Genomic DNA, 49,775 nt, shown 5'->3' with positions numbered 1-49,775 from the left:
GCCACGCAAGACGCTCGGCTTCCAAACGCCCGCTGAGCGATTCAGCGAATGTGTTGCGATGACCGGTTGAATCCGCCGCTGATCTCGGTCATTCGAGGCCGAGGGGGTGAACGGCCGCTCTGGTCAGATCCAGTCACTGACGCAATTGCCAAACAGTGGCTGGGAGCAGCGCGGGCCTTTGCCGAATTCGCGGCGCTAGCGTGCTCCTTTTATCGCCAGGCCGTCCACGGACCGCGTGATCGGACAGTTGACGACGATGTTCGTCATCTCAAGCGACACTTCATTGGCGTCAACGGCACGCAGGATCTGCTCCTCCGATTTCATCTCTCGGGCCTGCGCTGACTTGTTCCACCGTACCAGCACCATGCGCCACAGCGGACTGTAGGAGGCGTCTGCGTTGCTCGGGCCTGTCGGCGAGGGCGCCGACTGGAAAACGGTGATCTGCGAGTCGTCCACGAACTTGTAGACCCGCTCGACGAGCGAGGGCCGGCCTTGCGCCGGGACGGCCTGGGCCAAGCGGGGAACGAGGTTGACGCCCAGCGCTTTCGCCATCGCTGGATCGGAGATGTCCGTGGTGACGTATTCGACCTTGCGACCATCCACCCAGGCAAAGTTCAAGGGCAGAGACACCACGGGGTGTCCGCCAGGGTCGGGCAGGCTGCCGCATGCGCAGACGAGTGCGGATGTCAGGATGCCGACGTACAAGTAGAAGCAGCGCATATTTTGTGTTCTCGAAATCGTTGAGCCGGCACCTCTAGTTGCCTGCGATTGCGTCAGCCCAATCGAGTACCAGGGCTTCGATCTGGGCGCGGTCCAAACCAGGCTCCAGCTCTTGCGCCGGTGCGTGCTCGCCAGTCGGCACGGCTTGCAGCCCCTGCTCGGTGCTCGTCCACGTGAAGCGCGCCGTGCAAGCCGGGCAGCCCAGATGGTCGCCAGCGCGTGCATCGCGCGTGCGGACCAGCGTTGGGCCGCATGCCGGGCAATGTTGCAGCGGAATGCCGTCGTCGCTGTGGCCGACGATGGCGTCGAAGGCTCCGTCGCGTCCCATGCGCACGAACTTCGCCCCCAGCACCTGATCGAACTGCTTGCCCAGTTCGGACTCGATGATGTCCAGGGCCTTGGCGATGGGCATGCCTGCGCGGTAGGGTCGCGTGCTCGTCATCGCATCGAATGCATCGCAGATGCCGACCAGGCGGGCATCGTGCGGAATCTCAGCGCCCTCCATGCCCATGGGATAGCCGTGTCCGTTCGGCATTTCGTGGTGGTGATGAATCACGCCGATGACCAACTCGGCCAGCGGATGGCCCGACAGCATGCGGGCCCCGACCCGTGGATGGGTCTTGATCGTCGCGAACTCCTCGTCGGTGAGGCGGCCCGGCTTGCGCAGGATGGCGTCTGGGATACCTACCTTGCCCAGGTCATGCAGAAAGCCTGCCATCGCGATGCGGCTCGCTTCGCGCGGCGTGCTGCCGGACTCCAGGGCCAAGGCGTGCGCCATGCGCGCCACGCGCCAGAGGTGGCCGCCGGTATAGGGGTCGCGCGCCTCGACCATCCAGGCAGAGACCAGCAGGCTGGCCAGCAGCGCCTGGCGTTGGCCCGCCAGTTCCTGGCGCAGGCTCAGTACTTCATTCAATTGCGGTTCAGTACTCGTCATTTCTCTGTGCGTCATGTTGCGGGCCAGAGCCGGCAACCATGGTAGTCCCAAGCCTGCTCGGCTGGGATCGTTCAAAGCCCCAATTCGCTGAGGCCTGGATGGTCGACGGGGCGTGGACCCTGGGGCCAATGGAACAGGCGCTCCTGCGCCTGGATCGGCATGTCGTTGATGCTGGCGTGCCGCACGGCCATGAAGCCGCCCGCATCGAATTCCCAGTTCTCGTTGCCGTAGGAGCGGAACCAGTTGCCGGCGTCGTCATGCCATTCATAGGCAAAGCGCACAGCGATCCGGTTGCCTTCGTGAGCCCAGAGCTCCTTGATGAGGCGATAGTCCAGCTCGCGCGCCCACTTGCGCGCGAGCAGTTGCCGGATCTGTTCGCGACCGCGCGGAAACTCGCTGCGGTTGCGCCAGCGGCTGTCCGGCGTGTAGGCCAGTGCCACGCGCTGCGGATCACGCGTGTTCCACGCGTCTTCGGCCATGCGGACCTTCTGTGTCGCAGTCTCGATGGTGAACGGTGGCAAGGGCGGGCGTGGGGCTTCGTTCGTCGTGGTCATGATGGCAGCGAATGGGAAATAGTGTGGGAAAGGACGGCCAGGCCGTCCTTCGGGTGCTCAGGCCGCCAGCTTGGCCGTGACCAGGGGGAAGTCGACGTCGGTCTGCGCCACGTTGTTCACGTAGTTGGTCAGCACGTTGAGCGCCACGTTCAACACGATTTCCAGCACGGCGGCTTCGTCGAAATCGGCGGCGCGCAAGGCAGCCAGGTCGGCATCGGAGACGCGGCCTCGCGACTCGGCCACGCGGCGGGCAAAGTGCAGGGCGGCCGATGTACGTGCATCGTCCGAGCGGCCGTCGCGGGCGGCGTCGATTTCGCTCGCTGTGATCTTCAGCAGGTTGGTGGACAGGTAGCTGTGGACCGACAGGCAGTAGTCGCAGCCGTTGTACTCGGCAATGGTCAGCGCAATGCGCTCGCGCAGCTGCGCGCTCAGCTTGCCCTTGGCCAGGGCGCCGCTCAGCGACAGATAGCCTTCCAGTGCGGCCGGGCTCTGGCCAACCAGTTTCATCAGATTGGGCACGACGCCCAGTTGCTTCTCGACCGCGGCCAGCAGAGGCTTGGCGGCTTGGAGGGATTGCTCGACGGTGGGGATGCTGAGGCGGGACATGTTCAAACTCCGGTGGGGTGATGAGTGATTTCGGCTTGGCATTCACTGGGTGTCCAGCGAATGACTGAACTGTCGTTGAATCGGCTGATGATTAGAATCACCGCCAGATCCAATACACCGTTACGGCTGGAGGAACAGTTGGACCGACTGCATCTCATCAATGTCTTTGTGGCGGTGGTCGATGCCAGCGGCTTTGCCGGCGCGGCGCGCAAGCTGGGCATTTCGCCCCCGGCCGTCACGCGGGCCATCAGCGAGCTGGAGGCGCACCTGGGCGCACGTCTGCTGACGCGCACCACGCGGGTGGTTCGCGTGACCGAGGCCGGTGCCCGCTACGTGGAGGATTGCCGTCGCATCCTGGCGGAGCTGGCGGAGGCCGATGAATCGGTCAGCGGCCTGCATGGCGCGCCGCGCGGGCGCCTGACCGTCACTGCGCCGGTCATGTTCGGCGCGCTGCATGTCACGCCGGTCGTGACCGAGTTCCTGCAAAGATATCCCGAGGTCACGGCCTCCTGCTGGTTCCTGGACCGGGTGGTGAACCTGACGGATGAAGGGGTGGATGTGGCCGTGCGCATCGGTGAGTTGCCGGACTCGTCGCTGCAGGCGATTCGCGTCGGCAGCGTGCGCCGCGTCATCTGTGGCGCGCCGGGGTATCTGGCCGAACACGGCGAGCCGCGGCAGCCCGAGGACTTGCTGGGCCACGCGCTGATTTCGGCCAATGCCGTGACGCCGGCGCCGGAGTGGCGCTTCAAGGTGGAGGGGGAGGTCAAGGCGGTGAAGCTCGCGCCGCGCATGTTGACCACGACCAATGATTCAGCCATCGCGGCCGCCGTGGGCGGCTTCGGGCTCACGCGACTGATGTCCTACCAGGTCGACGGCCTCGTCCGTAGCGGCGAGCTGCGCCTGGTGCTGGAGCCGTATGAACTCGCGCCGCTGCCGGTGCATCTGGTGCATCGTGAAGGTCGCCACGCCTCGCACAAGGCGCGGGCCTTCATCGATCTGGCCATCGAGCGGCTGCGCGAGCGGCTGGCGCCGCCCGGCTGAAGCGCTCGCAGCGGCCTCAGGCCGTCTTGCTGACGATCAGGTTGCACACCTGTTCGTGCAGGTCCTGCAAGTCTTGCGGTGCCTGCGAGAAGTTCATCTTCTGGTCCATGCGAATGCGTGCATCGGCCAGGGCCGCCTTGGTCGGGCGATCCCATTGCGGACCCAGCAGTCCCTTCATGATGACGGTGGCATGGTGCTCGGCCTGATCGTCATTGAGCGGCTTGCCCAGCAGTGCGGCGCCGCGCTTGAGCGTCTCGCCATGAATGGTGACGAAGCAGCCGAGCATGGCGTCGCGCGCCTCGACCGGGGTGATGGCGGCGTCGGAACGGGCCTTGGTGAGCATTTGCTTGATGTGCATGGTGAAACTCCTGGGGTTGAGGCGGGACGAGTTCGCCCGCCCCGGCGGCCTCGCGCCGGGACTGGCTTGGAAGAGGGGGCGCCCGACTAGGGCCGCTGTGGCGACGCGGCCCGCAGTCGGGCCAGTTCGCTGCGCGCCTGCTCGAGCTCGACGCGCAGCGGCTGCACGGCCTGCTCGATCTCGGCTTCGGTGAAGCGTGGCGTGATGTGCTGCGGGCAGTTCCAGTCGAAGGCTTCGACCGTGATGACGAAGGCCCTCTCGACCTGGGCCCGGTATTGCGGCAGCTTGAGTCGGGCCAGCAAGGCCAGATCCTCGGTCGCGCTAACGAGGCGCACCCGGCCAAGAATGTTCAGACGTCGCTGGTTCGCATAGTCCATCAGCATGAGTGACACGCGATCGTTGCCTTCGAGGTTGCCGACGCTGATGTACTGGAGGTTGCCGCGAAAGTCGGCGTAGGCCAGCGTCTTGGCGTCCAGCACCTTCAGAAAGCCGGCCGGGCCGCCGCGGAACTGCACATAGGGCCAGCCGGTTTCGCTCACGGTGGCCTGGTAGAAGCCATCACGCTCGCTGATGAACTCGGCTTCGCGTTCAGTCAGCGCATCGCGTCTATCCCCGGCCTGATCCAGGCGTGCGTAGGACGACCGGCTGCCCATGCGGGTCTGCATGGCACGCACGGTGGGCGTGAAGGCAAGGTCTGAGTAGGCGCGGCTCATGGTTCGGTCCGGTGTCGTTGACCCCGCTGCAAGCGCTGCAGTGAGTGACCGAACTATGGTTGAGCACGTCAGAAAACAGAATGGCCACCGAGCCGAATGCAATGTTTCGCTGGACGGAACGGCGGCGCGCCGTTGCCGTGCGCCAGTCTTGGAGTCGGCCTTGGGTCCGTGCAGGCCACGGCGCAAGGCTACTTGGGGGGCAGCGATCCGGCGAAGCTCGCAGCGAGCGCTATCCAGGTGTCCAGGCCGACGTCCATGGCGTCGTCGGCGTTGACCCAGACGATGCCCCGCATCGGGCGTCCCGTGATGTCCATCGGTGTCGCGCCCGGTCGGGCGAGCGCCTCGGATTCGAGGTCCTTGCCGACGCGAAACATGAACCTGCCGACTTCAACGCCGCACAGCATGTGGCCGCGCAGCATCCAGCAGTAGCCGCCGAACATCTTCTTTTCCTCGATGCCCGGGCGACCCGTAAGCGCGCTCCGCATCAAGTCGGCGAGGTGGGGATCGAAGGGCATGTGTGCTTTCCTGAACCATTGTGCTCAAGGCATCGGGTCACGCTTCGCGATGGGCCAGGGCAATGATTGGGCAATGCTTTCCTTGCTGGCGTCTGGGGGCTGGGTCTTGTCAGCTGCATGAGCTTGAATGGCGGCCCCGCAGCGCGGCTCGTGGCGCGAGGCCTTTACTGTCCTGGCGTTCCCGGCAGGTTCTCAAGGTCGTGGACCCATGGCATTGCCGAAGCGGTCCAGATCTGCTTGACTGGCTCCAACTGCGAACGCTCGGCAACGCATCCGAGACGCACGCCATAGACGGCGGGAGCATCGGGCGAGGTCGCATACAGCGGCGTGCCGCATTCTCCGCAAAAGGCCTGAGCGCGACGGTTGCCGCTCTGCGCGGTCTTGATGTAGACCTTCGGCGTGCCTGTCAACGTGAAGTCTTGAGCGGGCACGGGCAGCACGGCCCGATAGGGTGCACCCGACATCGTCTGGCAGTCCGTGCAATGGCAGACAACGACCTTCGATGGGTCCGCCTCGGCAGTGAAGCTGATGCTGCCGCAATGGCATTGGCCATGGATCTTCATGAGTTCCCCTTGGTGGACATGGAAGCCTCCCGCGCCGCCCTACACCCCGCTTGCATTTCAGGCTTGGTCGCTGTCTGGAGGGAGCGTGTCCGCCATTCTCAGGCAGCCCGCTCGTGCATGTCACGCTGGTGCGCCAGCCGGCCCCAGCACGGCGCAGGACAGCACTAGGCAGCCGAGCGCAAATGACGCGACAGCCATCCATCCCAGTCGTTCAAGCGCACGCGGGACCGCCATCTGTGCGAAGCGCCGATGCCATCCCCATGGCAATACCAGGAGGCAAGCTGTCGTCCCCACAAGAGCCCATCCAAACAAGCTGAAGGCATCTGTGAGCAGCATGTACGGTGCCTGGAGCACGAATGCGGCACCTCGCGACGAGGCGAGGGGAGAGCTCGGCGTAGTGCGCGAGCGCCGATCCCGCGAAGCCCGACAGGAAACGCCGGGCCTTCGCAGGGGCCATGACGGCCAGGAGCGCCAGCCCGATGAAGTAGCTGCCCGTCAGCAGCACGATGACCAGAGGGGCGGTGCTCACAGCAGCAAGAAGGCCGCGGCCGCCACCAGTGTCGGCCCCAGCGCCCCAAGCAGCAGCTCGCCGGCGCCGATCGACTCGTCCTCGAAGCCCCGCTTGAGCAGGGCCACGCCCGCCGGGTTGGGTGCATTGGCGATCACCGTCAGGCCGCCACCGGCAACAGCGCCCGCCACAAGCATGTACTTGGCCTCGCTGGAGATGCTGGTGATGAGCGAGCCCAGGTAGGTCAGCGCCGCGTTGTCGGTGACGGCTGTCAAGCCGAGCGCGCCGAAAAACAGGGCCAAGGGTTCGAGGCTGGACACCAGGGGTTGCAGCCACCAGGCCTGCATCCCGCCGAGTACCACCAGGCCAGCCAGGAAGAATGCCACGAGCAGCGCCTCCTTGATGATGAGCGGGCTCTGGTGCCGCTCATAGGCCTGACTGAAACCGAGGAACATCAGGAAGAGGCCCAGGAACGCAACCGGGTGATGGGCCAGCAGCACGACGCCAGCGAGCAATGACAGGTGCACCAGCACGACGGGCAGGGGCACGGCCTCTTCCGGCGCGACGCTTCCCCCCCCAATGACCAGGTGCTTGCGCAGCAGCAGCGTGACGACCGAGGCGTTGACCAGCACAGCCAGCGCTGCCTTCCAGCCGAAATGCGCGAACATGAAGGCGCTGTCCCAGTGCCAGGTCGTGGCCACCATCAGCACCGGCGGTGCGGCGTAGGAGGTGAGCGTGCCACCGATGGAGACATTGACGAACAGGACGCCGAGTGCCAGGTACTTCAGCTTCTCGGGCACCTGGAGACGGAACACCTGCGGGGCCAGCATCAGCGCGGCGATGGTCATGGCTGCCGGTTCGGTGATCAGCGAACCCAGCAGCGGCACCGCCGCCAGGCCCAACCAGGCGCTGGCCATCGGCGTCGGTAGCGGCAACAGACGGGCCAAGGCATCGACTGCCCAGACCACAGTGCGCAAAACCGGCCGCGAAGCCGCCACCACCATGACGACGAAGACGAAGAGCGGTTCTGTGTAGTTGCGCGTTTCCGCATAGGCCAGCGCCTGCGTCCCGCCCTGCATGCCGGCCATCGCGAGGACCAGGACGATCGCCCAGAACCCGAAGACGACCTCCACCTCGCCGAGCAGGTGGAACAGCCCTGCATGTTTGGGGAAGCGGTGGGAAAGGCGTTCGAACTGCTTGGCGGCGAAGGTATGCGCCAGTGCCAGCACAAAGATGGCGAGGGCAAGGTACTGAATGGTCTGATCGGGCGTCGGCTGCATGGTCGTGACAGTTCCGCGTGGCGGCCCGACCAGCGCGATCTACCTGCTGCCCCGTGAATCGGCTCAGCACCCGGCGCGAGTGTAGCCAGCTGAGGGCTCATCTCGCTGCCAGCGCCGCCGAAATGCAAAGTTGGCAAAGCGATCCGGGGACACCAGCAGCCCCTCGCGCTCGCCGTCTATTTGCCACGCACCCGCTGCTGCTTGGGAGTCTGCAGCACCGTGCCCAGCCAGGCCGTTGCTTCATCCACTTGACGATGAACGACGCCAGGGTCACGCCGTGCTTGCGCGACCACCGCGGCACCCTGCAACACGGAGAGCAGGTGTTCAGCAGCTCGCTGCGCCTGCGCCTTGGGCAGGACCTGAGCGAAGGCCTCACGCAAGTAGTTCTCAAGCTGCAAGAGCAGTGAGGCCGCGGGGGAGTGCAGGTCGGCGTCGGACTTTCCCAATTCGGTAGACAAGCCGCCGACAGGGCAACCATAGAGTGCTAGCTCTTCGGCAGTGTCCCTGACATGCTGCAGCAGCCGCGTGATCGTGGTCCGGGCGTCCTCACCCTCCTGCGCGGGCTCGACGAGCTCTGTCCATAGCGTCTTGGATCTCTTGTCGAGAACAGCATCCAGCAGATCCTTCTTCGACTTGAAGTAGTACGCCAGATTGCCCTTCAAGAGCCCGGAGGCTTCAGCCACATCTGCGATCGATGTGGCGGCGAATCCACGCGTGGCGAAGAGGCGCAGGGCTTCGTCGACAACGCGATCACGTGTGGTTGAGGAGTTGCTCATGGGCGAATTGTATCTGGACGATCGTCCAAAAGGTGATTGCAATTTGGACGATCGTCCTGATAATATTGGTCGATCGTCCAAATGAGGTTGACCATGCCACTTCAAGAGGGCGCCTTGGCGCCTGAGTTCGTCACCGCCGATATGTTCGGCCAGTCCATCCGACTCTCTGACTTCAAGGGGCGGCCGGTACTCCTTTCGTTCATGCGCTACGCGTCTTGCCCGATGTGCAACCTCAGGGTGCGCGATATGGTGCTTGCGCATGAGCGTTTGGCGAGAGCGGGGCTCGTCATGCTGGTCGTCTTCCAGTCCAGCGCCGAGAGCATGGGGGAGTACGTGGGTCGACAGGACTCGCCGTTTTCCCTCATTCCAGACCCGGAGATGCATCTCTACCGTCTCTATGGCGTTGAACGGAGCTGGGCGGGGCTGCTGGCCCCAGCCAACGTGTTCCATGCCTTCCGCGCCTTCTTCCGGGGCTTCTTGCCCGGACGCGTGGATGGCCCCATCGACAGAATGCCCGCAGACTTTCTCATAGGCGCGGACGGCCGCATCGAGCGCGCCTTCTACGCGCGTGCCGCCGCGGAACACGTCCCACTCAGCGAAGTCACCTCATGGGTTCATGGAAGGCTGCCGAGCACTGGCAATGGCTCCGTGGAAGGCACGGCATGAGAGTGCGTCAGGAAGTCGTGCGCATTCCCATCCTTCCCTTCGGACTCGTGAACGCGCATCTTGTGCTGGGCACTGACGGCGCAATCTTGGTCGACGCCGGTCTACCTGACACTCAGGATGTCGTGGAGCAAGCGTTGCGGGCGCGGAATCTGGCTTGGTCGGACGTCAAGCTGATCGTGGTCACGCACGCCCATATTGACCATGCCGGCAATGCAGGCAGGATCCGGGCGCTGACCGGGGCTCCCGTCTGTGCACATCAGGGCGATCTGGATCACTACAGGCAGCACAAGCGGATGACGTTCTGTGCAACTGGGGCATTCGGCCGGCTCTTCTATCGCACCGGCCTGATCCAACGTGCCTACGAGCCCTTTGAGCCAGACATCCTGCTCTCGGGAAACCAGACGCTGGACCTGCGGCCGTATGGCGTCGCCGGTACGGTTGTTTCCACACCCGGCCATACCTGCGGATCGTTGAGCGTCGCGCTGGACGATGGCCAGGCGCTTGTCGGCGATCTCATCTCATCCGGAATTCTCCTGGGCGGGATTGCGCTGACGGGGCGGGCGAAACGTCCACCTTTCGAAGACGACCCATCGCGTGTTGCCGACGCCCTGGATCGCTTGACAGCGGAAGGTTCCCTTCGCTTCTTCATGGGGCACGGCGGACCATTGCCGGCAAGCGAAGTGCGGCGGCACGCCAACCGCCTGCGTCAGGGCAGTGGCAAACGTTCCGCCGGCACGTCCAGCTGAACTTGTTGTGGACCTCGGGAAGTTCATGAAGAGCCTCTCCTCGCCGTCTCAGCTCGGAGACCTCAGGCGAAGGGTCATTTCGACGAAGTGCGCAAATGGAGTCTCCGCGAAGCTCAGCAAGAATCGTCCCGCCCTCTCGGGGATTGCAAGAGCCACCGCGGCCAGTCCGATGAAATAGAGCGCCGTCAACAGCACGCCGAGCAACGCCAGCATGTTCAGCATCATTGCCCGGTATGTGCCAGCGTCAGCACAAAGACGGCGAGTGCAAAGTACTGAATGGTCTGATCGGGCACCGGGTGCCTGGTCGTGACAGTTCCGCGTGGCGGCCCGACCAGCGCGATCTACCTGCTGCCCCGGGGATCGGTTCAGCACCCGGCGAGAGTGTAGCCAGCTGAGGGCTCATCTCGGCGCCAGCGCCCGCCGCGATGCGAAGTTTCTGCCCTGCCGCCAGGGGTGTTGACCGCTCACCCAGATGGGTAGATCGGTGACGTCTGCCAGGCCCCTGGCAACCGAACTGCCGAACAATCGGCGCCACAAGGTGCGCTTGCTGGAACCGGCAACGATGAGCTCACAGCCTTGATCACACGCGAACTCGGAAAGAGGCCGGGCAATCGAGACGCCACTGATTGCGGCGCATCTGGCGTCAACGCCTTGGGCTTGCGCCTGCGCCATCGCGGAAGCGAAGATGGTAGCTGCTGCGGCACCCAGCCCAGCCTGCAGTCCATCGCGCGTGAGGTAGGCACGCGCAGGTGCCTCAATGATTGGCAGATCGAATGCCGTCACGACGTGAACAAAAGTGACCTGCGCATTCAACTCGCTCGCCAAGCGCAGTCCATCGGCGACTGCGACGCCAGTGCTGCGGCCGAAGCCGACGGCGACAAGAATCCTCGCGACCATGGTCCCAGGCCTCTAACGACGATCAATGGCTGCTGAACATGCGGCCTTCGCGAAAGCGGGCAGCGGCGTCATGCAAATATTAATTTGCACAAATGTATCAGTTCGACGGGGGCGCTCATCGCAGGCGAGCCGCGGAGCTCGCGGGGCGCTCAGAGATTGCCGAGGGGAATATTGCCGCCGCGCTCGTCGGCGTGAAGCACATCGATCAGTCGCGCCAGATCCACTTCCAGCCGATCGAGCGACTCTGCGTCGAGAGCGGCGAGCGCCTCCGGCAGCACGCCTGTAAAGGGGCCCGGGCTGCGCTTCAGCAGCTTGGCACCTGCCGGCAGCAGTCGCAGGCTGACGGCCCGACGATCGCTGCCGGTCTTGGCAGCGACAACCAGCTCGCGCTCTACCAGCGACTTCACCAGGTTGCTTGCGGTGGACTGATGAATGTTCAGGGCCTTACCTAGCTCGCCCATGCCAATGTCCGGCCGGTCACGGATGACGCCCAGTGCCCACAGCTGCGCGCCGCCGAGGCCCACCTTCTTCTCGACGCGCTGAAAGTGCGTCTTGACGGCGTTGAAGATCTGCCTGAACTGCCGCAACACGCGAATCGCCGCCTCGTCCTGGACTTCGGGATTGCTGGGGCGGGTGCGTGCCTTCTTCATCATGCGGCGATCATATTCGGCAAAAAAATGGGCGCCCCAAGAGGCGCCCAAATCCCGTTAGGACTCCCACTGCGGGAGACCCGTCTCGCGAAGGCTCGAGTCTTCGCGAGGCTGCCTCACGCGTTACTTCAGATAGACGATGTCCGCGCGTCGGTTTTGGCGCCAGGCTGCCTCGTCGTGGCCCATGGCGACGGGCTTTTCCTTGCCGAAACTGACCGCTTCGATCTGCCCGTCCTTGGCGCCCATCAGCTTCAGCGCCGACTTCACGGCTTCCGCGCGGCGCTGGCCCAGAGCCAGGTTGTACTCGCGCCCACCGCGTTCATCAGTGTTGCCTTGCACGGTCACCTTCAGATTGCCCTGCTGTGCCAGGTAATGCCCATGGCGCTCGGTCACGCCAGCGTAGTCGCTACCGATGATCGAACTGTCGAAGTCAAAGAAGACGCTGTGCTCGCGGCTGAGCGCACTGCTGGGATCCAGGTGCAAGGGCACGACGCGCGACGCCGCCACCGGTGCAGGCGCGGGCTTGGGCGCAGGGGCTGGCGGTGCAGCCGCCGGAGCCGACGCCACAGGGGCTGCGGGCGCAAGAGGCGCGACCGGGGTGCTCGAGCAGGCAGCCAGAAGGGCTGAGATCAAGCCAAGGATGAGTAGTGAACGACGCACGATGTCTCCAGTAGTTCGCTTGGTTTTCATGACCGGCGGCTGATCGGCCGGCGCGCAAGCTTACACTAATTGCATTTGTGCAAATGTTATTGCTTTTGTTGCTGAAGGCAAGACATGTGCATGTCGTGATGGGCTCCGCAAGGGTGCCCTGCAACCACAGGACGCCGGTCCCTCCCATGCAACAACCTGACTTCGTGACGGCCCTTCACCGCGACCTTGCCGACTGGCGTCAGTGGGTGGGCCGTGCCGTCGTGCTGGCCTATGCGGCCTGCGCGGGCCTGGCCGTGGTGGCATTCACCTGGCTCAGCGAACAGGCGCTGGGCGGATTCTTTGCACTCAGGAACTGGAGCCCGTGGCTGCCGCTCGTCTGGGTTCCGGCATGCACGGCGAGCCTCGTCTGGATGACGCGCCGCTTTGCGCCGGGCGCGTCCGGGTCGGGCATTCCTCAGGTGATGGCTGCCCTGTCGCCCGCGGTCGATCGCGAACGTTGCGCCATGTTCGTGTCCTTGCGATTGAGCGTGGCCAAGATCCTCTTGACCGCAGGCGGCTTGCTCGGCGGTCTGGCCATAGGGCGAGAAGGCCCCTCGGTCCAGATTGCCGCTGGCGTGATGCAGCATGCTGGCCGCTGGCTGCCTGAGCGATCAGCGATCAACCATCACGGCCTGCTGGTGGCCGGAGGGGCCGCCGGCATCGCAGCCGCTTTCAACGCGCCGCTCGCTGGCGTGATGTTCGCGATCGAGGAACTGTCACGCAAGCTGGAGGAGCGCAATAGCGGGCTCATCGTGGCCGCCATCGTGCTGGCTGGCCTGATGGCCGTTTCGGCCTATGGCAATGCCAGCTATTTTGGCGAAATCCATGTGGGGCTGCTGAGCTGGCACTACCTGCTGCCCGGTCTGCTGGTGGTGCTGGGCTGTGGCCTGACCGGCGGCCTGCTCTCGCGACTGCTCCACACCAGCATGGTCGGCGGCCAGGATTACTTCAGCCGCCTCAAGCACCGCCATCCGATCCGCTTCGCGGCTGCCTGCGGGCTGGTCGTTGCGGTGGTCGGACTGGTGAGCGATGGTGCCACCTTCGGAAGTGGCTACGGCTACACGCGCCGCCTCGTTGAAGGCCACATGGACATGCCCATGCTCTATGTCACGCTGAGACTCGTCGCGACCTGGCTGGCGGTCTGGTCAGGCGTACCTGGCGGCATCTTCGCGCCCTCGCTGGCCATCGGTGCCGGCATCGGCAATGACATGGCGCTGCTGGCCGGCATGCACGAGGGCTCGGCGCCACTGATCGCGATCGGCATGGCGGCCTTCCTCGCGGCCGTGACCCAGGCGCCGTTGACGGCCTTCATCATCGTGATGGAAATGGTCGATGGTCATGCCATGGTGCTGAGCCTGATGACCGGTGCGCTCGGCGCCAACCTGATCTCGCGCTGGATCAGCGTGCCCTTGTACTCGGCGCTTGCACAGGCGCAACTTTGCCGCCTTGATGCTGCCCCGGTACAGCGCGAGTCAGCGGCCGCGTAGCCAACAATCGTCAAGGGCTCCGCTCGCCGAGCAACACGATCATGCGATCCAGGAGCATGGCCATCTCGTTGGGGCTGTCCAGATAGAAGCGTGCCCTGGAGGGTGGATCGGTCCGGCCGACCTTGATGGTCAACCAGCTTGGCGGTGCGCGCTCGAAGACGGGTTCGTCATTGAGGTCGTCGCCGACGAAGACCGCCGCTTCGCGTTGCGCCAGCAGGGCCAGGCGGTGCACGGCATCTGCCTTGTCGGGAGCCATGGCGGCGACGATGTTGAAGACCCGCTTGCCGCCGAACACATGCAGCGCAGGGCTGGCTCCACGCAGGATCTCTTCGAGCCTGCGGCTCGCGCGTTCCGGATCCGGGGCCAGGCGGTAATGCAGGGCGATGGAATGGCGCTTGTCCTCCATTTGAACCCCGAGCTGCTGCAGCTCGGGCCGATAGGACTGCAGCCAGACGCGAGCGTCCTGTAGCGCAGAACGCCATGGCGCATCGTCACTGCCGACTTCGCTCTCGGCCCCATGGCTGCCAACGATGAACTCGGGCTCGAATCCCAACCGGGGGCGGACATCGGCGATTTCCCGCCCGGTCACGATGGCCACGGGCAGATGCTCCGACAACTTGCTAAGCCGCGCTGCGACGCCAGGGGCCATGCGCGCCCGGTCGGGTCGGGCCACGATGGGCGCCAGCGTGCCGTCGAAATCGAAAGCGAGCAGAGGTCGGGCACACATCGTGGCCGCGAGATGCGCCTCACCCTGGGGACTGAAGACATGCAGCATCGAGACCCGGTCCTCACCCTCCGCCGAGCCGTCGGACCCTGGCTTCCACACGCGCTCGCAGGCGCCAACGGCCTGCGTCCGACAGCATGCGGCCGGCCCAGCGGAATACATTGAATTCCCGCACCGTGCTGCGCAGGCTGGCCATGCGCTCACGCTGTTCGGCCGCCGGCATGAGGGCTGCGCGCAGCAGTGCATCGGCCGTCTCTTCGACGTGATAGGGATTCACGATCAGCGCCTCGGTCATTTCGCGAGCCGCTCCGGCAAAGCGGCTCAGCACGAGGACGCCTTGCTGGTCATCTCGCGCGGCCACGAACTCCTTGCAGACGAGGTTCATGCCGTCATGCAGGCTCGTGACAACGCAGATGTCAGCCGCACGAAATAGTTCATTCACTGCTTCAGGCTCATGGTGCTGGGCCAGCAGATGGATGGGTTGATAGCCAGGCCTCGAGAAGCGTGAATTGATCCGCTCGGTGATGCGCTCGACACGCTCCTGGAAGCTGCGGTACTCGTCGAGCGCCGCGCGCGTGGGCGCTGCCACCTGGACGAACACGAAGCGGCCTATCCATTCCGGGGCCTTCTCCAGCATCCGCTCCACGGCATTGAGCCGCTCGATGATGCCCTTGGTGTAGTCGAAACGGTCGATGCCGACGGCCAGACGCATGACGGCCGGCAGTTGCAGGCGCTCAGACACGCGGCGGCGACATTCGGCGATCGGAGGCCAAGCTGCAGCAACGGCCTCGTCAGGCCATTCGATCGAAATGGGGTAGCTCTCGACCAGGGTTTCCTTGTCCTGGAAGCTGATCGTCGAGTGCTCGTCCTCGATGCGAGCCTCCAGATACCGATCGACGGTCTCCATGAAGTTCTTGCAGTGAAAACGCGTATGGAAGCCAAGGATGGTGCTGCCCAGCATGCCCTGCAGGATCTCCCGGCGCCATGGGCAGATGCCGAAGGACTCCGGGTTTGGCCATGGGATGTGCCAGAAGGCGAGGATGGTGGCGTGGGGGAGCTTGGCCCGGATCATGGCCGGCAGCAGGGCAAAGTGATAGTCCTGCACCAGGACCACCGGATCCTCGCTGCGCGCTTCTGCCACCACGGCATCGGCGAAACGTTGGTTGACGCTCTTATAGGCTTCCCAATCAGACTCGCGGAACACCGGCCTCACATGGGCCACATGGCATAGCGGCCACATGCCTTCGTTGGCGAAGCCATAGTAGTAGCCTTGCTCCTCTTCAGGCGTCAACCAGATGCGGCGCAACTGGTAGTCCTGCTGGCCCGGCGGCACGCCGACACGATCGGCGCGGTCGACCACGTCTCGATCAGCGCTGCCACTGCCATGCGCAATCCAGGTGCCCGAGCAGGCCCTCATGACGGGCTCCACGGCCGTCACGAGACCGCTGGCCGGCCGCTTCACCACGATGCCGCCAGGACCATGCTCATGGATGTAGGGCTCACGGTTCGACACCACGATGACCTGATCGCCGCGCAGCTGCGTATGCAGCAGCATCCGAAGGCGCTCACCGGTCCAGTCGACCTCGGGACCTTGCATGCGGCGATACTCGTCCTCGAGGTCGCGCAGGCTGGCGCGCAGGTCGTCGACGAAGGGCGCCAGTTCGGGGGGTGGCAGCAAGGGACTGACCAGCCCCTCGCCCCGCATCACCGCGCGCACGCCATTGACCCAGCCGCGCCAGCTCAGCTGTGCCACGACCACCGTGATGAGGGCGATCAAGAAACCCAGGCTGGCAATGAAGCCAATCAGGTATCGACGCGTGTCTTGGCTGCGTTTCTCGATGAAACTGAGGTCGTGGAGCAGGACCAGCCTGCCGACCAGCACGGGTTCCGGCGGTGGACGGACCGGTTCGACCTCGGCCGCGGACTCAGCAGAAGACGCTGCAGGCTCGGCGGCGGCAGATGCTGCCGCTGCTGGCTCCTCGAGCGACTGTCGCAAGCCCATAACTGCATGAACGCCAACATGGACCGCGCCCCCAGCCAAGTCCAGACGGGGGTCTGGGCGGCCTGCGAGTTCGACGCTGCGTGTGCAGCTCAGGTCCGCCGGGAATGCGCGCGTGCTCTGCAAGGCGCGACCGTCGACGTCGCAAACGGCAATGGCAAACAGGCGCTCGTCTTGTATGGTGCGATCGAACAATGCCTCAAGCCGCTCCGGCCGGCCAGCCAGCAGAGCTTCCGCGACCGAGTCGGACAAGGCATTGGCCACGAGCACGCCGCGGCTGTTGAGGTCGCGGGAGAACCAGCGCAGCGTGACCTGGTCGAGCAGGGGCACCGCGACATAGGCCGCAGCCACGAGGGTCAAGGCCAGCGGGAGCAGGAACCTGAGCTGCAGGCGAAGGGTCTTCATCGGGAGGTCTTGGATCGTGACTTGTCGTCGTCATGTGAAAACTACATTTGTGCCAATATACATGCCTCTCCATCGGCAAGTTTTCCTGCAACGGAGGAAGGCCCTCATGCAAGCAACGACAAATGCTCCCGCCCAACAGGCCTCTTTGAACCTGGCGTTGGTCGGCAACTGCAACGTCAGCGCACTGATTGACGAGCGAGGCCGCATCGTCTGGTGCTGCATGCCGCGCTTCGACAGCACACCGGTCTTCGATGCTTTGCTGCATTCGGCGCAGGGCATCGATGCCGAGGGTGCCTTCAGTGTCGAGCTCGAAGACTTTGCGCGCGCGGAGCAATGCTATGACCCGGGAACGGCCATCGTCCGCACGCGCCTATGGGATGCGCAGGGCCAGGGTATCGAGTTGGTCGACTTTGCGCCACGCTTCATCACGCGGGACCGGCCCTACCGCCCTGCGCAGCTCGTGCGCCGGATTCATCCGATCTCGGGCCACCCTCGGGTGCGCTTTCGAGTATGCCCACGTGGGGACTGGGGACGGGCGCAGCCGTGCATTACGCGCGGCAGCCACCATCTGCGCTACGTGTTGCCTGAGATCACCTTGCGACTGACCACCAACGTGCCACTGACCTATCTGGTCGATGGCACCTGGGTCGCGCTGCACCGGCCCGTCAGCCTGTTGCTGGGGCCGGACGAAACGCTGGGCGAGGGCATCGAGGAGACCGCCCGCAGCTTCGAAGAACAGACGGCACTGTACTGGCGTCATTGGACGCATCGCCTGGCCTTGCCACTGGAATGGCAAGATGCGGTGATCCGGGCTGCCATCACCCTCAAGCTGTGTCAGTACGAGGAGACGGGTGCCATTGTCGCGGCGATGACCACCAGCATTCCCGAGGCACCGAACAGCGGCCGCAACTGGGACTACCGCTACTGTTGGTTGCGCGATGCCTTCTTTGTGGTGCGGGCGCTCAACAGCCTGTCCGAGGTGGGCACGATGGAGAGCTACTTGAACTGGCTCTACAACGTGGTGCGTGGCGCCAAGAACGGCCATGTACAGCCGCTCTACGGCATCGGCCTGGAGCCGGATCTCCCCGAATCCGTGCTGCCCCATGTCAGCGGCTACCGCGGCATGGGGCCGGTGCGCATCGGCAACCAGGCCCAGGAGCATTTCCAGCACGATGTGTATGGCAGCGTGGTGTTGGGTGCTGCCCAGGCCTTCCACGATCATCGACTGTTCCGGCGCGGTGACGCGAGCGACTTCGCTGCTCTGGAGTTGATGGGGGAGCAGGCCTGGCGCCTGCACGACCAGCCCGATGCCGGCATCTGGGAACTGCGCACCCGCGCGCGCATTCACACCTCCTCAGCGTTGATGTGCTGGGCGGCCTGCGATCGCCTGGCCCATGTGGCGGACAGCCTGGCACTGCCCGCGCGGGCCCAGTGCTGGCGCGAACGCGCCCAGACCATTCACGCCAGAATTGTCGAGTGCGCCTGGAACGAGAAGCGGCAGGCCTTCGTCGAAAGCTTTGGTGGCACCGACCTTGATGCCAGCGTGCTGCTGATGGGCGAAGTCGGGTTTCTGAGGCCGAAGGATCCACGGTTTGTCAGCACTGTCCATGCGCTGGAACATGCGCTGTGCGATGGAGCGTACATGAGGCGCTATGAGGCCAAGGACGATTTCGGATTTCCCGAGACAGCCTTCAATGTCTGTTCCTTCTGGCGCATCGACGCACTGGCCCGCATCGGCCGCCATGCACAGGCCCGGGAAGCCTTCGAGGCGATGTTGGCGCGCCGGAATTCCTCGGGGCTGCTCAGTGAGGACCTGGCGCCGGCCACAGGCGAGCTGTGGGGCAACTTCCCGCAGACCTACTCGATGGTGGGCATCATCCACGGTGCAGTGCGGTTGTCAGCGCCATGGGAGGAGGTGGTTTGATCGAATGATCTCAGCGTGGGCGGCCGGGGCGGCGGAATGCCGCGCGCGCCGCGTTGACCCTGCTTCGGATCGCGCACCCCACCGCATGGTCATTGATGAGGCCCATGGCCTGCATGAAGGCGTAGACAGTGGTGGGACCTACGAACTTCCAGCCTGAGCGTTTCAGATCCTTCGACAAGGCCACCGAGGCGGTGGACGTCGATGCCGACTGAGGTGCAGCCAATTGCTCTGTATCGGGTTCGAAACCCCAAAAGTAGGCGGCCAGAGAGCCATTCCGCTCGGCAAGCTGCTCGGCCATGCGGGCGTTGTGAATCACTGCCTCGATCTTTCCGCGATGACGCACGATGCCGCTATCGCCCAGCAGGCGTTCGACATCCGTCTCACCAAACGTCGCGACGCGGCGGAAGTCGAAGCCATCAAAGGCGGCCCTGAAATTCTCGCGCTTGGCCAGGATAGTCCGCCAGCTCAAACCCGATTGGAATGCCTCGAGACTGAGCTTCTCGAACAGGCGCTGATCGCTCGAGACCGGGAAGCCCCACTCGGTATCGTGATAGTGGAGAAACTCCGGCGCCGCGGCACACCAGGCACATCGAGGGTGCCCATCGGGACCGGCAATCGTCGACCCCATCTCAGTTTGGCTCCAGTAGGAACTGCAGCCGGGCATCAGCCTTGGCGGGCATGAATTCGGTGATCTCCGCAGTCACCACGCCTTCAGTCACGAATGGATCGAGCCGGACCCGCGCCTCCAGCGCCTCTCGAGACGTGTTATGCGCCAGCAGCGCGCCACCTTGCCTGGCTTGCAGGCTGCCGGACATCAAGAACACGCCGTCATCGAAACCCTGCTGCAGCCAGGACTTGTGCCCATTCATGTGCTGCGCTGCCTGCGACTGCTTGCTCGAGAACTTGAGGAACACCACGAACATGAAACCTCCTCGTTGTAAAAATGTCAGGCAACCCTGCGCTTGGTGCTGGGCGCGCAGGACTGGACCCAGGACATGATCTGGTCTACCTCGTGCTGTACGAACTGCTTGTCGTGCAGCGCCTGTGCCAGCGTGGCTACGCCCTGGCTGCGCATCAGCAGGTGAAGCGCCAGCGCATCGGCGTCCTTCTTGCGCCCCATCTGTTCGAACTGCTGGCGCAGCCAGGCCCGGAAAAGGTCAAGGATGGCATTGGCACCATCCTGAGCGGCGTGACCGAGCTTGGACAACTCCATGCACAGGCCGCCAACCGGGCAGCCGTGCTTCATGATCTTGGCCTGGTTGCGAATCAATAACTCCGCGAAGAGCCGAATGCGATTCTGCGGACCCTCACATTCAGCCTCCCACTGGGCAAGCATGCACTGCGTGCGCATCGTCCGCGCCGCAATGACTGCGTCGAGGATCTCGTCCTTGGTCTTGAAGTGGTAGTAGAAGTTTCCACGCGAAATCTGCACCGCCTCGGCGATGTCCGCAAAGGAGGTGCGCTCAAAGCCGCGTTCGTAGAACAGAGCGTCAGCCGCTTGAACAATACATTCGCGAGTGCTCATGAATATCCGCAGTTAGGACGATTGACCTAGCGTTGACGAGAATAGGGCAATTGTCCTAATTCGTCAACGCATTGGCCCTCAGGGCGTGGGAGGGTCAGCTCCTTACACCAGACCCAATGGCTGGTTGGTGTCAGGAAGCGTGAGTTCGGTCGCCGTTGTTCAAGGCCCGCTCCCGCTGCAATGAAGCCCTCCAGCCTTCGCTGCCCGTCGCAACAGTCGGGGATATCAAGTGCTTTGCGATGTAGGCGGCTTGCTATAGCGTTCGGCAATGAGCGCGGATCTGTGGGAAGGTGATGATGCAACCGAGGACATTCAAGGATCTCGACTGACGAAGAGTTCCGACTTGGCCGTCAGCGGTTCTCGGCCAGGAGCGGAAGTTCGCCCATCCGATGCAGGAGACAGCTCTAGGCTGATAGGCGAAGTTCATGAACGGCCGCTTTGCGGCATCACAGTGCTGGGTAGAACGTCTATGGGGCTGTGCACGGCGCCGCCTCCAACCCTGAGCACGTGGGTGTAGATCATGGTTGTGGCGACATCAGAATGGCCGAGCAACTCCTGGACCGTTCGAATGTCGTAGCCAGACTGAAGAAGATGCGTTGCGAATGAGTGTCTGAGCGTGTGCGGTGACACTGGCTTGGTCACGCCGGCGGCGTTGGCTGCACGCTTGAACGCCCGCTGGAAAGTCTGGTCGTACATGTGATGCCGCCGAACGATCCCACTGCGAGGGTCCACCGAGTGATGGTCTTGAGGAAATACCCAGAACCACGCCCAGGTTGACCCGGCGCGTGGATACTTCCGGTCGAGGGCATCCGGCATCTCGACGCCGCCTCGCTGCTCTTGTTGATCTTGCAGCCACACCGCGTGGGCCTTGGCCAACTGCTCACGCAAGCCAGGCTCCAGTGACTTTGGCAGCATCACCACTCGGTCTTTTGCCCCTTTGCCCTCGCGAACAATGATGGCGCCGTGCGAGAAGTCCATGTCCTTGACACGCAAGTGCAGGCCTTCGGTGATGCGCATGCCAGTGCCGTACAGCAATTGCCCGAATAGCCTCCACTCGGAGTCCAGCCTGGACAGGACATGGGCGACCTCGTCGCGCGACATGACCACCGGCAAACGTCGCTGGGGGCGCGGGCGACCAATCTCCGACATCCATGGCAGTTGCACCCCAAGCACTTTCCCGTAAAGAAATAGAAGGGCAGACAAGGCCTGTCGGTGTGTGGCCGGCGCCACTTGGCGTTCGCTGGCCAGCCAACTGAGGAAGGACTCAACAGCAGTGCCGTCAAGGTCTCGTGGATGCCGCAGCCCGTGATGCCGGATAAAGGCACGGACCCAGAACACATAGGCATCCTCGGTACTGCGGCTGTAATGCAGGAAACGGATGCGTTCGCGCAGCTGATCCAATAGCCGCGGCGACGTTAGCGGAGGCAGGTCAGCCGAGCGGACGGCTGGGCGAGGCGCCTTGCTCCTGATTTCCCCCATCGGTGCGATAGACGGGTCGCGCACGTGCATCTCCAATGCGCAAAGCTGCCCCCACTGTGGGTTGCTACCAAGCAATCCAGCATGAAGTGCAGCTCAGAATCTGGGTGCTGCTTTTGCCTGTTATTTAATACTGTTGTTCTGTACAGCTTATGCCACCCAAAGCCAAGCTGCAAGCCGCTTGCAGCCCTGCCGCATCGGACATGTTAGGGAGACAGTGCGCCAAGTTATGCGTCACTGCTGTCTCCATATATCCAAGTTATGCGGCTCTAGGAAGCAGCGATCGTGATCAACGAGTCTGATATGCCTGTATGTGACAGTTGCGGCGCGAATGCGATGGGTGCGTTCGTTCAGCATGGCAGCTACTTCACACGCTGCACCCGCTGCAATGCGGATGGGCCAGCTACTAGCTGGCTAGCACTCTCCAGCCAACTCACCGGCCGTGTTCAGGCGGTTGTTGTCACTGAAACCTTCGAATCGCTAGAAGAAGTCGGTAGCGGTGATGTCCGGCAAATCTTTGAGTCAATATCAGCGGCTGCGCGTCAAGGCAAGCTTGTTCGGCTACTGAATGCGGCGCCCGCCGCATAACCCGTCATTGCAGCCGACCTGCGCCAGCTGCGCTGGCTGGTCGGCTGAATTCCAACGTTATGCATCAAGCTAACCTGCCCCGCTTCTTGTCCGGCGAAGAGGTTCGAGCCGTGCTCGCGTCTTTTCCGCCTGGAGAGACGATCACCGTTGTTCGCACCAGGTTCAAGAACAAGACGGAGATTCGAACTGAAGTGCGTATGTCGGTCGATGAACTCGAGGCTTTGATCCTTTCTTCGATGGAAGAGGGGCAACAACCCGGCGGCGATTTGGAGGTCTCCTTGCCTGGCTGTTCGATGGCTCTCGTCGGCCACCACGACGGGCTGTATTGGCTCGAACGAAGCAGCGGCCATGCATAACATGCCAGTCAACCGGACCGCCTGCGGCGGCCGGTCACCTTCACGTTAGGGCTCATTGAAATGTTGAGCTTGCAATCGACATTGGTGAAAGCTGGCGCAGCGCTCTTGTTGGGCCTTGGCGCGTTCCTTGTCTCGGCATTCGCGTTGCGTCCCTACGCTCCGTTCCTAATGCCGCTTGGGCTGACGTCGGCAGAATGGGTTCTTGCCGCTGGAGTTGGCGTCTTGGTCTGTGCTGTTGCCGTATGGCGCCTTGCGCGCGGGGCTAGCGCGAAGTCTGAGGTGTCGGCATTTCTGGACGCGGCCGATGGAGATCACCTTGGCTGAACTAGGTGCGACTGTGAGCCCTAACCTGTCACTCGAGCCGACTCGCGTCGGCAAGCCGCCGCTCGCGGCTCAGCTTCAACGTTAGACCGCACCAATAGGCAACTCCACTATGCCAACAGCAGAAATCGGACGCTGGGAGTTCTTCGTACCCGACGGGTGGGAGATCAAGGACTCAGGCATCGGCGTTTCCTACATCGAAGCTCCAGATGAAACGATGGGGTTCTATCAGAAGACGATCAAGTCAGAACCAGCAGAACCATCAGCACAGAGCCTGGCCGAATACATCCAGAAGGTGCACCGCCGAGGGTTCGAAGCAGATCCGAATTCGGATTGGCAAGTCACTGAGTTTTCTGGCTGTCAGCGAGGTGATCTGTACTGGTCACGCCTGGATATGTGGGACGAAACCGCAAACTATCGAGTGCTGTCAGTAGTATCCAGTAGCCCAGAACATGCTGTTCAGCTCACGTTGCACGACTACGACTGCAAGAACTATGAGGCGCCAAACTCTGCCTTCAATCAAATCGAGCAGTCTTTGCGGCTGGCGGCTGGTGCGGCCTAACCCGTCGCTCGAGTGGACCTCCGCCAGCTGGCCGCGCTACGCTGCCTGTATATTTTCAGCTCCGCGCGGCCAGCTGGCTCCGGACCCTCAGCTTGCACGTTAGGTCTCATGGGAGAGTTCATGTCATCTTTGGAGTCTGTCTGGAAGCAGCGAGAAGAGGCGGTATATCCGAACCTCTTCGGTCAGGTCTCACGCGGAGTATTCGCGCTGTCCGCCGAGCTTTTCTCCGACGTATTCGATCAGTACGAAATTGACCCTCGTTGGCTACATCACGGTGTGTTCGAGTTCGGTCCCACGGCAACCAGAAGCACATGGCTGTACCTCACATCCGGCACCTCGAATCCATGGGATGAAGAGCCATCTGAATACGACCCCGGCGCGTACTCGGGCATCGGAACTGAACTAGTGCTTGAAGCGCCTGCCCAAGCCGACTGGCCGATCAGCTGCTTGCAAAAGCTCCTCGCGTACCACATCCTTCTAGCGCACAGGCGGTTTGGCGATGCTGAACCTCTTGACTATGGAGCAAGAGTTCCTTTGGGTGGGCCAATCAACGGCGATGTTTCCTCTTGTCTTCGCTTTGTAGTGGTTGCGGAACCTTCTTGCTTTCCCTCGTTCTTCAATCTCGGATCAGGCCGTGTGGACCTTCTTCAAGTGGTCGGAATTTCAGAAGCCGAGAGGGATCTCGCGAAGGCTGAAGGCAATGACCGCCTTGTTGCCCGCCTAAAGGAGGGCGGGGCATTTCCGCTTACCGATCCGGCGCGGGAGTCTGTAGCGTGAGACCTAACCAGTCGCTCGAGCCGACTCGCGTCGGCAGGCCGCCGCTCGCGGCTCAGCTTCAACGTTAGGCTGCACGACGTCATATGAAACGCCTGTTCTTTGCCTCCATTGCTGGTCTCGCGTGCCTTGTTGCCGTTGCAGCGCCAACATCAGCGCCGGTTCGAGCTGAGGTTGATGCCCTGGTGTCAAGGCTTCAGGCTTCTGGATGCCAGTTCAATCGCAACGGGTCTTGGTACAACGCATCTGATGCGAAGACCCATCTGCTTCGCAAGCTCGAGTATTTCGAGGGCAAGACCACAATCCAGAATACAGAACAGTTCATTGAACTTGCGGCCTCGAAGAGCAGTTCATCTGGTCAGCCCTACAAGGTCAAGTGCGGGACGTCGGGTGCGGTAGAGAGCAAGAGTTGGCTCACTGCCGAGCTAGCGGCTATTCGCGCAAGCAAGCCCAAACCATGAGTTTTTCTGCCACCCAGCCGCCTAACCAGTCGCTCGAGCCGACTCGCGTCGGCAAGCCGCCGCTCGCGGCTCACCTTCAACGTTAGGCATCACTGTGGCCAGAGGCGCGCTCTTATGCTCAAGCTAGCTATTCGCCCAGCAGTCGTTTCGTCACGTTGGTTTGTCCGTGTCATGGCGGCTCTAGCTGCAATAGCGCTGGGATTCGGCATCAACGCCTGGTTCCGGCCAGAGCCGCCTCCGTACAGCGGAAGGTTGGCATGGCTGGCTGAAGCGGCATGGTGGGTGCTAGGTTCCGGCGGTCCGGTACTGCTATGGCTTGCGTTAGCCTCGGCACTCTCACTGGTTGCTCGTTTTGTTTGGCGCCATACACCAAAGAAGCCCTCCGACAGGTGGCTATGAACGTTCTGCCTAACCCTTTGCTCAACCGGACCCGCACCGGCATGCCGCCTACGGGCCCCATTTCATTCTGGCCCTACGGCAGCATGCCGGTACGGGCCGGTTGCCGTCAACCTGTCGGCCAGGAATCTTCGAGATGAGGACTTGCTGCGCCACATCGTGAAGTCCACCATCGACCTGATCCACGACCTCGGTCGCAACCTGGTGGCCGAAGGCGTCGAGACCATCGAATGCTGGCGCCAGTTGCAGTCATTCGGTTGCGACGTTGCCCAGGGCTACTTGATTGCAAGGCCTATGCCTGCAGAGGAGTTCCAACTTTGGGCAGCCAGCGGCGATCATCTGCCAAGCGGAGCCCATTTTCCCGCGCCGTGAAGCGCCTCCGCAACAGGGCGCCGCGCCAGGCCACAGCTCCTAGGCCGCTATTACTGCGGCCAAGGCAGCGAAGAGATTCTGTTGCACGAGAATGCCCAGGTCAGCTGAGCGCTGACGACATGCTCCCCCTCCATCAGTGCAAAGATTTGGCCCAATTCCGCGCGAGTCAGTACCACCGGAATTCGCCGCTGACTGCACGGGCGACCGATGTCCTGCATCCAAGGCAAGCTCTCCCCCAGTACCTTGCCGTATAAGAACAGCAAAGCTGGCCACCGACAGAAATCGCTGCGGAGCCGAAGTCCGCCGAACTTCGGCATCAGGTTGGTTGCGACCGCGCAGTCGCGGTAGTTGAGCGGCGCCTGAGAAGGAAGCAGCCGGCGCTCAGACTCCGTGCCAGTTGACGCAAGCGTGTAAGCTGACAGGCATCTGTGATTTGCTTGAGGCTGCTGGCAGCTCTATGAGTTCGGAAAAAAGTTCTGCTTGGGTTACTTCCGCCGACGTTGCGCGCCACGCCGGCGTCTCCAGATCAGCGGTTTCGCGCACGTTCACTGAAGGGGCGAGCGTCGCCCCCGAGACGCGAGCCAAGGTACTCAAATCGGCTGAAGCCTTGGGGTACCAGGTGAATATGCTGGCGCGCAGCATGATCCAGCAGCAAAGCAATTTGGTTGGTGTGGTGGTGTCGGGGTTTGACAACCCATTCCTGCTGAGCTTGCTCGGCCCATTGACGCACCAGTTGGCGCTTCGGTCGCAGGCGCCCTTGCTGATGGATGCGAGCGAGCCGGAGCAACTGTCGAACAGCTTGCGCCAGTTGATGCAGTATCGAATTTCTGGCGTGATTCTGACTTCCGGCACGCCGCCGATTCAATTGGCCAAGGAGTATCTGCGCCTGCGCATTCCTGTTGCCATGATCAACCGCGAGCCGCTGCTCGAAGGTGTCGATGTCATCAACAGCGACAACCGGCAGGGCGGGGCACTGGCTGCCGAGGTCTTGTGTCGAGCAGGCGCTCGCAACTTGGTCTTTCTGAACGTGGTGACCGGCACGCTAAGCCCCAGTGCTCGTGGTGCTGCTTTTGCGAAAGCTCTCGCGGGGCAGGTCAGGCGCGGCGCTGTGAAGCTACGCCAGGCCACGGCAGGAGGCGTTTCCTATGCCCATGGGTTCGAAGTCGCGCGACAACTGTTCGCCGAGCCTTCGGCGCGGCCCGATGGTGTGTTCTGTACCAACGATGCGCTGGCATGTGGCTTGATCGATGGCGTACGCGCGCTGTATGGCTTGCGCGTTCCGGAAGACGTGAAAGTGGTCGGGTTCGACGACATCCCGATGGCCGCATACGAGGCCTACGCGCTGACGACCTTTCGTCAGGACATTGGTGCATTGGCTGAGCGTGCCGTGGCTTGTCTGGCTGAACGAATGGGTGCGCCGGACATGCCAAGCCGCACGCTGGAACTTCCCGTGAGCCTGGTCGAGCGCCGGTCGACCCAGATTCCGTCCATTGAATCTACGGAGCCGGCTAAGGCGCCGGTGCGCCGCCGTCGGCTGGTTTCGCCACCCGTCTAGGGAAGACCCTGACTTGCTGATCCGGGCCTGGGCAGTACATTGCACACGTGTGCAGTGCACACGTGTGCAATCAAAAGAACCTGCAAGATAAACAGACGCTGGCCAGCGATGCCAGCCTCTTTCCGGAGACGAAGATGAAGATCAAATGGATCTGCGGGCTGTTGCTCGCGTCCCTTTCGGCCGTGCCGCTGAGCAGCCAGGCCGCAGAGCGATTGAACGTGCTGTGCGCCGCAGACAACGACTGGTGCGAATTGATGCGTAACAGCTTCGAAAGCGAGACCGGTGTTCAGGTGTCGATGGTGCGCAAAAGCGCTGGCGAAATCTTCGCGCAGATCCGCGCTGAGGCTGGCAACCCGAAGACCGACATCTGGTGGGCCGGCACGGGCGATCCACATCTGCAAGCCGCAGCTGCCGGTTACACCGAGGTCTACAAATCGCCGCAACTTGATAAGTTGCAGCCCTGGGCGCAGAAGCAGGCCGAGATCGCTGGCTACCGTACCGTAGGCGTCTATGCCGGACTGCTGGGTATTGGATACAACCCCGAGGTGCTCAAGCGCAACAACGCGCCGGTGCCAAAGTGCTGGAAGGACTTGCTCACCCCGGCCTACAAGGGCGAGATCCAGATTCCGAATCCGAACTCCTCGGGCACTGCCTACGCCGCCATCGCGACCCTGGTGCAGTTGCAGGGCGAGGCCGAGGCCTTCGCCTTCATGAAGAAGATGAACGACAACGTCAATCAGTACACCAAGAGCGGATCGGCGCCGGCCAAGGCGCTGGCACGCGGCGAGATCGGCGTGGGCATCACCTTTCAGCATGACCTGCTGAAGGAAACGGTCGCGGGCTTCCCGGTTGAAGTGGTGTCGCCCTGCGAGGGCACCGGCTACGAAGTCGGTTCGATGAGCATCGTGAAGGGTGCGAAGAACATGGCCAGTGCCAAGCGCTTCTACGAGTTCGCGCTGCGCGCCGACGTGCAGTCTCTCGCAGTCAAGGCGAATGCCTTCCAGGTGCCCTCGAACAAGGCCGCCACTATCCCACCGCGTGCGCCGCGCCTGGAAACGGTGAAGACGATCAACTACGACTTCGCCAAGTACGGCAGCGAGGAGACACGCAAGCGTCTGCTCAGGCGCTGGGACGACGAGATCTTCTCTCTGCCGCGCTGAGCAGCCACAAGGAGCGCCGTCGTGGACAAATCATTGCGTGTCTGGCTGTTGCTGGCCTTGCTGAGCAGCCTGCTGCTGCCCTGGCACCAGCAGGAGGCCGGACTTCTGGCTGGTGAGTGGCTGGGCGCCGGCTGGCCCGGGGACCGGGCCACCGCCACTGCAGCCTGGCAGGTGCTGGGGCTGGGCCGCCTGGAACTGCTGCCGCTGCTGCTGCTGCCGATCGTGGCCGGTCTGCTGGACATGGCCAGGCTTGCGCGGCCCGCGCTTGGTGCGGTCCTGATGGCCCTGGCCGTCGCGGCCTTGGCCTGGTTGGGATGGCTGAGTTGGGGCGCTGCCCCAGCCGATCGGCCGGGGCTCGGCTGGGGCGCGCTCCTGTACGCGATCTGCACGTTGTTCATGCTGAGCACCGGCGCAGCTTGGCGCGGCGCCTGCCGCGGGGACGTTTTCGTCTGCGGTGTGATTGCCTTGCTGGTAGCCCTGGTTGGCCTGTTCGTGATGTTTCCCGTACTGCGTGTGCTGGTCGGTGCCTTCGAGCAGGATGGCGCCTTCAGCTTGGCCGCGCTGTGGTTACGCACCACCGACGCCCGCGTCTGGTCCTTGGCGTGCGTGGCAGGCGGGCAGCGTTGCGGCGTGGCCTGGAACACCTTGTTTCTGGGGCTCAGCACCGCGGCAGGTGCAACCCTGCTGGGTCTTGCATTCGCCCTGGTCATGACGCGCACCGGCTTTCGGTTCAAGAAGGTTCTGCGCGCGTTGACGGTGCTGCCCATCATCACCCCGCCCTTTGTGATCGGGTTGGCGCTGATCCTGCTGTTTGGCCGCAGCGGTGTTGTCACCGGCTGGGTCTCGGCCTGGTTCGACGTGGCGCCAGGCCGTGGCCTCTATGGCTTCTATGGCGTATGGCTGGCGCAGTTGCTCTCGTTCACGCCGATCGCTTTCATGGTGCTGATCGGCGTGGTTGAGGGCGTGAGCCCTTCTGTGGAGGAGGCGTCGCAGACCTTGGGTGGCTCGCGCTGGACCACATTCTGGCGTGTCTCGTTGCCCCTGATGCGTCCGGGCCTGGCAAATGCCTTCCTGGTGGCCTTCATCGAGAGCATGGCCGACTTTGGCAACCCGATGGTGCTGGGCGGAAATTTCGGAGTGCTGTCCACCGAGATCTACTTTGCCATCGTCGGCGCGCAGAACGACGCCGGCCGTGCCGCGGGTCTCGGCCTGATCTTGCTCTGCTTCGCCGTTGCAGCCTTCGTGGCACAGCGGCGCTGGGTGGGCAAGAAGTCATACGCCACCGTCACCGGCAAGGCCGACAACGGCCAGCATGCCGGACTGGACAAGCGCATGTCCATGGCGCTCGCCCTGCTGGTGAGTCTGTGGACGGCCTTCACCCTGGTGCTCTACGGCATGATCCTGGCCGGCGGCTTCGTCCACCAATGGGGCCGCGACAACAGCTTCACCCTGCGCCACTACAGCGACGCCTTCGGCATCAGCTTCGGCGAGCAGGGCCTGCGCTGGGTCGGTACCGCCTGGGACTCGCTGTTCACCACGCTGGCCATCGCCGGCATCTCCGCCCCGCTGACCGCCGCCCTGGGGCTGCTTGCCGCCTGGCTGCTGGTGCGTCAGCGCTTTGCCGGCAAGGCAGCATTCGAGTTCGCCACCATGCTCAGCTTCGCGATACCGGGCACGGTGATCGGTATTAGCTACATCCTGGCCTTCAACGCGGCACCGATCGAGCTGACCGGTACAGGCGCCATCCTGGTGTTGTGCTTTGTGTTCCGCAATATGCCGGTGGGACTGCGCGGTGGCGTTGCGGCCATGAGCCAACTGGACGGCAGCCTCGACGAGGCCTCGACCATGCTGGGTGCCAACAGCTTCACCACCGCCCGGCGGGTCGTGTTGCCGCTGATGCGACCGGCGCTGACTTCGGCCCTGGTCTACAGCTTCGTGCGCTCCATCACCTCCATCAGCGCCGTGATCTTCCTGGTCAGCGCGAAATACAACATGGCCACGGCCTACATCGTCGGCCTGGTCGAGAACGGCCAGTACGGCATTGCCATTGCCTACGCCAGCGCGCTGATCGTCGTCATGCTGCTGTGCGTGCTGGTTGCGCAAAAGCTGGTCGGCCAGCGCCGTTTGCGGCGTGTCGAGCGCGTACAGGGCGCGGCGCCTCAAGCCACGGCGACCCCCAGTGAATTCGTTTTGAAGAAGGTTCAATCATGAAAGCCGACAACTCCTCCGCGATGACGGCCGGCCTGGCCTCGGGGGCCCTGGTCTTCGATCAGGTGAGCAAGCAGTACGGCTCGGTCACCGCCGTCGACAACGTCTCGTTCAGCATTCCCAAGGGCGATCTCGTCACCTTGCTGGGTCCGAGCGGTTGCGGCAAGACCAGCACCTTGCGACTGATCGCCGGGTTGGAACACGTCAGCCGTGGGCGCATCCTGATTGGAGGACAGGACGTGACCCGTCAGTCCGCCATAGAGCGCAATGTCAGCATGGTGTTCCAGTCTTACGCCCTGTTTCCTCATATGACGGTGCAGGAAAACGTGGCCTATGGCCTGGAAGTGGGCGGAGCCCGCAAGACGGAGGCCAAGGAGCGCGCCATCGAGGGCCTGCGCTTGGTAGGTCTGGCCGACTTCGGCCCACGCCTGCCGAGCGAACTCTCAGGTGGGCAACAGCAACGCGTGGCGGTGGCGCGCGCGCTGGTGCTGGAACCCCAGGTGCTGCTGCTCGACGAGCCGCTGTCCAACCTCGACACCAAGCTGCGTCGCCGTGTGCGCGACGAGATCCGCGAGATCCAGCAGCGATTGCGGCTGACCGCCGTCTACGTAACCCATGACCAGGAAGAAGCCTTGGCCGTGTCAGACCAGATCATTGTGATGAACAAGCAGAAAGTAGCCCAGCAGGGCAGCCCGCGTGACCTGTTCGAAACCCCGGCCGATGAGTTCGTGGCCGACTTTATCTGCGACGCCAATCTGGTGGCGGGCGAGTTGCAGGGCGAGGCCTGCGAGATCGGCGGCATTAAGCTGCAACTGGCCAATCCGCGGCGCTATCGTGGCGCCGTGCGCGTTGCCGTGCGCCCCGATGCGATGCGCTTGCGCCCGGCTGCTGCTAACGATCCACTGGTGGGGGCGGTGCTGCACGCGGCCTTCCTCGGCACCGAGATGCAATACACCCTGGCCTCGCCCTTGGGAGAACTGTTCGTGCGTCAGGCCGAGGTGCGCCGCCCCCTGGCGGTCGGATCCTCTGTCGCCATCGATTTCGCAGACCACGGCCTGTGCGTTGTCGGAGGCCAGGCATGATGCTGCTGCAGGATCGCTATGAACTGGCCCGCAGCGTGGCCCGCGAGGCCGGCTTGCGCGCGCTGGAGATGTTCCGCCGCCGCGATGAGCTGGTGATCGAATCCAAGGGTTTGCAGGACATGGTCAGCGCCGCCGACCAGGACACCGAGGCCTTTATCCGCCAGCAAGTGCTGGCCCGTTTCGCCGCCGATGGATTCCTCGGCGAGGAAGGCGGCCTGGACCGCGGCGATGCCGATTTCCTCTGGGTCATTGATCCGATTGACGGCACTGCCTGCTTCGTCAAGGGCATGCATGCTTGGTGCTTGTCGATCGGCGTGCTGTGCCAGGGGCGGCCGGTCATCGGCGTCGTCTACGACCCGAACAGCGACGAGATGTTCCATGCCGCACAAGGGCAGGGCGCGTTTGCCAATGCCAAGCGCCTGCAGGTGCATTCGGCCGCCCGGGTCAGTGAGGGTGTGCTCGGCGTGGGCTTCTCACATCGGGTGCCGGTTGATGCCTTCGTGCCCTTTCTTGGCCGTGTGTTGGCCGATGGAGGCATGTTTATACGCAATGGTTCGGGTGCCTTGATGCTGGCCTATGTGGCCGCGGGGCGCTTGATCGGCTACTACGAGCCGCATATCAACGCCTGGGACTGCCTGGCGGCCATCGTCTTGCTGCAGGAGGCTGGCGGAGTCGTCAACGATTTTCTGGCTGATGGGGGACTGCAGCACGGCAATCCAATCATCGCCGCCGGGCCGGCGCTGTACCCGCAGTTGCTGGCGCTGATCGCCCCGGAGTCCTGCAGCCCGCCGCTGCAGTCCAACAAATTGCCAGCGCTTTTTTGAGCCCTGAAATGCACACGTGTGCATTGCCTTTGCGATACCTGCCCGATACCGCCCGGGCCAACAAATCAATCAAGGCGGGCAGCCTACGGAGACATGGCATGACGACAACAGCAATCCTCTCGCGACTCTGGGTCGCCGCCGCACTAACGGCGGGACTGGCCGCATGCGGTGGCGGTGACGACACCAGCACACAGACCCCGCCTCCGCCTGCACCGCCGCCGGCGCCGACCAATTTCTACTACCAGACCAAGACGCCTTACGCGCCGCAGCAGGACGCGGCCAGCTACGAGGCGCCGCCCAGCGGCTTCAGCACCGTCTTCACCGAACTGGTGGCGCGACATGGCTCGCGCGGCCTGTCCAGTCTGAAGTACGACCTGGCGGTCTACAACATGTGGCTCAAGGCGGCATCCGAGGGGGCGCTGACCGATCTGGGCCTGAAGCTGGGCCCCGACGTCCTGAAGCTGATGAAGGCCAACTTCCTGCTCGGCTACGGCGTGCCTGGCATCAGCAAACCCGGCTACGGCAACGAGACGCAAGTCGGCATCGACGAGCACACCAACCTGGCCAAGCGCCTGCTGAGCCGCCATGCCGCGTTGTTCGAGCAGGTGGTCGGCACGGCCGCCACCAGCCCTCGGCGTATCGAGGTCGTGACCTCGGGCGTGGACCGTGCCGTGGACAGCGGCGCCTTCTTCGTCAAGGGCATGTTGGCCACGCAGCCCAAGCTGGCCGAGCTGGTCAGCTACCCGGCCGCGCCCGGCCCCTACCCGGTCAGTGCACCGGTGGCGCAGCCGGCCGGCACCGACCGCTTCCTGCTCTATTTCCACAAGCTGGTGGCGGCGACCGATCTGGTAAGCAACGCCTCCGATCCGCTCTACACCACTTACCAGGACAGCCTAGCCTTCCAGAAGTGGCTGAAGGACGCCGACCTGGCGGCCAAGCAGGCGGCCATCCTCGCCGACCCGGCGGCCAAGACGGCCGGCCGCGTCGTGCTGGAGCGCCTGTTCACCAAGGCCTTCGTCGACAAGATCGAGTCCGGCGCCTACAGCTTTGCCAACACCGGCAGCTTCACCTACAGCAGTGCCGATGGCAAGTTCACCAGCACCCTCAGCGGTGACGGCGAAACGCCCATCGGCAATCTGGCCGAGGCGGCCTCGCGCATCTACGAGCTGTATGTGATCGCTCCGGCGATGAAGGCCGAGGCCGGTGTCGACTTCTCGCCCTATATGCCGCTGGAGCAGGCCAAGTACTTTGCCTTCACCCAGGACGCGGCCGACTTCTACAAGATGGGCCCCGGCATCACCGAGAAGGGCAGCGTCACCTGGAAGATGGCCCAGCACCTGGAGGATGACTTCTTCAACCAGGTTGATGCCATCGCCAAGGGCCAGCTGGGCAAGGTCGCCAAGCTGCGCTTCGCCCATGCCGAGATCATCATTCCCTTCGCCTCGAAGATGGGCCTGAAGAACGTGCTGCAGCAGGTGCCGCTGGCCACCATGTACAGCTACGAAAACAACCCCTGGCGTGGTGACTATGTCTCGCCGATGGCGGCGAATATGCAGTGGGACGTGGTGCGCAACGCCAGCGGCACCCTGCTCGTGAAGATGCTCTTCAACGAGAAGGAAACCGACTTCAAGGCCGACTGTGATGGCGCTCGCTATGCCGCCAACAGCCACTTCTACGACTACACGAAGCTGAAGGCCTGCTACGGCCACACGCCGGCGCCCTGAGTCGCAGCGTTTCGCTCCCAAGGAGAATCCAATGAAAGCAAGACTCAGCGCCGCGGCGCTGGCCGCTGCCGTCGCCCTGCAGCTGGCGGGCTGCGCCAACACGCCGACCACTTCCTCGCAAGACCCGGCCCCCGATCCCAGGCTCGCCAAGATCGGCCAGATCGTCGTCGTCTACATGGAGAACCGCAGCTTCGACCATCTGTTCGGCCTCTATCCCGGCGCCAACGGCCTGGCCCAGGCCAGGGCCGAGGGCCGCACCGTGCAGACCGACAGGGACGGCAAGCCCTATGCCCAGCTGCCGGTGCCGCTGGCCGACAAGAACGGCAAGCCCGATGCGCGGCTGCTCGATCCCATTCCCAACGGCCCGTTTGCACTGGAGCCGCGCGTGGCGCTGAACCAGCCCATGTTCAGCCCCATTCACGCCTATTACGCCAACCAGCGCCAGATCAATGGCGGGCGCAACGACCGCTTCGTTGCCGAGGGCAATAGCGGCGGCCTGCTGATGGGCTATTACGACGGCAGCCAGATGGGCCTGTGGAAGCTGGCCCAGCGCTTCACCCTGGCCGACAACTTCTTCCAGTCGGCCTTTGGTGGCTCCTTCCTGAACCACTTCTGGCTGGTCTGCGCCTGCACGCCGGTGTTCCCCGACGCCCCGGCCACCATCAAGGCGGTGGACGAGGCCGGCAATGTGCCGGGCAGCCACGAGGAGGCCTATGTCACGACCGACGGCCATGCGGTCAACACGATGCAGGGCACCTGGCTCTACGACCCGACCAAGAAGCAGGCGCTGCTGCCGCCGCAAAGCCTGCCGACGATTGGCGACCGCCTCAGCGACAAGGGCATTGCCTGGGCCTACTACGCCCAGGACTACCAGCGCGCGGTGGCGGCCACGGCGGCGGGCAAGGGGCTGTCGAGCTTCTCCTACCACCACCAGCCCTTCACCTTCTTCAAGCGCTTCATCGACAGCCCGGCGCAGCGGGCCACGCACCTCAAGGATCGCGAGGACTTCATCGCCGACGCCCGTGCCGGCCGGTTGCCGCCGGTGTCGTTCTACAAGCCCACCGGCGGCAAGAACATGCACCCAGGCCGCGGCAATGTCGCCGATGGCGATGCCGAGGCGGTGGCCATCGTGCAGGAGGTGATGAATGGCCCGCAGTGGCAGAACACCGTCGTCATCGTCACCACCGATGAGAACGGCGGCTTCTGGGACCACGCCGCGCCGCCCAAGGGCGACCGCTGGGGCCCGGGCTCGCGCATCCCGGCGCTGGTGATCTCGCCGTTCAGCGAGGGCGGCCGGGTCGATCACACCCCGTACGAAACCGTGTCCATCCTGCGGCTGATCGAGGAGCGCTTCGGACTCAAGCCTCTGAGCAGCCGGGATGCCAAGGCCACCAGCCTGGCACGGGCACTGAAGCTGTAATCAACTTAAAACCAAATTCAGAAAGAACGAGACATATGCAAACCCATCAAAAACTCGCCGTGGCCCTGGCGGCCTTGCTGCCGTTCGGTGCTGCCCAGGCCCAGGTCAGCCTGACCGGCCGCATCGACCAGAGCGTCGTCAAGAGCTCGCCCGGCGTCTGGCAGCTGACGCACGGCTCGGCCAACCGCATCATCTTCAAGGCCGAGGATGATCTCGGTGACGGCATGAAGGCCTACAGTTATCTGCAGCATCGCTTTCTGGGCGACACCGGCCAGCCGCGCTCGGGCCCGTTCTGGTACTACTCCTACGTCGGCATCAAGGGCCGCTTTGGCGACGTCCGCCTGGGCCACCAGAAGTCGCCGCTGGACGATGCCACCGGCAGCGACTACGAGGTCTGGGACGGCGACACCGTTGCCTCCAGCTACTCGCGCATTGCTGGCGGTCAGAAGATCTGGGACAACGCCGTCAACTACACCTCGCCCGTGCTGGCCGGCTTCAGCATCAATGTCGGCGTGTCGCCCAGCGAAGGCGTGGCCAAGACCGTGCGGGGCCAGGGCGTCTCGCTGATCTACGAGATGGGTGGCCTCAGCGCCAGCCTGTCCACCCAGCGCAGCCCGACCAATGTGCAGACCCGGGGCATCGGCGGCCGCTACACCTTCGACAAATTCCGCCTGCTCGGCACCTGGGCCACGTCCACCCGCGTCGGCGGCAACAAGAAGCAGACCGATCTGCAGCTGAGCGCCGGCTACCAGGTCACGCCCGAGGGCGAGGCCCGCGTGCTCTACAACCGCAGCAAGCTGGTCAATGTGAAGACCGAGGTCTACGGCCTGGGCTACTTCCACTTCCTCAGCAAGCGCACCGCGCTGTACGCCTCGCTGTCCGACACCCGGACCGACAACGCCGCCACGGTCAACGCCTACCAGCTGGGCGTGCGGCATTCGTTCTGATCGTTCCGACCCCGGCGGCGGGTGCAGCCGTGCCCGCCGCCGTCCGACCCTCTGTTGTATCGCCCCGCCATGAGACTTTCCGACCTCCCTACAGGCCGCCGCCATGACCTGGCCTGCCTTGGCCGTCTGGCCGTGGACCTCTATGCCCAGCAGCTGGGCAGCCACCTCGAAGACGTGAGCAGCTTTGCCAAATACCTGGGCGGCTCGTCGGCGAACATCGCCTTCGGTGCGGCGCGGCTGGGCCTGCGTGCGGCGATGATCTCGCGCGTCGGCGACGAGCAGATGGGCCGCTTCCTGACCGAAACGCTGCAGCGCGAGGGCTGCGACACCTCGCAGCTGCAGATCGATGCGCAGCGCCTGACCGCCCTGGTGCTGCTGGGCCTGAAGGACCGCGACACCTTCCCGCTGCTGTTCTACCGTGAGAACTGCGCGGACATGGCGCTGGATGCCGCCGCCATCAACGAAGACTTCATCGCCGGCTGCCGCGCGCTGCTGATCACCGGCACCCACCTGAGCACGCCCACCGTGCTGGCCGCCTCGGAGCGGGCTCTGGGCTTTGCGCAGCGCCACGGCGTGCTGCGCGTGCTCGACATCGACTACCGCCCGGTGCTGTGGGGGCTGACGGCCCGCGGCGAGGGCGCCAACCGCTTCGTCGCCGATGCAGCCGTGACCACGCGGCTGCAGGCGGTGCTGCCGCAGTTCGATCTGCTGATAGGCACCGAGGAGGAGTTCCTGATTGCCGGTGGCGTGCCCGGCGATCTGCTGGCCTCGCTGCGGGCGGTGCGGGCCGTCACCCAGGCGGCGCTGGTCGTCAAGCTCGGTGCGGCCGGCTGCTGCTTCATTGACGGCGAGATCCCGGCGCGCCTGACCGACGCCGTCACCGTGCGCGGTGAGCGCATAGCGGTCATGAATGTGCTGGGCGCCGGCGACGCCTTCGCCGCCGGCCTGATGACCGGCCTGCTGCGCGGCCAGGGCTTCGAGCAGGCCGCGCGCCTGGCCAATGCCTGCGGCGCCATCGTCGTCTCGCGCCATGCCTGCGCACCGGCCATGCCGACACCGGCCGAACTTGAGCACTGGTTCAGCGGCCAGCGGCTGCCGCGGGTCGATGCCGACGCGCAGCTGGCCCATCTGCACCGTGCGACCGCGGCGCGCAAGGCCTGGCCCCAGCTGTGCGTGCTGGCCTTCGACCACCGCAGCCAGTTCTTCGAGCTGGCGCGCCAGGCCGGCGCCGACCCGGCGCGCCTGCCAGCATTGAAGCAACTGCTGGTGCGCGCGGCCGAGCGCATCGAGCACAGCCATCGCCTGCAAGGCCAGGTCGGCGTGCTGATCGACGATGTCTATGGCGAGGACGCCTTGGCCTCGGCCACCGGTCGCGGCTGGTGGGTGGGCCGGCCCGTCGAGCTGCCGGGCTCGCGACCGCTGCGCTTCGAGCATGGCGCTTCGCTGGCCACGCGCCTGCAGCAATGGCCGGCCGAGCAGGTCGTCAAATGCCTGGTGCACTACCACCCGGACGACGCCACCGACCTGCGCCTGGCCCAGGAGCTCCAGCTGCGCCAGGTCTGGGACGCAACGCGGGCCAGCGGCCATGAGCTGCTGCTTGAGGTGATCTCTCCGCCGGCCATGACGCCGGCCGGCACCGCTGATACGGCCGTGCTGCGCAGCATCAAGCGCCTCTACAACCTCGGCTTCAAGCCCGAGTGGTGGAAGCTCGCACCGATGTCGGCGGCCGGCTGGGAGGCACTGGCCGCGCTGATCGCCGAGCGCGACCCGCACTGCCGCGGCGCCGTGATACTGGGCCTGAACAAGCCGCTGGCCGAGCTGGCCGAGGGCTTTGGCCGGGCCCGCCATCCCATCGTCAAGGGCTTCATGGTCGGCCGCAGCTTGTGGGCCGGGCCCGCGCTGGACTGGCTGCGCGGCGGGCTGGATGACGAGGGCCTGATGCGGCAAGTCGGCGGCAACTTCGCCACCCTGGTCGAGGCCTGGCGTGACGCTCGTGCGGAGGTGGCAGCGTGAGCAAGACAGTTCGCCTGACGATGAGCCAGGCGCTGGTGCGCCATCTGGCCGCACTGCGCATCGAGCTGGCCGATGGCTCGGTGCAACCCTATGTCGGCGGCGTGTTCTCCATCTTCGGTCACGGCAATGTGGCCGGTCTGGGTGAGGCGCTGTGGGCCGAACGCAAGGCGCTGCCGACCTACCGCGCGCACAACGAGCAGGGCATGGCTCATGCGGCCATTGCCTATGCCAAGGCGCAGCACCGCCAGCGCATCATGGCCGTCACCAGCTCGATCGGCCCCGGTGCCACGAATATGGTCACGGCCGCGGCGCTGGCTCACGTCAACCGGCTGCCCCTGCTGCTGCTGCCCGGCGATGTGTTCGCCTCGCGGGCCCCCGACCCGGTGCTGCAGCAGATCGAGGATTTTCACCACGGTGATCTGTCGGCCAACGACTGCTTCCGTCCGGTGACCCGCTATTTCGATCGGCTGATGCGGCCCGAGCAGCTGCTGACGGCGCTGCCGCGCGCGATCCAGGTGATGACCGATACGGCGCTGTGCGGCCCGGTCTGCCTGGCCCTGCCCCAGGACGTCCAGGCCATGGCCTTCGACTGCCCGGAAGACTTTCTGCAACCGGCCCTGCTGCGCCTGCGCCGCCCCATGGCCGACGCTCGCGAGCTGCAGCGCGCGGTCGAGCAGCTGCGTGTCGCCCGCCGGCCGCTGATCGTCGCCGGCGGCGGTGTGCTCTACAGCCAGGCCTGGGAGGCGCTGCGGCAGTTTGCCGAGCGGCACGGCATTCCGGTCGTCGAGACGCAGGCCGGCAAGAGCAGCCTGACCTGGGACCATGGGCTGAACCTGGGTGCCATCGGTGTCAGCGGGGCGCCGTCGGCCAACGAGCTGGCCTGCACCGCCGATCTGGTGCTGGCCGTGGGCACGCGGCTGCAGGACTTCACCACCGGCTCCCATGCGCTGTTCAGCCAGGCCGCGCTGCTGAGCCTGAATGTGCAGTCGCTGGACGCCGCCAAATGGAACGGTCAGGCCCTGGTGGCCGATGCCCGAGAGGGCCTGCTGCAGCTCGATGCCGCCCTGCGCGACTGGCAGGCGGCGCCGGCCTGGACTGCCCACGCCCAGCGCCTGGCGGACCTCTGGCGCCGGCGCGTCACCGAGCTGACCCTGGCCGAGCCGCAGCACCAGCTGCCCTATGACGCCGAGGTCATTGGCGCGGTGCGCGAGTCGACGCCGGACTCGCCGGCCCACGATGTCGTCGTCTGCGCCGCGGGCACCCTGCCCGCCGAGCTGCACAAGCTCTGGCGCGCCGGTGCACCGGCCAGTTACCACGTCGAGTACGGCTACTCCTGCATGGGCTACGAGATTGCCGGCGGCCTGGGCGTGAAGATGGCCCTGCCCGAGCGCGAGGTCATCGTCATGGTCGGCGATGGCTCCTATCTGATGATGAACTCGGAGATCGCCACTTCGGTGATGCTGGGCCACAAGCTGATCATCGTCGTGCTGGACAACCGCGGCTATGGCTGCATCCACCGGCTGCAGCGGGCCAGCGGCGGGCCGCGCTTCAACAATATGCTGGACGACTGCGTGCCCGAGGGCGGCAGCCTGCCGCAGATTGACTTCGCCGCCCATGCGGCCAGCCTGGGTGCCGAGGCCTGCCATGTGGCCGATCTGGCCGAGCTGCGCGAGGCCCTTGTCCGCGCCCGTGCCGCCAGCCGTACCCAGGTCATCGTCATCGATACCACCGCCGAGCGCACCACCCCCGATGGTGGCTGCTGGTGGGAGGTGGCCATTCCCGAAGTCTCGACGCGCGCCGAGGTGCGCGAGGCCCAGATTCTTTACCGCGCCCAGAAGGCGCAGCAGCGACCGTGATGATGATGAAAGAGCAGCAGAAGATGAAACCCTGGAACGTCCGCATCGGCATCAACCCGATCTCCTGGAGCAATGACGACCTGCCGGCGCTGGGCGGCGAGACCTCGCTGGACACGGCGCTGAGCGAGGGCGCCGAGATCGGCTACCAGGGCTTCGAACTCGGCAACAAGTTTCCGAGCGAGCCCGAGGCGCTGAAGGCCAAGCTGGCCGAGTACGGTGTGGCCTGCGTGTCGGGCTGGTACTCGGGCCGACTCGCCGAGGGCGGGCTGGAGGAGGAGATCGCGCGCTGCCATGAGCACATGGCCAAGCTGCAGCACAACGGCTGCAAGGTGGCGGTCTATGGCGAGGTGGCCGGCTCCATCCAGGGTGCGATGGATGTGCCGCTGGCCCAGCGCCCGCGCTTTGCCGACGACGCGCAGTGGCAGGCCTATGGCCTGCGACTGAGCAGCTTCGGCGAGCACCTGCAGGCCCGTTACGGCCTGACCCTGGCCTATCACCACCATATGGGCGCCTATGTCGAATCGCCCGAGGACGTGGACCGGCTGATGGCCGTGACCGGCTCCACCGTGGGCCTGCTGTTCGACACCGGCCATGCCTACTACGGCGGCGCCCAGGACCCGGTGGCGCTGCTGAAGAAGCATCTGTCGCGCGTCGTCCACGTGCATTGCAAGGATGTGCGGGCGCAGGTGGTGGCGCTGGCTCGCAACGATGGCTGGTCGTTCCTGAACGGCGTGCTGAACGGCACCTTCACCGTGCCCGGCGATGGCGTGATCGACTTCGAGCGCGTGCTGCGCACCTTGCATGGCGGTGGCTATGAGGGTTGGCTGGTCGTCGAGGCCGAGCAGGATCCGGCCGTGGCGCCGAGCTACGAGTACGCGGCCAAGGGTTATCAGACCCTGGCCCGTCTGGTGGCACAGATCAACCCGGCCTGACGGTGATGCGCGGGCGGGTGGCATTTCTCATCGCGTGGCTGCTGGCCGGCGCGGCGGCGCTGGCTCAACCGGCCGCGCCGACTGCGCAGGAGCTGCGCCCGGTGCTGCAGCACCATGCCGCCCTGGTCCACGCCACCTATGCCGACACGCTGACCCTGGCCCGCCGTCTGCAGCAGGCGGTGCAGCGCTTTGTGCGTGCGCCCTCGGCCGCGGCCCTGACCGGCGCCCGGCAGGCCTGGCTGCAGGCGCGCGAGCGCTATGCGCTGACCGAGGCCTTCCGCTTCCACGGCGGCCCCATCGATGGTGACGACGGCCCGGAGCCCCAGCTCAATGCCTGGCCGGTCGACGAGACGTACATCGATGCACTGATCGCCAGGCGCCAGCAGCCGATAAGCAAGCGCACGCTGAGCGCGCTGAACACCCGCGACGGCGAGGAGAACGTCGCCACCGGCTGGCATGCGATCGAGTACCTGCTGTGGGGCCAGGACCTCAGCGCCGAAGGCCCCGGCGATAGGCCGCACACCGACTACGTCGATGGCCGGGCCGCCAACGCCGACCGGCGCCGCCTGTATCTCGCCACCGTCACCGCCTTGCTGGTCGATGACCTGGCCTGGCTGGAGCAGGCTTGGGCGCCGGCCCGCGCCAACTACCGCCGGCGCTTCGAGCAGGGCGATCAGGAGTCCTTGCGCGGCCTCATCGTCGGCCTCGGTTCGCTGTCGCGCGCCGAGCTGGCCGGCGAGCGGCTGGAGGTGGCGCTGGCCAGCCGCGACCAGGAGGACGAGCAGTCCTGCTTCTCGGACAGCACGCACCGCGACATCGTCGGCGACGCGCTGGGCATACAGAACGCCTGGCTGGGACGCTATGCCGGGCTCGATGGCAGGCAGCTCAAGCAGGGGCCGGCGCTGCGCGATCTGGTTGCGGCCCGCGATGCGGCGCTGGCCGAACGCCTGACGGCACAGATGGCCGAGTCGCTGCAGGCGGCCGAGGCGATCGAGCCGCCGTTCGACCGCGAGATCCTCGGTGGCAGCGATGCGCCTGGGCGGCAACGCATCAAGCGCGTCATCGATGCACTGCTGCGCCAGTCGAGCTCGCTGGTCGAGGCCGCGCGGGCGCTGGGCATACAGAAGCTCAACTGGGTGCGCAAGCCATGAGGGCCGGCATCGCGTTGTTGCTGGTCGCCACGCTGGCCGGCGCAGCGCTGGGCCAGGCGGCGAGCGATGACCAGCAGCGCCCCGGCGGCGCCACCACGGTGGAGGTCAATGGCCGGCGCGCGTTCTCGCTGGCTGCGGCCAATCTGACGGCCGAGGAGCAGACGCGCTTTGCCGTCGGCAACTCCTTCTTCCGCCGCAACTGGGTCGCGGCGCCGGCCTCCACCGGCGCACGCGATGGCCTGGGGCCGCTGTTCAACGCCCGCTCCTGCAGCGGCTGCCATGTCAACGACGGCCGCGCCGCGCCGGGCGAGGCCGGCCTGCTGCTGCGCCTGTCGGTGCCGGGCCGCGACGCCCATGGCGGCCCGCTGCCCGAGCCGCGCTATGGCGGCCAGCTGGCCACGCAGGCCATTCCGGGCGTGCCGGTCGAAGGGCGGCTCTTGATGACCGAGCAGGCCCTGCACGGCCGCTTCGCCGACGGCATGCGCTACACGCTGCAAAGCCCCCGCTACCGCCTTGCCGCGCTGAGCCACGGGCCGCTGGACCGCCAGGCACTGCTGGGCCCGCGCATCGCGCCGCAGCTGATCGGCCTGGGCCTGCTGGAGGCCATTGCCGAGGCCGACATCGAGGCCAATGCCGCGGCCCAGGCCGCGCGTGGCGATGCCATCCGCGGCCAGGCGAACCGGGTCTGGGACGCGCCCAGCGGGCAGCAGCGCATCGGCCGCTTCGGCTGGAAGGCCAACGTCGCCACCCTGGCGCACCAGACCGCCGCGGCCTTTGCCGGTGATATGGGCATCACGTCCCGCCTGTTCCCGCAAACCGATTGCACAGCGGCCCAGCACGCATGCCTGGCCGCGCCCAACGGCGGCGCGCCGGAGATCGAAGACGATGTGCTGGCCGAGGTGGTGTTCTACGCCGCCACGCTGGCGCCGCCGCTGCGCCGCGATGTGGGCGATGCCGAGGTGCAACGTGGCCAGCAGCTGTTCCAGCGGGCGCAGTGCGCGGTCTGCCACCGGCCGAGTTACACCACCGCGCAGGCACCGTTCCCGCGTCTGAGCAGCCCGGCTCTGGCCGGCCAGGCCATTCATCCCTACACCGACCTGCTGCTGCACGATATGGGCGAGGGCCTGGCCGATGGTCGGCCCGACTTTCTGGCCAACGGCAGGCAGTGGAAGACGCCGTCGCTGTGGGGCCTGGGCCTGATCCAGGGCGTCAACGGCCACCAGCGCCTGCTGCATGACGGCCGCGCGCGCGGCGTGCTGGAGGCCGTGCTGTGGCATGACGGTGAGGCCAGGGCCAGCCGCGCGCAGGTGCTGGCGATGAGCCGTGCCGAACGGCAGGCCCTCATCCGTTTCGTGGAGTCGCTGTGATGCGCCGCCTCGTCGCCTGCTTGATCCTGCTGCTCGCCGGCCCAGCCGTTCACGCCGATCCGCTGCCCTATGCCGCCTACGCGGCCTTCGTGCGCGAGCTGCACCAGCACTGGTATGTGCCGCGCAGCGCCGAGTTCGCCGGGCAGAGCCGACGTCTGGCCGCGGTGTTGCAGGGCGACTGCGCCGACACCACCGCGCTGCGCGCGCAATGGCTGCAGACGGTGGCCAGCTGGGAGCGCTATTCGGCGGTGCGCGGCGGTGCCCTGCTGGCGCGCCGCTCGCCGCGCGAGATCGACTTCATGCCGACCCGGCCCGAGGCGATTGCCAAGGCAATACGACGTGCGCCTGCGGATGCCGCGGCGATGGACCAGATCGGCTCGCCGGCCAAGGGCCTGCCGGCGCTGGAGTGGCTGCTGTGGTCCGGCGCGCCTACCCTCGATGCGGCGACCTGCCGCTATGCGCAGCAGGCCGCCGCCGCCGTGGCCGCCGAGGCGCAGCTGCTGCAGCGGGCCTATGAGCTGGCGCTGGCGCGCGGCTGGGACGACGGCGAGGCCGAGTACGCGATGTACGAGTTCCTCAACCTCTGGGACGCCGGCCTGCAAAAACTCTGGTGGGAGGAGCTGGACCGGCCCTTGCGGAAGGCGGCGCCTAACCGGCCCGCGCTGTTCTCGCGCGCGCTCAGCGGCCACAGCCTGGCCGGCTGGCGCGGGCAGTGGCAGGGCCTGCGCCAGCTGGCCTTGGGTGTGGAGGCGGATGGCCCGTCGATCAGCGCCTATCTGCGCGCCAGCGGCCAGCAGCAGGCCGCCGACCGGCTGCGGCAAAAGGTGCTCGAGGTCGATCGCGCGATGGCGGCGCTGGAGCTGCCGGCGAATGTCGCGCAGGCCGCGCAGGCCCGTGCGGCCGTGTCCGCGCTGAAGGCGTTGCAGCAGTTTGCCGAGGGCGAGATGGCGACGGCCCTGCACTTCGTCATCAGCTTTTTCGATGAAGACGGAGACTGAGCGATGCGCCGCCGTGACTGCCTGATCTGGGCCGGTGCGTTGGCGCTGCCGCAAGCCCATGCGCGAGCAGATGCGCCCCTGTTGGCTGCCAGCTGGGCCAGCGGTGGCCAACATCAGCTGGGCGTGCTGCGGGTGCATGCGGGGCGCGCCGAGGTTGCCGCCGCCATCGATCTGCCCACCCGCGCCCATGGCCTGCTGGTCGAGCCGGGCGGCACCTTGCTGGCCGTCGCCCGGCGGCCCGGTGACTGGCTGCTGCGCTGGCGGGCCAATGGTCAGGTGATGGCGCGGCAGTGGATAGAGCCGCAGCGCTGCTTCAACGGCCATCTGCTGCTCAGCCCGGACGGCCGCCGGCTGTTCAGCAGCGAGACCGACCTCGATAGCGGCCAGGGCCTGATCGGTGTGCGCGATGCCGCGACCTTGGAGAAGCTGGACGAATGGCCGACGCAGGGCCTGGACCCGCACCAGCTGCTGCTGGACGACGATGGCCATCTGCTGGTCGCCAACGGCGGCGTAGCTATGCAGGCGGAGACCGGCCGGCTGAAGCTGCAGCGGGCGGCGATGGATGCCTCGCTGGTGCGGCTGGATGGGGGCAGCGGTGCGTTGCTGGGCCAGTGGCGTCTGGCCGATGCGCGGCTGAGCCCGCGCCATCTGGCCTGGGCCGGCACCGGCACCAGCGGGCGCCGCCTGCTCGGCATCGCCCTGCAGGCCGAGCATGACGATGTGGCCGCGCGCGCGGCAGCGCCGGTGCTGGCCCTGTTCGATGGCCAGCGCCTGACGCCCTGTGCGCAGCCGGCTGTGCTGGCCGGCTATGGCGGCGACATCGCCTTCGACGGCGCGCGCTGGGCCGTCAGCTGCCCGCGCGCCGACGCCCTGGCCTGGTGGCAGGCCGATGGTCGCTGGCTGGGCGCTCAGCCCGCGGCCGGGGCCTGTGCCCTGGCCGGCGACGTGCAGGCACTGTGGTCGGGCGGCGGTGCGCTCGGCCGCTGGCGTGCGGGCCTGGCTGACGGATCAAGCTCCCTGCCCGAGACCGCGCTGCGGCTCGACAACCACTGGCTGCGCCTGCCATCGGCGTGACCCCTCTGATTCCCTATTCCGAACCCAAGGAGACACCGTGAGTCTGCTGAAAAAAGCCCACAAGACCGGACGCGAGATCGTCAACATCACGCCGGAGTCGGCCGGCTGGCAGTTCGTTGGCTTCCGCGCGCTGCGGCTGGGCGCCGGCGAGCGCGAGGCGCTGTCCACCGGCAAGCGCGAGCTGTGCCTGGTGGTGCTCAGCGGCAAGGTCGATGTGGCCGTGGGTGGCCAGACCTTTGTCGGCCTGGGCACGCGCGAGCATGTGTTCGATCCGGTCTCGCCGGCCGCGCTCTACGTGCCACCGGGCCAGCCGCTGGTCATCACCGCGCAGGGCGAGGCCGAGATCGCGCTGGCCACCGCGCCGTCCAGTGGCCGCCATCCGCTGCGCCTGATCGACCCGGCGGCGATGCAGCGCAGTGTGCGCGGCCAGGGCAGCAATCTGCGCCATGTCTGCGACATCCTGCCGCACACCGACCCCGGCGCCGACCACCTGCTGGTGGTGGAGGTGCTGACGCCGGCCGGCCATTCGTCCAGCTACCCGCCGCACAAGCATGACCGCGACGCCGCACCGCTGGAGACGCAGCTGGAGGAGACCTACTACCACCGCATCGATCCGCCGCAGGGCTTCGGCTTCCAGCGCGTCTACACCGACGACCGCAGTCTCGACGAGGCGATGGCCGTCGAGGACCGCGACACGGTGATGGTGCCGCGTGGCTATCACCCGGTCGTGGCACCCCACGGCTACAGCCTCTACTACCTGAACGTGATGGCCGGGCCGACACGCAACTGGGTGTTCATGAATGACCCGGCGCACGAGTGGATGCTGAACAGGACATGAAGACAAGGCGATTGGACGAGCTGTCCCTGAAGGCCCTGCTCAGTGCCGGCTTCGGCAGCGTGGCGCTGCTGATTGCCGCCCTGGGCGCCGCCGGCTGGCTGGGCATTGGCGCGCTCAATGCGCGGGTCGATGAGCTGGTGCGGGGCCAGTATCCGCGCATGGCCCTGGTCGGCGAGGTCGAGCGCGATGTGCGCGAGATGGGCCGCTCGCTGCGCAATCTGCTGCTGTGGAACGACATCCGCGAGATCAAGCAGGAGACGGCCAGGGTACAGGCCGCGCGCAAGCAGCTGGGGCAGGACCTGGAGGCGGTGGCGGCGCGGATCACGACCGCGGAGGGCCTGGCCATACTGGCCCGCATGCAGCAGGCGGGCAAGACCTATCTGCTGCTGCAGCGCCGCTTCGAGGACCTGGTGAATGCCGGCTCCAGCGACGATGGTCGCGATCTGCTGAAGGCCGAGGTGATACCGGCCGAGGCGGTGTTCCAGGCCGGCGTGCAGGAGTTGCTGCGCCACGAGACCGAGGCGATGGCGGCCGCGGCGGAGCAGGCCACCGCCAGCGCGACGCGGCTGCAGCGGGGTATTGCCGCCGGCGCCCTGTTCGCCCTCTTGCTGGCCCTGCTGCTGGCCTGGTGGATAGTCCGCACGACGACGCGGCCGCTGCAGCGGGCGGTGCTGCTGGCGCGGGGCGTTGCGGCCGGCGATCTGAGCCTGGCCATAGCCGCGCCGGGCCGCAGCGAGACCGCGCAGCTCTTGCAGGCGCTGGCCGAGATGCAGGTCGGCCTGTCCGGCGTGGTCGGACAGGTGCGCAGCAATGCCGAGCACCTGGCAGCGGCCAGTCAGGAGATTGCCCAGGGCAATCAGGATCTGTCGGGCCGCACCGAGCAGCAGGCCGGTGCGCTGGAGCAAACGGCGGCGGCGATGGAGCAGCTGGGCAGCACGGTGCGCAACAACGCCGAGCAGGCCGGCCAGGCCAGCCGGCTGGCGCAGGACGCCAGCGCCGTGGCCCTGCGCGGCGGTGCCGTGGTGGGTGAGGTGGTGGCGACGATGAAGGGCATCATTGACAGCTCGCGCCGCATCGCCGAGATCACCAGCGTGATCGACGGTATCGCCTTCCAGACCAATATCCTGGCGCTGAATGCCGCCGTCGAGGCCGCACGGGCCGGCGACCAGGGCCGCGGCTTCGCCGTCGTCGCCGGCGAGGTGCGCAGCCTGGCGCAGCGCAGCGCCGAGGCGGCCAAGACCATCAGCGGCTTGATAGACACCAGCGTCGGCCGTGTCGAGCAGGGCAGCCTGCTGGTCGATCGCGCCGGCGCGACGATGCAGGAGGTGGTTGCGGCCATCGAGCGCGTCAGCGGCCTGGTGGCCGACATCAGCCGCGCCTGCGCCGAGCAAAGCAGCGGCGTGGCCCAGGTCGGCGAGGCCATCACGCATATGGACCGCGCCACCCAGCAGAACGCCGCCCTGGTCGAGCAGAGCGCCGCCGCGGCGCTGTCGCTGCAGCAGCAGGCAGCTCAGCTGCTGCAGGCGGTGGCGGTGTTCAAGCTCGCCCAGACCTCTGTTTCCCCTTCTTTCCCATCCACATCCAAGGAATCTCGATGAAAAACGTCGCCCTCTTCGGCGCAGGCCGCATCGGCCGCATCCATGCCGCCAATCTCGCGGCCCTGCCGGGCATACGGCTGAAGACCGTCAGTGACCCGATGGCAGATTCGGCCCGTGAGGTTGCCGCCCTGCACGGTGCCGACGTGGCCCCCGATATCGACGCGGTGTTTGCCGATGCAGCCATAGACGCGGTGGTGATCGCTTCGCCGACGACCACGCACAGCGACCTCATACTGCGCGCCGCCGCCGCGCGCAAGCACGTGTTCTGCGAGAAACCGGTGGACCTGTCGGTGGCGCGCGCCCAGGCCTGCGCGGATGCGATCGCCACCGCCAATGTCGCCTGCATGATTGGTTTCCAGCGCCGCTTCGACCCCACCTTCAATGAAGCCAAGGCGCGGGCGCAGCGGGGCGAGATCGGCACGCCGGAGATGCTGGTCATCACCAGCCGCGACCCCGGCGCGCCGCCGGTGGACTACATCAAGCAGTCGGGCGGCATCTTCCGCGACATGCTGATACATGACTTCGACGTGTTCCGCTGGATGCTGTGCGAGGAGGGCGATGAGGCGGTCTGGCTCAGCGCCACCGGCTCCTGCCTGACCGACCCGGCAATAGCCACCGCTGGCGACGTGGACAGCACCGCCGTTACCCTGCGCACGCGCAGCGGGCGCCTCTGCCAGATCAACACCAGCCGCCGCGCCGCCTACGGTTACGACCAGCGCTTCGAGCTACTCGGCTCCAAGGGCCTGCTCGCCTGCGGCAACCACCGGCCCACCGAGGTGCTGCAGATGGACGGCCAGGGCGTGCGCACCGATCTGCCGGAGAACTTCTTTCTGCAGCGCTACCGCGAGGCCTACCGGCTGGAGTTGGCGCATTTCTTCGGGCAACTGCAGGCGGGCAGGGCGGTTCGAACCACCATCGAGGATGGTGTCGCTGCGCAACGCTTGGCAGACGCCGCTGCCGAGTCCTTCGCGCAAGGGCAGCCCGTGTTGTTTTAGGGTATGGACAGTCGGCCTGCATCGGTAGCTGAGTCACAACCGTGACGCTCGGGCTAGCTTGAGCACGCGGAATGGCGCCCTGCAAGCTCCTAGCTGGCCCGTTTCAACTTCTCCGTCCGTTTCTGCGGCTTCAGTCTGGCGGGCTGAATTCTTGGTCGGCAAGAATGCCTGCAGGGATCGAGGCCCGACTACTGGCTGAACTGGGTCCAGTTGCTGAAAGGTGATCCCGTTGTTTACGACTTTGGGTTGGCGGGGTAACTGATGCCTAACCCCTCCGTCAAAGAGACGTCTTGCGCCAGGGCGCAAGCCGCCCCTTACGTCGAACGTTGAGCGACCGGTTTCGGGCGTCGATCCCGTCCAGTCGTATGACTGCTGTCGCTGGCGGATTCAACCGGTCATCGCAACACATTCGCTGAATCGCTCAGCGGGCGTTTGGAAGCCGAGCG

General features: G+C 65.4%; 48 protein-coding genes. 28 read left to right on the top strand and 20 right to left on the bottom strand.

All coding sequences use genetic code 11. The features are described 5' to 3' along the window. Positions 1 to 195 precede the first annotated feature (195 nt). The 4 genes from AC3WQY_RS20860 to AC3WQY_RS20845 form a co-directional block, all read right to left on the bottom strand. Entirely contained in the window at positions 196 to 720 is a 525-nt protein-coding gene (locus AC3WQY_RS20860) for a DUF7482 domain-containing protein (RefSeq protein WP_285235259.1), read from the bottom strand. 34 nt (positions 721 to 754) lie between these two features. Then, positions 755 to 1,633, bottom strand: coding sequence for an HD-GYP domain-containing protein (locus AC3WQY_RS20855; RefSeq protein ID WP_492710463.1), 879 nt, complete (start codon positions 1,631 to 1,633; stop codon positions 755 to 757). 92 nt (positions 1,634 to 1,725) lie between these two features. Next, positions 1,726 to 2,208 (bottom strand): nuclear transport factor 2 family protein, encoded by a 483-nt coding sequence (locus AC3WQY_RS20850; protein ID WP_492710462.1) that lies wholly within the window; start codon positions 2,206 to 2,208, stop codon positions 1,726 to 1,728. A 57-nt stretch (positions 2,209 to 2,265) separates the two neighbouring features. Beyond that, positions 2,266 to 2,814, bottom strand: coding sequence for a carboxymuconolactone decarboxylase family protein (locus AC3WQY_RS20845; protein WP_492710461.1), 549 nt, complete (start codon positions 2,812 to 2,814; stop codon positions 2,266 to 2,268). Between the two features lie 138 nt (positions 2,815 to 2,952). Between AC3WQY_RS20845 and AC3WQY_RS20840 the strand changes: the two genes are divergently transcribed. Further along, complete coding sequence (locus tag AC3WQY_RS20840) at positions 2,953 to 3,855, top strand: LysR family transcriptional regulator (protein ID WP_492710468.1); 903 nt, start codon at positions 2,953 to 2,955, stop codon at positions 3,853 to 3,855. 16 nt (positions 3,856 to 3,871) lie between these two features. On the opposite strand, the gene AC3WQY_RS20835 is transcribed toward AC3WQY_RS20840, so the two are convergent. From AC3WQY_RS20835 to AC3WQY_RS20810, 6 genes are all read right to left on the bottom strand, one after another. Continuing rightward, complete coding sequence (locus AC3WQY_RS20835) at positions 3,872 to 4,213, bottom strand: hypothetical protein (protein ID WP_492710460.1); 342 nt, start codon at positions 4,211 to 4,213, stop codon at positions 3,872 to 3,874. An 86-nt stretch (positions 4,214 to 4,299) separates the two neighbouring features. After that, positions 4,300 to 4,926, bottom strand: coding sequence for a pyridoxamine 5'-phosphate oxidase family protein (locus AC3WQY_RS20830; protein WP_492710459.1), 627 nt, complete (start codon positions 4,924 to 4,926; stop codon positions 4,300 to 4,302). 188 nt (positions 4,927 to 5,114) lie between these two features. Continuing rightward, a complete protein-coding gene (locus AC3WQY_RS20825) occupies positions 5,115 to 5,441 on the bottom strand; it encodes a TfoX/Sxy family protein (RefSeq protein WP_492710458.1) in 327 nt (108 codons plus the stop codon). 164 nt (positions 5,442 to 5,605) lie between these two features. Then, positions 5,606 to 6,004 carry a GFA family protein gene (locus AC3WQY_RS20820; RefSeq protein WP_285235249.1) on the bottom strand — a complete coding sequence of 133 codons (399 nt, stop codon included), beginning with the start codon at positions 6,002 to 6,004 and terminating at the stop codon, positions 5,606 to 5,608. A 525-nt stretch (positions 6,005 to 6,529) separates the two neighbouring features. After that, the gene (locus tag AC3WQY_RS20815; protein ID WP_492710457.1) at positions 6,530 to 7,792 is read right to left on the bottom strand and encodes a putative Na+/H+ antiporter; all 1,263 of its coding nucleotides are present in this window, start codon (positions 7,790 to 7,792) and stop codon (positions 6,530 to 6,532) included. Positions 7,793 to 7,968: 176 nt separating this feature from the next. After that, positions 7,969 to 8,568 (bottom strand): TetR/AcrR family transcriptional regulator, encoded by a 600-nt coding sequence (locus tag AC3WQY_RS20810; RefSeq protein WP_492710456.1) that lies wholly within the window; start codon positions 8,566 to 8,568, stop codon positions 7,969 to 7,971. 93 nt (positions 8,569 to 8,661) lie between these two features. On the opposite strand from AC3WQY_RS20810, the gene AC3WQY_RS20805 reads away from it, so the two are divergent. Together AC3WQY_RS20805 and AC3WQY_RS20800 are read left to right on the top strand one after the other, a co-directional pair. Then, complete coding sequence (locus tag AC3WQY_RS20805) at positions 8,662 to 9,234, top strand: peroxiredoxin-like family protein (RefSeq protein ID WP_285235245.1); 573 nt, start codon at positions 8,662 to 8,664, stop codon at positions 9,232 to 9,234. Beyond that, positions 9,231 to 9,980 carry an MBL fold metallo-hydrolase gene (locus AC3WQY_RS20800; RefSeq protein WP_492710454.1) on the top strand — a complete coding sequence of 250 codons (750 nt, stop codon included), beginning with the start codon at positions 9,231 to 9,233 and terminating at the stop codon, positions 9,978 to 9,980. Before AC3WQY_RS20805 ends, AC3WQY_RS20800 begins: the two co-directional genes overlap by 4 nt. A 48-nt stretch (positions 9,981 to 10,028) precedes the next feature. Here AC3WQY_RS20800 and AC3WQY_RS20795 read toward each other — a convergent pair whose 3' ends face one another. The 4 genes from AC3WQY_RS20795 to pal all read right to left on the bottom strand — a co-directional run bounded on the left by AC3WQY_RS20795 (position 10,029) and on the right by pal (position 12,217). After that, complete coding sequence (locus AC3WQY_RS20795; protein ID WP_492710453.1) at positions 10,029 to 10,205, bottom strand: hypothetical protein; 177 nt, start codon at positions 10,203 to 10,205, stop codon at positions 10,029 to 10,031. Positions 10,206 to 10,379: 174 nt separating this feature from the next. Then, positions 10,380 to 10,877, bottom strand: a complete 498-nt coding sequence (locus AC3WQY_RS20790; RefSeq protein WP_492710452.1) for a universal stress protein — start codon at positions 10,875 to 10,877, stop codon at positions 10,380 to 10,382. Positions 10,878 to 11,026: 149 nt separating this feature from the next. Further along, positions 11,027 to 11,530 carry a MarR family winged helix-turn-helix transcriptional regulator gene (locus AC3WQY_RS20785; RefSeq protein WP_492710451.1) on the bottom strand — a complete coding sequence of 168 codons (504 nt, stop codon included), beginning with the start codon at positions 11,528 to 11,530 and terminating at the stop codon, positions 11,027 to 11,029. A 120-nt stretch (positions 11,531 to 11,650) separates the two neighbouring features. Further along, the gene (gene pal, locus AC3WQY_RS20780; RefSeq protein ID WP_492710450.1) at positions 11,651 to 12,217 is read right to left on the bottom strand and encodes a peptidoglycan-associated lipoprotein Pal; all 567 of its coding nucleotides are present in this window, start codon (positions 12,215 to 12,217) and stop codon (positions 11,651 to 11,653) included. Between the two features lie 146 nt (positions 12,218 to 12,363). Here pal and AC3WQY_RS20775 point away from each other — a divergent pair, with 146 nt between their 5' ends. Further along, entirely contained in the window at positions 12,364 to 13,704 is a 1,341-nt protein-coding gene (locus AC3WQY_RS20775) for a chloride channel protein (RefSeq protein ID WP_492710449.1), read from the top strand. A gap of 10 nt (positions 13,705 to 13,714) precedes the next feature. Here the strand turns inward: AC3WQY_RS20775 and otsB are convergent, their stop codons facing one another. Further along, positions 13,715 to 14,479, bottom strand: coding sequence for a trehalose-phosphatase (gene otsB, locus AC3WQY_RS20770; protein WP_492710448.1), 765 nt, complete (start codon positions 14,477 to 14,479; stop codon positions 13,715 to 13,717). Positions 14,480 to 14,492: 13 nt separating this feature from the next. Next, the gene (locus AC3WQY_RS20765) at positions 14,493 to 16,832 is read right to left on the bottom strand and encodes an alpha,alpha-trehalose-phosphate synthase (UDP-forming) (protein ID WP_492710447.1); all 2,340 of its coding nucleotides are present in this window, start codon (positions 16,830 to 16,832) and stop codon (positions 14,493 to 14,495) included. A 106-nt stretch (positions 16,833 to 16,938) separates the two neighbouring features. On the opposite strand from AC3WQY_RS20765, the gene AC3WQY_RS20760 reads away from it, so the two are divergent. Beyond that, a complete protein-coding gene (locus AC3WQY_RS20760; protein ID WP_492710445.1) occupies positions 16,939 to 18,756 on the top strand; it encodes a glycoside hydrolase family 15 protein in 1,818 nt (605 codons plus the stop codon). A gap of 10 nt (positions 18,757 to 18,766) precedes the next feature. On the opposite strand, the gene AC3WQY_RS20755 is transcribed toward AC3WQY_RS20760, so the two are convergent. The 4 genes from AC3WQY_RS20755 to AC3WQY_RS20740 all read right to left on the bottom strand — a co-directional run bounded on the left by AC3WQY_RS20755 (position 18,767) and on the right by AC3WQY_RS20740 (position 21,760). Then, entirely contained in the window at positions 18,767 to 19,384 is a 618-nt protein-coding gene (locus AC3WQY_RS20755; RefSeq protein WP_492710443.1) for a DNA-3-methyladenine glycosylase I, read from the bottom strand. A gap of 1 nt (position 19,385) precedes the next feature. Continuing rightward, a complete protein-coding gene (locus AC3WQY_RS20750) occupies positions 19,386 to 19,679 on the bottom strand; it encodes a YciI family protein (protein WP_492710442.1) in 294 nt (97 codons plus the stop codon). Positions 19,680 to 19,702: 23 nt separating this feature from the next. After that, positions 19,703 to 20,281, bottom strand: a complete 579-nt coding sequence (locus AC3WQY_RS20745) for a TetR/AcrR family transcriptional regulator (RefSeq protein WP_492710441.1) — start codon at positions 20,279 to 20,281, stop codon at positions 19,703 to 19,705. A gap of 423 nt (positions 20,282 to 20,704) precedes the next feature. Continuing rightward, positions 20,705 to 21,760: an integron integrase gene (locus tag AC3WQY_RS20740; RefSeq protein WP_492710467.1), complete on the bottom strand. Its 1,056-nt coding sequence runs from the start codon at positions 21,758 to 21,760 to the stop codon at positions 20,705 to 20,707. Between the two features lie 644 nt (positions 21,761 to 22,404). Between AC3WQY_RS20740 and AC3WQY_RS20735 the strand changes: the two genes are divergently transcribed. The 23 genes from AC3WQY_RS20735 to iolG all read left to right on the top strand — a co-directional run bounded on the left by AC3WQY_RS20735 (position 22,405) and on the right by iolG (position 49,329). Beyond that, positions 22,405 to 22,701: a hypothetical protein gene (locus AC3WQY_RS20735; RefSeq protein ID WP_492710440.1), complete on the top strand. Its 297-nt coding sequence runs from the start codon at positions 22,405 to 22,407 to the stop codon at positions 22,699 to 22,701. A gap of 433 nt (positions 22,702 to 23,134) precedes the next feature. Then, the gene (locus tag AC3WQY_RS20730) at positions 23,135 to 23,584 is read left to right on the top strand and encodes a hypothetical protein (protein ID WP_492710439.1); all 450 of its coding nucleotides are present in this window, start codon (positions 23,135 to 23,137) and stop codon (positions 23,582 to 23,584) included. A 108-nt stretch (positions 23,585 to 23,692) separates the two neighbouring features. Continuing rightward, entirely contained in the window at positions 23,693 to 24,361 is a 669-nt protein-coding gene (locus AC3WQY_RS20725; protein WP_492710438.1) for a suppressor of fused domain protein, read from the top strand. A gap of 83 nt (positions 24,362 to 24,444) precedes the next feature. Next, positions 24,445 to 24,819 carry a YfeK family protein gene (locus AC3WQY_RS20720; protein WP_492710436.1) on the top strand — a complete coding sequence of 125 codons (375 nt, stop codon included), beginning with the start codon at positions 24,445 to 24,447 and terminating at the stop codon, positions 24,817 to 24,819. A 510-nt stretch (positions 24,820 to 25,329) separates the two neighbouring features. Beyond that, entirely contained in the window at positions 25,330 to 25,587 is a 258-nt protein-coding gene (locus AC3WQY_RS20715; protein ID WP_492710466.1) for an EAL domain-containing protein, read from the top strand. Positions 25,588 to 26,044: 457 nt separating this feature from the next. Further along, positions 26,045 to 27,142, top strand: coding sequence for a LacI family DNA-binding transcriptional regulator (locus tag AC3WQY_RS20710; RefSeq protein ID WP_492710434.1), 1,098 nt, complete (start codon positions 26,045 to 26,047; stop codon positions 27,140 to 27,142). A 134-nt stretch (positions 27,143 to 27,276) separates the two neighbouring features. Beyond that, positions 27,277 to 28,302, top strand: coding sequence for an ABC transporter substrate-binding protein (locus AC3WQY_RS20705; RefSeq protein WP_492710465.1), 1,026 nt, complete (start codon positions 27,277 to 27,279; stop codon positions 28,300 to 28,302). Between the two features lie 171 nt (positions 28,303 to 28,473). Beyond that, the gene (locus AC3WQY_RS20700; RefSeq protein WP_492710433.1) at positions 28,474 to 30,513 is read left to right on the top strand and encodes an ABC transporter permease; all 2,040 of its coding nucleotides are present in this window, start codon (positions 28,474 to 28,476) and stop codon (positions 30,511 to 30,513) included. Continuing rightward, a complete protein-coding gene (locus AC3WQY_RS20695) occupies positions 30,510 to 31,592 on the top strand; it encodes an ABC transporter ATP-binding protein (protein ID WP_285235291.1) in 1,083 nt (360 codons plus the stop codon). Before AC3WQY_RS20700 ends, AC3WQY_RS20695 begins: the two co-directional genes overlap by 4 nt. Then, positions 31,589 to 32,416: an inositol monophosphatase family protein gene (locus AC3WQY_RS20690; protein WP_492710432.1), complete on the top strand. Its 828-nt coding sequence runs from the start codon at positions 31,589 to 31,591 to the stop codon at positions 32,414 to 32,416. The genes AC3WQY_RS20695 and AC3WQY_RS20690 overlap by 4 nt, the downstream gene beginning before the upstream one ends. Before the next feature lie 98 nt (positions 32,417 to 32,514). Beyond that, complete coding sequence (locus tag AC3WQY_RS20685; RefSeq protein WP_285235293.1) at positions 32,515 to 34,140, top strand: histidine-type phosphatase; 1,626 nt, start codon at positions 32,515 to 32,517, stop codon at positions 34,138 to 34,140. A gap of 31 nt (positions 34,141 to 34,171) precedes the next feature. Further along, entirely contained in the window at positions 34,172 to 35,560 is a 1,389-nt protein-coding gene (gene acpA / locus AC3WQY_RS20680; RefSeq protein ID WP_492710431.1) for an acid phosphatase, read from the top strand. 35 nt (positions 35,561 to 35,595) lie between these two features. Beyond that, positions 35,596 to 36,507 (top strand): porin, encoded by a 912-nt coding sequence (locus AC3WQY_RS20675; protein ID WP_492710429.1) that lies wholly within the window; start codon positions 35,596 to 35,598, stop codon positions 36,505 to 36,507. Positions 36,508 to 36,576: 69 nt separating this feature from the next. Further along, a complete protein-coding gene (locus AC3WQY_RS20670) occupies positions 36,577 to 38,520 on the top strand; it encodes a bifunctional 5-dehydro-2-deoxygluconokinase/5-dehydro-2-deoxyphosphogluconate aldolase (protein WP_492710427.1) in 1,944 nt (647 codons plus the stop codon). Continuing rightward, a complete protein-coding gene (gene iolD, locus AC3WQY_RS20665; RefSeq protein ID WP_492710425.1) occupies positions 38,517 to 40,376 on the top strand; it encodes a 3D-(3,5/4)-trihydroxycyclohexane-1,2-dione acylhydrolase (decyclizing) in 1,860 nt (619 codons plus the stop codon). Before AC3WQY_RS20670 ends, iolD begins: the two co-directional genes overlap by 4 nt. A gap of 5 nt (positions 40,377 to 40,381) precedes the next feature. After that, positions 40,382 to 41,308 carry a myo-inosose-2 dehydratase gene (iolE, locus tag AC3WQY_RS20660; protein ID WP_492710464.1) on the top strand — a complete coding sequence of 309 codons (927 nt, stop codon included), beginning with the start codon at positions 40,382 to 40,384 and terminating at the stop codon, positions 41,306 to 41,308. 5 nt (positions 41,309 to 41,313) lie between these two features. Further along, positions 41,314 to 42,459, top strand: coding sequence for an imelysin family protein (locus AC3WQY_RS20655; protein ID WP_492710424.1), 1,146 nt, complete (start codon positions 41,314 to 41,316; stop codon positions 42,457 to 42,459). Beyond that, entirely contained in the window at positions 42,456 to 43,826 is a 1,371-nt protein-coding gene (locus AC3WQY_RS20650) for a di-heme oxidoreductase family protein (protein WP_492710423.1), read from the top strand. Before AC3WQY_RS20655 ends, AC3WQY_RS20650 begins: the two co-directional genes overlap by 4 nt. Then, entirely contained in the window at positions 43,826 to 44,824 is a 999-nt protein-coding gene (locus AC3WQY_RS20645) for an imelysin family protein (RefSeq protein WP_492710422.1), read from the top strand. Before AC3WQY_RS20650 ends, AC3WQY_RS20645 begins: the two co-directional genes overlap by 1 nt. Positions 44,825 to 44,827: 3 nt before the next feature. Next, the gene (locus AC3WQY_RS20640; RefSeq protein ID WP_492710421.1) at positions 44,828 to 45,898 is read left to right on the top strand and encodes a DUF1513 domain-containing protein; all 1,071 of its coding nucleotides are present in this window, start codon (positions 44,828 to 44,830) and stop codon (positions 45,896 to 45,898) included. A gap of 37 nt (positions 45,899 to 45,935) precedes the next feature. Continuing rightward, a complete protein-coding gene (iolB, locus tag AC3WQY_RS20635) occupies positions 45,936 to 46,736 on the top strand; it encodes a 5-deoxy-glucuronate isomerase (protein ID WP_285235302.1) in 801 nt (266 codons plus the stop codon). A gap of 11 nt (positions 46,737 to 46,747) precedes the next feature. Further along, complete coding sequence (locus AC3WQY_RS20630) at positions 46,748 to 48,334, top strand: methyl-accepting chemotaxis protein (RefSeq protein WP_285235303.1); 1,587 nt, start codon at positions 46,748 to 46,750, stop codon at positions 48,332 to 48,334. Continuing rightward, positions 48,331 to 49,329, top strand: a complete 999-nt coding sequence (gene iolG / locus AC3WQY_RS20625; RefSeq protein WP_285235304.1) for an inositol 2-dehydrogenase — start codon at positions 48,331 to 48,333, stop codon at positions 49,327 to 49,329. Before AC3WQY_RS20630 ends, iolG begins: the two co-directional genes overlap by 4 nt. The last annotated feature ends 446 nt before the right edge of the window (positions 49,330 to 49,775 follow it).

It is taken from the genome of Roseateles sp. FW301-B2, assembly GCF_058788955.1.
This window is presented reverse-complemented; position numbering and strand designations above follow the sequence as displayed.

Excerpts from the sequence above, each read along its gene's own strand:
- AC3WQY_RS20685 (WP_285235293.1), top strand. The coding sequence starts at position 32,515 with ATGACGACAACAGCAATCCTCTCGCGACTCTGGGTCGCCGCCGCACTA.
- AC3WQY_RS20675 (WP_492710429.1), top strand. The coding sequence starts at position 35,596 with ATGCAAACCCATCAAAAACTCGCCGTGGCCCTGGCGGCCTTGCTGCCG.
- AC3WQY_RS20845 (WP_492710461.1), bottom strand. The coding sequence starts at position 2,814 with ATGTCCCGCCTCAGCATCCCCACCGTCGAGCAATCCCTCCAAGCCGCC.
- acpA (WP_492710431.1), top strand. The coding sequence starts at position 34,172 with ATGAAAGCAAGACTCAGCGCCGCGGCGCTGGCCGCTGCCGTCGCCCTG.
- AC3WQY_RS20815 (WP_492710457.1), bottom strand. The coding sequence starts at position 7,792 with ATGCAGCCGACGCCCGATCAGACCATTCAGTACCTTGCCCTCGCCATC.
- AC3WQY_RS20720 (WP_492710436.1), top strand. The coding sequence starts at position 24,445 with ATGAAACGCCTGTTCTTTGCCTCCATTGCTGGTCTCGCGTGCCTTGTT.
- pal (WP_492710450.1), bottom strand. The coding sequence starts at position 12,217 with ATGAAAACCAAGCGAACTACTGGAGACATCGTGCGTCGTTCACTACTC.
- AC3WQY_RS20750 (WP_492710442.1), bottom strand. The coding sequence starts at position 19,679 with ATGTTCGTGGTGTTCCTCAAGTTCTCGAGCAAGCAGTCGCAGGCAGCG.
- AC3WQY_RS20805 (WP_285235245.1), top strand. The coding sequence starts at position 8,662 with ATGCCACTTCAAGAGGGCGCCTTGGCGCCTGAGTTCGTCACCGCCGAT.
- AC3WQY_RS20655 (WP_492710424.1), top strand. The coding sequence starts at position 41,314 with ATGCGCGGGCGGGTGGCATTTCTCATCGCGTGGCTGCTGGCCGGCGCG.
- AC3WQY_RS20775 (WP_492710449.1), top strand. The coding sequence starts at position 12,364 with ATGCAACAACCTGACTTCGTGACGGCCCTTCACCGCGACCTTGCCGAC.
- AC3WQY_RS20795 (WP_492710453.1), bottom strand. The coding sequence starts at position 10,205 with ATGATGCTGAACATGCTGGCGTTGCTCGGCGTGCTGTTGACGGCGCTC.
- iolG (WP_285235304.1), top strand. The coding sequence starts at position 48,331 with ATGAAAAACGTCGCCCTCTTCGGCGCAGGCCGCATCGGCCGCATCCAT.
- AC3WQY_RS20755 (WP_492710443.1), bottom strand. The coding sequence starts at position 19,384 with ATGGGGTCGACGATTGCCGGTCCCGATGGGCACCCTCGATGTGCCTGG.
- AC3WQY_RS20725 (WP_492710438.1), top strand. The coding sequence starts at position 23,693 with ATGGGAGAGTTCATGTCATCTTTGGAGTCTGTCTGGAAGCAGCGAGAA.
- AC3WQY_RS20760 (WP_492710445.1), top strand. The coding sequence starts at position 16,939 with ATGCAAGCAACGACAAATGCTCCCGCCCAACAGGCCTCTTTGAACCTG.
- AC3WQY_RS20690 (WP_492710432.1), top strand. The coding sequence starts at position 31,589 with ATGATGCTGCTGCAGGATCGCTATGAACTGGCCCGCAGCGTGGCCCGC.
- AC3WQY_RS20765 (WP_492710447.1), bottom strand. The coding sequence starts at position 16,832 with ATGAAGACCCTTCGCCTGCAGCTCAGGTTCCTGCTCCCGCTGGCCTTG.
- AC3WQY_RS20640 (WP_492710421.1), top strand. The coding sequence starts at position 44,828 with ATGCGCCGCCGTGACTGCCTGATCTGGGCCGGTGCGTTGGCGCTGCCG.
- AC3WQY_RS20705 (WP_492710465.1), top strand. The coding sequence starts at position 27,277 with ATGAAGATCAAATGGATCTGCGGGCTGTTGCTCGCGTCCCTTTCGGCC.
- AC3WQY_RS20860 (WP_285235259.1), bottom strand. The coding sequence starts at position 720 with ATGCGCTGCTTCTACTTGTACGTCGGCATCCTGACATCCGCACTCGTC.
- AC3WQY_RS20835 (WP_492710460.1), bottom strand. The coding sequence starts at position 4,213 with ATGCACATCAAGCAAATGCTCACCAAGGCCCGTTCCGACGCCGCCATC.
- iolE (WP_492710464.1), top strand. The coding sequence starts at position 40,382 with ATGAAAGAGCAGCAGAAGATGAAACCCTGGAACGTCCGCATCGGCATC.
- AC3WQY_RS20650 (WP_492710423.1), top strand. The coding sequence starts at position 42,456 with ATGAGGGCCGGCATCGCGTTGTTGCTGGTCGCCACGCTGGCCGGCGCA.
- AC3WQY_RS20830 (WP_492710459.1), bottom strand. The coding sequence starts at position 4,926 with ATGAGCCGCGCCTACTCAGACCTTGCCTTCACGCCCACCGTGCGTGCC.
- AC3WQY_RS20740 (WP_492710467.1), bottom strand. The coding sequence starts at position 21,760 with ATGGGGGAAATCAGGAGCAAGGCGCCTCGCCCAGCCGTCCGCTCGGCT.
- AC3WQY_RS20825 (WP_492710458.1), bottom strand. The coding sequence starts at position 5,441 with ATGCCCTTCGATCCCCACCTCGCCGACTTGATGCGGAGCGCGCTTACG.
- AC3WQY_RS20790 (WP_492710452.1), bottom strand. The coding sequence starts at position 10,877 with ATGGTCGCGAGGATTCTTGTCGCCGTCGGCTTCGGCCGCAGCACTGGC.
- AC3WQY_RS20730 (WP_492710439.1), top strand. The coding sequence starts at position 23,135 with ATGCCAACAGCAGAAATCGGACGCTGGGAGTTCTTCGTACCCGACGGG.
- AC3WQY_RS20850 (WP_492710462.1), bottom strand. The coding sequence starts at position 2,208 with ATGACCACGACGAACGAAGCCCCACGCCCGCCCTTGCCACCGTTCACC.
- AC3WQY_RS20695 (WP_285235291.1), top strand. The coding sequence starts at position 30,510 with ATGAAAGCCGACAACTCCTCCGCGATGACGGCCGGCCTGGCCTCGGGG.
- AC3WQY_RS20670 (WP_492710427.1), top strand. The coding sequence starts at position 36,577 with ATGAGACTTTCCGACCTCCCTACAGGCCGCCGCCATGACCTGGCCTGC.
- AC3WQY_RS20820 (WP_285235249.1), bottom strand. The coding sequence starts at position 6,004 with ATGAAGATCCATGGCCAATGCCATTGCGGCAGCATCAGCTTCACTGCC.
- AC3WQY_RS20810 (WP_492710456.1), bottom strand. The coding sequence starts at position 8,568 with ATGAGCAACTCCTCAACCACACGTGATCGCGTTGTCGACGAAGCCCTG.
- otsB (WP_492710448.1), bottom strand. The coding sequence starts at position 14,479 with ATGCTGCATGTCTTCAGTCCCCAGGGTGAGGCGCATCTCGCGGCCACG.
- AC3WQY_RS20735 (WP_492710440.1), top strand. The coding sequence starts at position 22,405 with ATGCATCAAGCTAACCTGCCCCGCTTCTTGTCCGGCGAAGAGGTTCGA.
- AC3WQY_RS20710 (WP_492710434.1), top strand. The coding sequence starts at position 26,045 with ATGAGTTCGGAAAAAAGTTCTGCTTGGGTTACTTCCGCCGACGTTGCG.
- AC3WQY_RS20800 (WP_492710454.1), top strand. The coding sequence starts at position 9,231 with ATGAGAGTGCGTCAGGAAGTCGTGCGCATTCCCATCCTTCCCTTCGGA.
- AC3WQY_RS20745 (WP_492710441.1), bottom strand. The coding sequence starts at position 20,281 with ATGAGCACTCGCGAATGTATTGTTCAAGCGGCTGACGCTCTGTTCTAC.
- AC3WQY_RS20785 (WP_492710451.1), bottom strand. The coding sequence starts at position 11,530 with ATGATGAAGAAGGCACGCACCCGCCCCAGCAATCCCGAAGTCCAGGAC.
- AC3WQY_RS20645 (WP_492710422.1), top strand. The coding sequence starts at position 43,826 with ATGCGCCGCCTCGTCGCCTGCTTGATCCTGCTGCTCGCCGGCCCAGCC.